We start from the raw sequence: 56,959 nt of genomic DNA, 5'->3' as shown, positions 1-56,959 counted from the left end.
CCTACTTGATGGTTGATGACTTGCAGCATTTGGTGCGTGGTGGTCGATTGTCAAAAGTTGCGGCAATGGTTGGTGGTTTAATCAATATCAAACCAATGATTTCTATTGATGCAGAAGGACGCTTGTACGCAGCAGGAAAAATTCGTGGCCGTAAAAAAGCCATGAAAGAAATGGTCAAATTAACCATGGAAAATCTAGATGATTCGACAGTCATTGTCGCCTATACAAAAGATGATGAAGGTGCTGAGGAATTGAAAAATATCCTTCTTGCACAAGAGGGGATTGAAACTGTCTTGGTCAACCATATCGGCCCAGTTGTGTCCAGTCATATTGGTTCAGGTAGCTTGGCGATTCAGTCTATTGGAAAAACAAAACGTTGATGATAATGAAAGAGAAGCTGAAAAGTTTCTCTTTTTTGAATGAAATATAGAACAAAATGTTAATTATAGTTGACAAAATTCTATTTAAAGAGTAAGATAATGGTAAATAAAAATGATCAAGGAGTTTTACTATGAATCTGAAGAAACAAGAACAGTCAGTCGTTTTTGATGAACGTCAGCGAGGGTTTATCCTCAAAAGTTACCAGTATGGATTTTGTTTTATGATTTTTGTTTTATGGTTGTGCTTCTTTGTTACCAGATACTTGGGAGCGAGCATTACCTCTGGATTCATGATTTCCCTTGCTTTCTGGGGTGGTCTGTGTATCCAGACTTCTTACGCTATCTTGAAGGGAGCTCATCCGCTGGTCGACAGTCGTTTTAAGAAATTTGGCCCGTTGAGAAAATGGGTAGGTATATTTATTTTACTATATGGTCTAGGCATGAGTGTTTTGGGTATTGTAGAGAGTGTGAATGCTCGTTTGGGTTGGAAAGAGTTTTTCACTTTTGGCGGAACAGGGATGTTTTTAGCTTTAGATGTAACGTTGACTGTCTTAGGGCTTACCTTGGTCTACCGCCAGTATCTTGATAAAAAAGAAATGGAGGATTAGTCATGATTTACTTACCTTTGATTCTAATGTTGGTAGCCATTGCAGGTGTGCTCTATTATCGTCGGAAAAAGGATGGGGATGGCGTTGCGGTCTATCCTAAGAATGAATACGATGAATATCAACAAATCCTTCGCGGGCGTGGCTACAACTACGCTTTTTATAGCCTACTAGCAGCCCTTTATTGTCTTTATATGCTGGCAGAATTAGCAGGTATTCGTTTTCCACAGGCATTTTACTTTTGGTTTCTGATGTATGTGGGCATCAGTGTACAAGTTGGCTACAGTCTCTGGAGTGGTGCTTATTTTCCTATTAATAAGAAAGAAGTTGGTATTTCGCCCAAACAATTTTTCATCTTATCGTCTTGTATGGTCGTCGTCGCTCTTTTCTTGATATGGCAAGGAGATTATCCAGCGGATGTGTTTGCCAAAGGTGGTCTAGGTATGATTTGCTTATTGGGACTTTTTCCTCTGCAAAATATCATCATCTTGGCCATTCGTTTGTGGCGAGAGAGGAGAGACGATGATGAGTAAAAATCTCAGACTAAAAGCAGCGCGTGCGGGGAAAGACCTTTCTCAGCAAGCCTTGGCAGACTTGGTTGGTGTATCACGCCAGACTATTGCTGCTGTAGAAAAAGGGGACTACAACCCAACAATCAATTTGTGTATAGCTATTTGCAAAGCTTTGGACAAGACTTTAGATGAATTATTTTGGGAAATATAGGTGGGGAAAACGGAAGATTCGTCTGTAAAAGAAAAGTAAAAAAAGAGATCTAAATCCCTTGACGGAAGACATGATTTTTTGGTATGATAGTAGGCGGTATTGTTTACCCCATTTGAAAGGCCCCGGAACCTTCCAAATACCTTCGATGGGACGGAACACCCATCACCCTTGTAAACAAATATTACGAATTCGTATAGGAGAAATCATGAACAAAACAACTTTCATGGCTAAACCAGGCCAAGTTGAACGCAAATGGTACGTTGTTGACGCAACAGATGTACCTCTTGGGCGTCTTTCTGCAGTAGTTGCTAGCGTACTTCGCGGAAAAAACAAACCAACCTTCACACCACACACTGATACTGGTGACTTTGTGATTGTTATCAATGCTGAAAAAGTTAAATTAACTGGTAAAAAAGCAACTGATAAGATCTACTACACTCACTCAAACCACCCAGGTGGATTGAAGCAAATCTCAGCAGGTGAACTTCGTTCTAAAAATGCTGTTCGTTTGATCGAAAAATCAGTTAAAGGCATGCTTCCACACAACACTCTTGGACGTGCACAAGGTATGAAATTGAAAGTCTTCGTTGGCGGTGAGCACACTCACGCAGCACAACAACCAGAAGTACTTGACATCTCAGGACTTATCTAAGAGGAAAGGAGCATTAAATAATGGCACAAGCACAATATGCAGGTACTGGCCGTCGTAAAAACGCTGTTGCACGCGTTCGTTTGGTTCCAGGTACTGGTAAAATCACAGTTAACAAAAAAGATGTAGAAGAGTACATCCCACACGCTGACTTGCGTCTTGTTATCAACCAACCATTTGCAGTTACTTCAACTGAAGGTGCATACGATGTTATCGTTAACGTTAATGGTGGTGGATACGGTGGTCAATCAGGTGCGATCCGTCATGGTATCGCTCGTGCACTTCTTCAAGTAGATCCAGATTTCCGCGACTCATTGAAACGCGCTGGTCTTCTTACACGTGACGCACGTATGGTTGAACGTAAAAAACCAGGTCTTAAGAAAGCTCGTAAAGCTAGTCAGTTCTCAAAACGTTAAGAACGGCTTTACATCAACGATTACAAGCATTTTGCAAGTCTCTTGCAAGGTGCTTTTTTTGTCGTTTTTTGCTTTTGATACCTTTTTTGATACCGTGTTGGAAAAACTTCTATATCTTTTTTGACTGTTATTTAGCTTTGAGATAGTCCGCAAATTGCTTGATGGACTTATCTTCTCCGTTAGTTGTTGAATGGCTATAGGTGTCTAAAGTCATTTGGCTACTTGCATGACCTAGCCTTTTTGCTGTATTGATTGGGTCAACTCCAATCTCAATCATCAAGGTTGCATGCGTATGCCTGAAACCGTGAGGACTGATTTTTCTTAACCCATGTTTTCTGATAATCCGTGATAGGACGTTGTTGATATAGTCTGCATGTAGTGGCTCTATTGAGCCTGACCGTGTGCAGTAAGTGAAGATAAAATCTTGCTCGATAGAAAGAGGTGCGACTGCTAGTTGTACCTTTTCTTTTTGGTAGTTTGACTTCCATTCTTGCAGAATAGAAATGGTCTCGCTATCTAGCTTAATCTTTCTTACTGAAAAATCGTTTTTAGTGCCTTTTTCGATTGCCTGTCCGTCTAATCGTCCTAGACTCTTATTGACGTTCAGTGTCTCACTCTGAAAGTCTATATCAGCCCATTTAAGAGCATATAGCTCGCCTTTCCTTAAGCCGCTATAAGCTAGTAGTCTAAACAGTGCATAATGCTTGTAAGGCTCTTCCTGAAGGACAATGGCTAGAAACTCTTTTAGTTCCTGAACCGTCCAATAGTTTTCTATCCGTGTCTTTTTCCGCTTCGGCATAATAATTTCTGCCATAGGGTTATGCTTAAGCAATTTCATCTTTATTGCAAAGTCAAATATTTTTCCAGTATAAGACTTGATTTGCTTGATATTCTTAAAAGTCTTAGCCTTTTCTGTGATGAAGTTCTGACAGTCCAAAGGGGAGATTTTGCTGATGGGCAATTCTCCCATGACTGGCAGAATGTGAAGCTTAAACATATCAAGAGTACGAGAAGCCGTGGTCGGCTCTACCGTATCTTGATAGGCTTGATACCATCTCTCGAATATCTCGTTATAAGTTTTATGAGTTGGCTTGATGAACTCTTCCAACTTTCCTGAAGCCTTAAGGTAGATTAGCCTAGCTTCGTAGTCTTTGGCTTCCTTTCGAGTACGAAAGCCACGTTTGATATGGTCTGCACGTCGACTGTTTCTAGTCATATAGACCTTGACTAAATACAAATAGCCATTTTTGGCTTTTTTGCTTGGGTATTTGTGAATGGACATTGTAATTTCTCCTTTATTTTTTGGGTTTCGAAGCTTATAAAATAAAGAAATTACAACCGGTTCCTGATTGATTATTTATTTAGTAATTGTTTTAAGTCGTGCAGAGAAAGTTCTATTTCTCCGTTTTCATTAGAGGTTTTATTAAATATCTCACTTGTTTGTGCTTTGAATTTATTTTGTAGTGATTCTTCTTCAGATTCTAACTTGAATAAGTAATCCTGTAACTCTTTTAACCTTTTTAAAGTTTTTTTCTTCTCTTCATGAATAGACTGTAATTTTTGAATATCCTCCTTGTTTAGAATGTTTAGATTTTTATTAGACTGCGCTAGATAAAGCAAATGAAGATAAATAAATCTTGCATCTTCGGTAAGATTTTTCAATGTGTTTTCTTTTTTATCTTGAATACTATCTCTTCCTAACAAAAATGGAACTGATACGCCAAAATAGTTAGCTAGTTTTAGAGCGTTCTCTTTTTTAGGTGTCCTAATACCTTGATTGTAAGAACTTAAAGCACCGTAAGGAATGTCAGCTTCTTTACTAATCTCTTTTAATTTCTTTCCAGATTTTATAATTAGCTCCCGTATTCTTGTTGGTGGTTTTTCGAAAATATCGTTAATATCAGACATATAAAACTCCTTTCAAGGTATTATTTTATCATTTTTAAACAAATATGTATAATTTTAGTTGACAAAAACAAAAATGTTTTATAAAATCAAATTGTTAAACAAATATGTTTAATTTTTGAAGCTTATAAAATAAAGAAAGGGGTCAGCTATGGCTTACACACTAGAAGAACAAGAAACGTTTGTCCGATTTGACGCACTGGATAAACAATGGACGATTGAAACAAATTATTCTCCACACGTTCAAAAAGTGCTAAAACTTCCTGAAGCCTATGAAGTGTTAAATACTGAGGAGGAAGAAGGCAGAACGATTTGGCTCAATGCTATTATGAAGATTGGTGAGGATTTTTCAATCAATGTATTTCCTAAGAAAAAACGCAAGATGACAGAAGGACAACGCCAAGAACTTGCTGAACGTATGAAACGGACAAGAGCAACCCTTGAAAAATAGGAGTGTCGCTCAATCTGAAATACTAGATAGGTATATTTACCCTATGGAACTATTTTAGATTGAACTATTCCCAGAAAATAGGTAGCGAAAATAGCTTAAAATCGATTTTAACAAAAAGGAGAACCTGCAAATGACAGATGATTTCATGAATTGGTTAGGGATAGCTATGATAACAGCATACTTAATCTTAGCAATTACAACAGGAAGGACTTTTTTAGCAATTTGTGTCGCGATAAGTTTAACAGTGCTCTTGATACTTATAAAGAAAAGTAGGAAGTGATGATATGACAGAAGGATTTACTATACAACTCCCAAAAATAACAGAAAAGAAGTTGCTTGCTCGCTATGATAACATGCTCCAAAAGGCAATAGAAAAAGCCCTTGAGGACAAGGAACTTTATAAGCCTATGGGGCTTGTGCCGTTGGCTAGATGTCTCAACGACAACTATTGTCAAATGGCAGAAGGGAGGCATGCCCCATATGGTGATTGATGGTGTGACTCTGTACGACAAACGCAAGGTTACACAATGGCTACAACAATTTGAGAGGTAAGAGCTATGGACTATGACAACGAAAACTATCTAATACCCAAGATTTTACTACAAGATGATTTCTACAGCAGTCTATCTGCGAGAGATATTTTAGTCTATGCTGTCTTGAAAGATAGACAGATAGAAGCTCCTGAAAAAGGTTGGATAGATACTGATGGCAGTATATATCTAAATTTTAAACTGATTGAATTAGCTAAAATGTTTTCTTGTAGCAGAACCACAATGATAGATGTTATGCAACGACTGGAAGAAGTTAATTTGATTGAACGAGAAAGAGTAGACGTTTTTTATGGCTACTCTTTACCCTACAAAACCTATATCAACGAGGTATAAGCAATGATAAAGATTTATTTTGGAAAAGATACAACACTTAACCAAGCTATTCAGTCGCGATTGGATAGCTATCAGATTGACTATCAAGCATTCTCAAGCAAAGATATAGATGTTAAAACACTAATGGAATGGCTATTCAGGTCGACCGATATATTTGAATTACTAAGCACTAAGATGTTGAAATACAAGCTGAATACACAAATTACCCTTAGTCAATTTGTTCGAAAGATTTTAAAAGATGTCAATAGCACCCTAAAGCTTCCCATTGTTGTGACAGATGAGGTTATTTATTCGAACATGTCCCCTGACTATGTGACGGTACTCTTGCCAAAAGAATATCGGAAAATTGAAAGAATTCAGCTGATGAGGAAGATGGAGCAGTTAGATGAGGGACGTCTATTCTGGAAAAACTTTGAATTGTTCCGTAAGCAATCAGAGCTACGTTGGTTTGAACTGAATGAGTTACTGTTTGCTGATGTGTCTGACGATTTAGGAGAAATCAAAAAAGCTAAAGACCGTTTCTTTAGCTACAAGAAAAATAAACAGGTACCTCCTGATGAGATTATAGGAAAAATCCTCAAAATATTTTTGGTTGACCGAGAAGACTTTTTTAAAAAATCTCCTTCGGATTTACAAAATTTCTAGTCAAAAATATTTGTGAAAACAACTATGAAAATATTTTGAAAATAGAGATTTAAGGTCCGATTTATAGGGGTTCTGAAAAATTTATAACAGGGCGCCCTCTAACAGCCCGCTATGTTCCCATTTCGTGGGATTTTACTACACCCGTTTTTTGGCAAGTTTGGCTGGAGCAAAATGAAAATGGTTCGACTCCGAAGGGGGCGGCTCGGGGTTGCTCCCCCGAGAATGTCATTTTACGCAAGCCTTTACGCAGTCAAAAAATTGGCGCCGATAGGCGACCAAGAAAAGAAAGGAGTCTTGTTTGGAATTAAAAGTCAGCTTAGACAATATTACGATAACAGCTTACATCAAATCATACAAGCTCCTGAGCTTAAAAAGATTGGTTGAAGGTCATACAGCTATTATTATTCAAACTGCTATGACTGATATGTTCAGAGCTTACACAAGGGATGGAGGTCAAGTTGTGCTCCACATGGAATATGACAAAATAAAAGGACAAGCTTTTAATGCTCGCCCTTTCCGATTGGAGTTCAATCCCAATAAACTCCGTTCAGTAGATACTGAAATTATAGACACTATTATACCATATCTTGAAGATATTGCAATATCTCGTGCTGATTTAGCTTTTGATTTGTTTGAGGTTGATTGTAGTGAGTTTGTGTTAGAGAAAAAGGGACGTCCCACTGCGACCAAAGAATTTCGTTCAGATACTGGAAAACTAGAAACAAAGTATCTTGGTGCTTCTCGTTCAGAAAAACAGGTTAGGCTCTATAACAAGAAAAAAGAGCAACTAGAAAATGGAACGGATAAAGAAAAAGAATTTGCTAGTCAATTTAATCACTGGTGGCGATTGGAATTTCAATTAAGAAGTCGTTCAGTCGAGGAGATATTCGAAGTTCTTAATACAGTTATTTTTAAACCGTTTAGATTTGATGGTTTATCCGTTGAAGCTAAGCTTTATATTTCTGCACTCATATATAACAAAGGAGTCTGGAGAGAAGTTAGCAAGAATACAAGATCTAAATATAAAAAGATTTTAGAAACGTATCAAACATCAGATACTGATTATTTAGGTTTGCTGAAAGACTTGTTGAAACATGAGCGACCAAGACTTGAAAAACAATTAGCCTATTATGGTGGTCGGTAGATTGTCGGACAATGCGAAGCGTCCGATCAAGGGCACTGCTTAAGTGCCCTACTCGCTTCGGCGAGTATAATCGAAGCTCCTCTTGTGGCTCGAGAGGTGGTTCGAAGTCGCTCCTGTATTCGGAGCGAAGAGCTGTCTGCAAGCCCCTTCGGAGAACGCACATTTACGGAGTAAAGTGTAGTGCGTTACACTTTACATGGAAGTAGTGCCGACCCTTCAGGAAAAAATCTTGCCTATGAGTTGCTTATTTCTGGTGGCAATCATCCGCCACCAGCTCGGCGACCTTTTGAGCCGAGAAAGGAGAAAAATCAATGAGTTATGCAGTAGCTAGAATGGTCAAATACAAATCTGGTAATCTCGGTGGTGCTTATCGCCATAATGAACGTGTTTTTGAAAATCATTCAAACAAGGATATTGACCCTGAACGAAGTCATCTAAATTATGAGTTAACAGACCGTGACCGCTCTATTCCCTACGATAAACAAATAAAAAAGTATGTCAATGACAATAAACTATCTAAACGTGCTATTCGGAAAGATGCTGTATTGTGCAATGAATGGATTATCACATCTGATAAGGCATTTTTTGAGGATATGAGCCATGAGCAGACGAAAGAATTTTTTGAGACTGCTAAAAACTTCTTTGCTGAAAGGTATGGGGAACAAAATATCGCCTATGCCATGGTTCATCTTGATGAAAGCACCCCACATATGCACCTTGGTCTTGTACCAATGCAAAATGGAAAGCTGAGTTCAAAAGCCTTGTTTGGTCATAAGGAACAGCTTAAGGAAATTCAGGAGGAGTTCCCAAAATACCTGAATGATAAAGGGTACACTTTACAACGTGGAGAAGTTGATAGTGAGAGAAAACATCTTGATACTGCTGAATACAAGGAGAAACAGCGTTTGCTTGATGATGTCGAGCAACAACTATCTGAAAAGCAAGATAAGTTAGAGCAGATAAGTCAGAAAATAAACCAGCTAGAGTTGACTGTTTCAGAAAAAGAGCAATTGCTCCAGCATTTGGAGCAGAAGGAGTGGCACACTCTCGAAGAATTGAAGCAATACGAAAAAGAAATAGAGTCCTTGGCTGAAAGTTTAACTGATTTGAAAGAGGTTGAGCCTTTAGGATTTAGGGAGCTACACGCAGAAGGACTAGCAAAGCGTACACTTGACGGCAAACTAAAGATGAATAGAGCAACCTATAATAGGCTATATCAGACTGCTTCTAAAAATGCGACAAATAACGTGAGACTGAGGCAGGACAGGAATGCTTTAGAGCATAAACTGAATAAGTCTCTAAAAGACCAGAACAATCTAGCTAAATCATTGATAAAAAGTGAAAATTTGCTAACAGAAAACAGGGAATTGAGGTCCGAAGTTGACAGGCTCCAGCATGAAAACAAGGGCCTTAGGCAAGAGATGGAACGCTTGAAGGATAGCCTAAAAGCTGTGAGTAAAAAATTGGCTCTGTGGCGTAAGAATGCTAAAAAGTATCTACCTGAAAAAGAATACCGCTCTGCTATGAGATTAGCTAATCAAATCAGACCGCCTAAAATAAATATAGTGACCGCAGTCAAAACAGTTAAAAATGTAATTGAGAAAAACTTATTTTAAGCATTTTATGCCGTGAAAGTCTCTTGACAATAAGCTAGTCGGCTTTAGACTGAAAGGGGTCGAGTCGGCAGGCTGAAAAGCTGACGACCGATCGCCGTTGGCTAAAAAAAGACTAGGTTTCTTGTTGTCAAGAGAACCATGGAATAAATGAACAAGGAGAAAGAAAATGACCAATAAAAACAAACCACTCGTTTATAAAATCCCACAGCCTACCCCCTTTTCTGGTAAAGCATTAATAGGGTTTTTACAAGTTGCCCACAAAGCAGCAACTGGAGATTATTTAGCTTCAGCCTACCCCTTTAATATCATTGAATCGTTGATTTTAGAGGATGAACAAGGTCAGGAATTTTGGACGAAAGACTTGTCTATCAATGTTTTAGAGATACGTCTTATGGATAATTACAATATTCGTTTCCTTCGAAAAGATTTCGACCTTTATATCATCATTGAAGACCTTGATACCTTCAAAGTAGGGTTCAATGAGCTTGTAGAGGATTTAACTAATCCTGATAAGAAATACTTGATTTTTCATGATTTTATTAAGACTTACCGCAATATGCTTCCTCATGAAAAAATAGAATTTCATCAGAAAAAAATTCGTGAGGAAATCGCCCGCAAAAAGTCTAGTAAGAAGTAACCTGTGGTATAATATTTAGTGAGGAGATAACGCTATGAGAAAAACGCTATTTGGTTGGATGATTGCATTTTCTGTATTACGCTTTTTTGGCCGTTCTGTGAGACAGTCGAGTAAGGCGTTGCGTTGCTTATTGCGATAACTACACTTTAAAAGCCTTGGCAATATGCTAAGGCTTTTTGAGTGTTATTTAAACAATTTCATATAGTCGCTTCGAGTAGGAAGCAAGTAATCAATAACGACCCTATTCTCTTCCTCCTCGATATGGTATAGGACAATATAATCTTTACTTAAGGTATAACCTCTAGTGCTGTGGTACTTACTGATTTTTGAACCATATTTTTCATCGGCATCAAAACCAACTTCAGGGAAAACCTCGAGTTTTTCTACGTCACTAATGATTTGCTCCATTTTACGCTGACCTGATGTCGAGGAATAGTTTTGAGAAATATAATCACGAATTTCCTTTAACTTCTCTAAAACATCAGGAGCATAGATAATCTGATATTTCTTATAGTCCAAGTTCAGACCTCACTTCTTCAGAGGTATAAAATTTCCCTTGACGAACATCTTCAATATTTTTGTTGATTTCAGCTTGAAATTGCTTGAAAAGTTTTTCTTTCTCTAGCTCCTCTTCGGTCAATAAGTCAACCTCATTTGTGACAACGACATTTTGAAGGAATAATCTTAAAGCAGATGATAAGGTTAAATTTTTCTTGTTTAATACTGTCATTGCTTCGCTTACCAATTCTTTATTAGCTTGGAATGTGACAGCTCTGTTTTTTTCTACTGTAACCATGTTATGTACCTCTTTATGTAATTTATTTAATTATATCATATACATAAAAAAGGTCAATAAAAAAATCCCAACTGATTGAGATAACTTTCGTTTATTTTATAAGCTCCGAAACTACAGAAAATTGATACCTTTTTGATACCGTTTAGGTTTAAATATTTGTCTATAAATAAGAATTTTAGTGATTTTTCATTTTAGAAACGTTGATTTTAAAGGGTTTTGGATTTAAATAACAGAATGAGCCAAAAACCAGGTCTTAAGAAAGCTCGTAAAGCTAGTCAGTTCTCAAAACGTTAATCAAAACCTTATTATACCAACGTTTACAGACACTTTTTGGTGTCAGTTGGTGTTAATTATAGTGATAAGTCGTTTAAGAGACTTAAAGCATCGGCATCTTGCTGGTGCTTTTTTTCTGGCATCAGTTCCAGATAATATTGTTGAGTTGTCAGGATTGAATTGTGACCAAGGCGACGAGAAATATAGTCTAAACTAATATCTTTTGAAAAAAGATATGAAGCATGGGTGTCTCGCAGTCCATGGAAAGTTGTTTTGCTCAGCCCTAACTGTTTGAGTAACTTTTGGAGTTGACCAGCTTGTTTGAATCCGTTCCAATCAAAGACATAATCAGTTTTAGTATCAGCTAATTGAAGCAGTGCTTCATAAATATCTTTATTGATTGAAATCTCACGTTTGGAGTGTTTGGTTTTGAGTTGGGTGTCATCGTTAGTAGGACTAATAGAGCGTTTAATTTTAACGCCATACTTAAAAATATCTTCTTTTTTAATTCCCAGAAGCTCCCCACGCCTTGCCCCTGTTTCAAGTGCGAGGGTGACAAGAATATTAAATTCATCCTCTGTGTGGCTCAGGCAATATTGTCTGAGCTGTTTGAACTCTGTAATAGAGAGTGGAATATTACGTTTAGGTTGTTCTTGCCCTTTTGCTTTGAGAAGATGACCAAAGTCATTACTAATCAATCCACGAGCGTAAGCATATTTCAGAGAACCACGGATTTTAAGGACAAGCTCTTTAACCGTCTTTTTAGAGTGGGTTTCTGCATATTGGTCAATTTTCTTTTGCATGATGAGGTCATCAAGATGTTTCAATTGAATACCATCAAAAAGGTTATCGACGACTACGAGTGTTCGTTTGTAGTTGATAAAGGTAGCCTCACGGACATCATTTTTCTTGACCGTATGAACCCAATTTCGGTAGAAATCGGTAAATAGGGTAGAGCGCTCAGCGATATTCTTACCACGTCCTTTTTCAAGCTCCATTTCCAATGTCCAGAGTTCAGCATCTTTTTTATTGCTGAATGTTTTGGTTTCTCGTTTATATTCTCCTTTCTTGTAGAGTGATATAGTTGCACGGAAAGAATTTCCACGTTTTGTTATTGTTGCCATTTTATCAGCCTTTCTATAAAAAATGATTGATAAAATAGACTAGTCACATATAGGATATATGAAAAATCTGATTTAATCAATCGTTGATGGTTACACACAGTGATTTTCAATAAATGTGATTAAATAAGTTTTCAGATAACGCTCTTGCTTACCAATCATAAAACACTGAAAGTCAGGATGGCTTCTGATGTATTTATCAAATGATTTAGGGTCAATTCCTAGAAAATCAGAGGCTTGTTGTCGTGTTAGTAGTAGGGGGGTATCATTCATTATCTTCAACCTCCGTATCATACGTTTCTTTTTGTTGTTGATAACGGTTTGGATTATGCCGTCGTGAATCTAGATACTTAGCGAAGAAATAGGTGCGTTCGATGATTGAACCTAATAAATTGGTGTTGTTTGCTCGTGCATACCAAACCAACTCTTCAAATTCTGTAAAGTCATTTTCCTCGATAATATCGACTACTTCGTGGATAAAATCCGAGGAGTTCATCTCCATCAAGAATTTATCCAAATCAAAGCCACAACCGACTTCAATATCCTCAATGCCGTATGGTGTCTTATCTGGATTCTCCGCATGAGTATAGTAATCCAGCAAACCAGTAGGCGACATAACTACTTCTACATGTGCTGGACCGTTCAGCTTGTCCTTGATTAGTTCAGATGCTTGTTTGTAGCTCTTGAGGGAGTCAAAGAAGAAAGCACCGTGCTTGTGCGACTTTTTGAACTCTCCTGTTTGTCTATTAACGTCCTTATCATGCCAAGGACTAAGAATAAAGGGGATATGAAGTTCCTCTAAGATATTCAAGTAGTCCTCTGGTGCACTTTCCTCATAGAAGAGAAATGTCCATTTGGTTGAGCGTTGTTCTTTTGCCATAGGTAGTTACCTCATTTCTTTTGGTTCTATTACTAAGGAGAAATGACAGGTCAAATGCAAAGTTTTTTGAAAATTTTGTGATTGTTGATTATTGACCTATTGGGGGTCGTAGTAACCCCAATAGGTCATGATAGAATAGAGCATAAAAAAGGGGGCTGTTTGGCTTTTGCTTAACGCAAGCCACAGCCCCAAGGGATTAACGTTTTTGCCCAGTGAACCATAATTGGTTACGAACTCGAATAGGAGAAGAGAAATAATAGTCGCCGTGTTGGCTGACAATCTCTTCTTTCAGTTGTGCTTCCATCTCCTTTAGGATTTTTTGTCCCTGTTGGTCTCTAGGGACTTTTAGAAATATAACGATGGTATCTTTTCGTATATCTACAATACACTTGCGAACAGCTCGGTTAAATCCGTTATGGATTGGATTGATAGTGGTAACAGTCTGGTGTTCAAGGTTACTTATCTTCTGTACTCGTTCACGCTGGAAAAGGAAGTGTCTTAATAAAAAGGTACGATAGACAGATTGGCAATAATTCCAAAGACTGTCTGTTTTCAATCATTGTATCATCTCTATCCCAGCCAATAATAAGGCTAGTAGGAGAGAAACAAGAGCGAATCCGTGACAAACAGAACTAATGGTATCAGTAACGTTTTTAACCGTATCCAGATTGACAAATGAGATATTGGTTAATTGAACGGAAAGAAAATTGAACAGCCAACCGAACATAGAACAGATTGGAGCAATAAGTAGTAAATATAATATGAGATTGAAACTTCTCATGAAGTAGGTTTTAGTGGTCATAGGATACCTCGCTTTGTGTAATAGGTTGGACATAGTAAGGGTAGGACTTGATACGGGTGTTCATTGTCAATAACTTGAATGATTCCTGTCCCATGTCCTGTTGGAATCACAATCCCCTCTGGGTCTAGGTCTGGAAACAAGAATTGAGTGGTCTTCTGATTGATATTTCCGATTTGTAATAATACGTTTAGCTGTTCCCTTACTGAAATGGGAATGGTATTGTGGTCAAAACGCTGGCTTACTAAAAAGAGATGGATTTTGGTAGCACGTCCCAACAAGGCAATCTGTGAGAGTAATGAGAAAAAGGCTTCTTTGATGTTCTTATTGACTCCCTCTGATAGGGCTAGGACTTCATCAATGACAATGGTTAGATGAGTAAATTGATGGTTGGGGTTATCATATAAGATAGCTTGTCGTTTCTGAATGAGAGTTGCACACTGGCTTAATTGTTCATTGACTTGTGAAACAAAATCAGATTTGGAACGGTTTTCGACAGGATGTATAACTGCAATGTGATTTTCTCTAGCCCATCGGCTAGGGGTATCAAACTTAGGGTCGACGATTATCAAGTCAGACATATGTTTCAGAATACTCAAGAAGTACGTTAAAGCGTAACTTTTTCCAGATCCTGAATTTCCAGCGATAGCCCAGTGATTTACCTTTTCAAGGTTGAGTTCAAGGTGCTTCATGATAGGAATTTTTCCTTGTGGTAAGCTGTCTGAAAATTTATCTAAATCAGGAATCGCCAAACGTTCTGAAATTCCCTTTTTCCAAGGAAAGAATAGTCCACGTTGAATGTGTAAGTCATCTGTTTCTAATGGGACAAAATAGGTGGCATTTTGTTTTAGAAGCGTATACTGTGGATATAATGAAGCATTGGCAATTAGAAAGATTTTCTTGTACAAGTCATCATCAAGGATATAGGCACAAGGCAAGCGAGGGACGAAGACAAAGCCGTCTTCTTGGATAATGATATTAAAGGAGTTAGTATAGCTGGTTTCTCCCTGCATTAAAGCCCCAAGAGCCATGTTCAGGCTCTGGAGCAAGTAAGATTGCAGGAAAGATTGGTTCAGCATATCACGAGATTGTGAAGCCATTACCGAACCTCCTTGAGATTGTTAGCTTTGAAGTAAATATTATATTTCACTTCGCAGGCTTGTAGAGTGTCAAATTGAATCATGGATTGAAAAGCTGGAAGTTCAATCGTATCTTCAAATTTTACTTGGAAAGGGTCTTGTCCTTCCTGTACAAACCATGCTTTGTAGGCTACGATTTCTCCTGTTGGTTTTCCATCTTCAAACCGTTGTTGTGGTTCAAGTTCGGTACTAAGAGAGTAAATCGGTTGTTTTTGACTGATGATTTTGTCAGCCAATGTAGTTGTGTAACCGCCTTTTGTTGTTTTCATTTTGAATGCCATAGGGCAATTCCTCCTTGTTTATAGAAAATAATGTTAATGCGATAGGCTCGGTTTTGGTCATGAGCTGGACTTTGGTTATCGAGTTGTTTACCACCTCCCTATTACTAAGGAGAAATAGACCCTAAAACGCAAAGTTTTTTGAAAAATTTTTTATTTTTTCGCAAAAAAATCCAGTGCTACAAAACACCGGATTTTAGGTATTAGCAATAGTCTTCCAATAGAGAAGCTAATTTTCTAATAGCTTTTAGATAATGGGATTTGACGGTCACATCACTCATTTTTTTGTAATGTTCAGAAATATAGCGAGCTGTTTCCTTATAGCTACATCCTTGTTCAGCCACCATTTCAACAATTTCACGGTCAATAGGCTCTAAAATTTCTTTAGCTTTATTGACTGCCTGCTCTGTTTCTTTTTTCTCAAGAGCCTCTTGAGGATTCAGATCAGAACTTGCAACTATTTCATGGCGTTCACGTTGTTTGCCGTAGTTACGAGAAATATTCTCTTCAAGGCTTTTTTTATGGTGGTATCGATCACGACGCTCAGCATTGCTTTGTTCTTGCTGGAGGAGACGGTCAACCTCTTTCCAATTTCCAGTTTTGACAGCTTTTTCAATCTTACGCTCACGGCGTTCGGTAACTTTGTTACTCATAATAGTACTTCCTTTCTCGTCCTTAGACGGAAAGAAACGATATGAGCGATCATTGAACGCCGAGTATGGCAAAAGGCACATCAAATAAACGGCGAAACAATTCTATGCAAGATATGACCTTTATCGCCATATCATCATATTTGTTTCAATCCGTCCGTTTGATGGCCATCAATTAGGACTATTAAAAATTTTTCTCAAGAGTTTTTCTTGATAGGTCTATTAAACCAATTTTTTAGCTTGTTGTAGTTAGTAAAAATGGTAGAATTTTTAATAAAAAACTACCAACTTTTGAGGTTTATATGAATTTTGAAAAAATGATTGATGGAATGATTGCTGAAAGAATTATAAATGCTAGAAAATCACGGAAGCTAACGCAAGAAGCTTTTTGTGATAAATTTTCGGAAAAGGTGAGTTTAGATAAATTTCGATTATCAAATTTGGAAAATGGAAAACGGAATAAAAAGAAAAACCCCCATTTTTTAACGGAGGCTTACATAGAGTTTTATTCCGAGCTGTTAGGTGTTTCAAACGAGGAATTTCTTTTTGGAAATTTAGAAGAGAAGAAAAGTTTAATCAAATTGATTTTGTTGAATATTTTTATGAATGCCGACTCACAGGCATATAGGTCAGACCTACCTCAAGTTGAACAGACACCTATATTTGACATTGATATAGCTTCTGACAAAGAATTTTTTAGATTAGCGTTTTTGAACCTACCAGAAGAAAAATATGGTGACTATCACAACAAATCACAAAAGTACTTTATAGATTTAGCAAGTGGCACAGACATAAAGATTTCAGATATGAAAACGTACCGAGAAAAGGTGGCTGGTGTTTTGAAAGAAATAGATTCCTTCTTTTATAGTGAAAGGTTTACTTCGTTCTATACTTCTTTAATGGACGGCAGGAGTATATTTTCAGAGCAATCCTCTATCTTATTAAGAATCTTATTGGGGAATTTTGATTTTGCTTGTGATTTTCTCAAGAGAAAAAGCAATTCTGAAACAATTAGGTGTAACGGGGTAGACTTAAGACAACCTAGGGTAGAGTATTTTTATATTGACAACTATCTGAATTCTGTAGGTAACTTTTCAGCTAGTGTTACTGACTGGAAAGAGGTATCATTTGCTTTATTTATAAATGCATTTAATGAGTTTTTAGAATTGTATTTAGAATTATTTGTGGATTTTTTCTCAAAAAATATTTTTAATAAGAGCTTGAAACAACTCTCTAATGATTATGTCAACACCTTATTTGCTGGGAAAGAATTTACGGAGTTGTTAAATAATATTTATCTAAAAGACCAATTCTTAATGGAGCGTATGATTGGTCATAATTTCTCTAGAGCCATGATTCAAAAATTTTCATTAGTCAAAGAAAATTCAATCAAATTAAAAAAAATAGGTAGAACTTATCCAACAACTGTGAATAGGTTAGAAGATTTCTATGAGTTAGACTGTGTAAAAAGTCAACGAGGAGTATATGATTTAGATAAATATCTATATGACTTTGAAAACATGACAGTATTGTTTGCGAATAGCGGACAAAAATATGCTAGTGGAGGATTATTTCTACCTTCGTATTTTGATATAACTTCACTGAAATAGTGATATAATAAAATGAGTGTTAATTTTTTTTGATAGATAGATATCATTGCTATAATTAAGGAGTAAAATTTGAAAGCGATAGAATTATTTGCTGGTGCAGGAGGTTTGGCACTTGGTATTGAAAAAGCAGGATTTGATACAATTGGATTAGTAGAGTTTGACAGTGCTGCGGCTGCAACGTTAAAATACAACCGTCCAAGTTGGAATGTTATACATGATGATATAGCAAATATTTCAAAACTAGATTTGGAAGAGTATTTCTCAATAAAAAAAGGTGAGTTAGATTTACTAAGTGGTGGAGCTCCTTGTCAATCTTTTTCTTATGCAGGAAAAAGATTAGGCTTAGAGGATACGCGAGGGACATTATTCTATCACTACGCTGTTTTTTTGGAAAAATTACAACCTAAAATGTTTCTTTTTGAAAATGTCAAAGGCTTGACTAGTCATGACAAGGGAAAAACTTACGAAACAATTTTGAATGTTTTTGAATCGGAAGGTTATACTGTGCAATCAAAAGTTTTGAATGCTTGGGATTATGGTGTTGCTCAAAAGCGAGAACGAATGATTATGGTTGGAATCCGTAATGATTTAGCAAGTAAAACTTCTTTTGAATATCCAGAGGCGCATAAATATAAACCTGTATTACGAGATATTTTGATGGATTGTCCACCAAGTCAAGGAATGCAATATTCAGAGCAAAAGAGAAAAATATTTGAATTAGTGCCTCCAGGAGGATATTGGAGAGATATTCCAGAGGATATTGCAAAAGAATATATGAAATCGACTTGGGATATGGGAGGAGGTCGTACGGGAATTTTACGACGAATGAGTCTAGATGAACCGTCGTTGACTGTCTTGACATCTCCAACTCAAAAACAGACGGAACGTTGCCATCCTTTGGAAGCACGTCCGTTTACTGTTCGTGAGAATGCTCGAATTCAAAGTTTTCCAGATTCTTGGGGATTTCAAGGTAGTATAGGAAATCAATACAAGCAAGTCGGAAATGCTGTTCCTGTAAATCTAGCTTATGAAGTAGGAGTGAAAATAAAAGAAAGTTTGGAGGCGTTATAAATGTGGAACTTATCATTTATTAGTGAAGAAGATTTTTATAATCATGTTCAATTGACCATTGATAAATACGGGGAGAAATTACAATCTTTTGATTTGAAACGGTTTAATAAGAATATTGTCGATCCAATAAAATTGATTTTTGATAAATCTGTTTACAGAAGCTCTTGGGAGCAGATTATTAGTAATGAGATTTTTAGACAACGTGATAAATCAAATAATAACGACATTGGTTATTTTCATCAAACAATTTTCAGGTATATTGAACATTGTCGTGTTCCAAACAATGGTGAAGAAGGCGGTTGGGATGTCATTTTTGAAAATCCAAAGGGTATAACAATGCCAGATGGTTCTCGAGTCAGTCGTGTATATGTTGAAATGAAAAATAAGCATAATACAATGAATTCAGCTTCTTCTGGTAAAACTTTTATTAAAATGCAAAACCAATTATTACAAGATGACGATTGTGCGTGCTTTTTAGTTGAGGCAATTGCGAAAAATTCTCAAAATATCAAATGGGAGCCCAAAGTTGATGGTCAAAAAATGGGTCATAAATATATAAGACGTGTTAGTTTAGACCAATTTTATTCACTTGTGACGGGACAGAAAGATGCCTTCTATAATATGTGCATGGTTTTGCCAGAAGTTATCAATAAGGCTGTATCAGAACTAGATTCTTCAACTATTCCAAATGATACAGTATTTGATGAAATTAGAGACATTGCTGCTCAGCAAAACTATGATTCCGAAGATTTATCCATTGCAATGGCTTTCTATTTACTAGGTTTTTCTAGTTATTTAGGCTTTGAATGATATAATCTGAATGAATATTTATATTGTAGCAATATAAATAATGATAGTGGGGGATAAATAGAGTTGATTTCTGTAAATAACAATGCAAAACTATTGAATGGTATAGTGAGTATTGAAAGAGATTATATTAGTTATTTTGGGAAAGAGTTTGCTATTGATTATGAACATCTTTACAAAGAGAGTTTTGATGACAGGCTGAGTCAGTTATGTTCTAGTTTACACCATCAGTTAGTGGAGGCATTAAGAATATTAAATGATAGTATAAATGGAGGGAAACATTTCTGGGCTGACCCAAGTAGAGATTTGATAAAAGCTATCTCATTATCCAACAGATTTGTCAATAATCTTAAAAATTCTGGGGAGAATGTCAGTATAGTTGAATACTATGATAAAGTATTGAAAAAATGCAATGACTTTCTATCATCATCTGGTGGCAGTTTGGTACCAGATGATATGATTGAAGTTGATATATATTATCAGCTCCCAATTTTTGAAGTATCTGATGCAGTTCGGTTATCTAATAATTCATTACAGAAATTTCAATTGAAGCCGATTGGTGATGGTTCTTATGCGACTGTCTTTAGTTATTTTGATGAGAATTACAACAAAACTTTTGCATTAAAGCGTGCTAGTAAAACTATTGCACCTAAAGACTTAGAAAGATTCTATTTAGAATTTGATACGATGAAAAGGTTAAATTCGCCGTATATACTAGAAGTCTATTCTATTGATAAAAAGAAAAATGAGTATATTATGGAATATGCTGATACTACTCTTTTAAAATACATTACCACTCACAATCAAAAACTAACTTTTGATGAGAGAAAGTCATTGTGCAATCAAATTATTAAAGGGTTTGAGTATTTAGCTAAAAAAGATATACTTCATAGAGATATTTCTCCAAATAATATTTTAATAAAACAATATGAGGATACCAAAATTATTAAGATTGCCGATTTAGGTAATGTAAAGCTAAGCGACAGTATATTAACATCTCTTGATACAGAAATACGAGGAGCATTTAATGACTATTCGGGACTTCAACGAGTAGGATATAGTAATTATAATTTTTATTTTGAAGGTTTTGCCTTATCCAAGTTATTGTATTTTGTTTTGACAGGGAGATATAAAGATTTTACTAAATTTGAATATAGTAATTTAGAGGAATTTATCAATAAGGGAACAAATCCCAATATGAATCAAAGGTTTAGCAATATTCATGAGTTGAAGATAGCATTTTCTTTGATTAAACCAAAATAAAACCACCTCAAATGTGAGGTAGTTGACTAGTCTATTTTATGGTGTTAATTGGTGTCAATTTTATCCAAATTTATGGATTTTAGTCCATTCTCATGGAAGTTTCATTTTCGGAAACATTGATATAAAGGGTTTTAAAAGTATTGAGTAGTTATAGTTTTCAGTAGAGAAATTCTCAAAACGTTAATATACTGTTATATCAACGTTTCAAAGCACTTCATGGATTTTCCATGGAGTGTTTTTCTGTATTTCAGATAAAAGTTGCCTATTTTCAATCGGACTGATATAGGAGTGGATATAAGTATTAAAAAATATGGAAAACGTAAAATAATATAGTAGATTATCACTGGTTATATTATAATATATTTGGATATATATGAGAGTTGGATTTTAAAAAAGGAAAGAGAAGAGATGAAAAAACTAGTATCAGTTTTATTTCTTTTTTTGTCTGTTTTGACGATTGGCTTGGGGATTACTTCCAACGCTTTGGCAAGCAGAAGCGAAGTTTACCACCAAGATCGTTGATGGTAATGGGCAAGTTTATACTAATAACCCCTTTAACCCTCAGAAACGATCCAAATTATACCTTAAATATAGGGTTTGATTTGTCGTCTTATAATGGCAAACTTGTAGATGGAGATTATCTTACCTATCATTTAACAGCGCCTTTGACGATTAAGACGCAGGACATGGTAGCGACAGATGAGGCTACTGGCGTGCCGATTGCGGATGTTTCAGTTGTTTCCAATGGAGCCAATAACGGTGGAACGATTACGGTTAAGTTGAAAAATTTGGAAGAGTACCGAGCAAAACTGAACTCAGACACTGTACGAGATGTATCGGATAGTTTCAACGTTGACTTTAGGATAACGGAGGTTGTTACCAACCTCACTATTCCCTTGCCAGGCTACAGTAGTGGCTCAAAGACTATAACCATTAGTGTTCCTGAAAAGTCAAATGGTGTGACCTATACAGGTGCGGGAGAGAATTTCACCAAAGCAGGTGGTTTGATTACAAGAGAAAATTGGATTTCTGCAAAACTGGGACGTTCTGGTCAGTACATGCATAAAGACTTTAATGTTCGTATCAATCTTGGACAAAAAGATTTGTCAAATTTTGTTTTGACGGACGTGATTAGCTTGGAAGGATTTCAATTTATTCCAGAAACATTCCGCCTGATTAAGGCGAGATTGCGTACGGACACTAGAGGATACTACAATGATGGTACTGAGCAGGTTATTACAGGTAGTGAGCTGGAGAAATACCTTACATTCAATGAGGATTATACTCAATTTGAGTTGAACCTAGGAAATATCGGTACTGACCAATACATGATTGACTACTCGACAATTGCAAAAAAACGTGGCAGGTACAACAATTGTCAACCAGGTTTATGCTACAGAAGATGGAGAGCGCTTAGTGACTGTTGATGGTCGTACAGCGACTTTTGATGAGGTGAAACGTACACCAGAGTACACATCTGGTGCGACTATTTCGATTAAACCTGTTTATTCGATTATTATTTATAAGCAAGATAGTGTAATGAAAAAAGGTTTGGATGGTGTTACCTTTGAAATCACCTCACCAACGGGAATCAGCACGACTTATACCACAGCAACCAACAGTCAAGGAGACCAAGGCTATATCAATACTGGTATCTTAGATGAAGGAACTTACCGAGTTCGTGAAATTTCCACTCTTGATGCATATCAACTGGATAGTCAAGTGAGAGAAGTTACTGTGGGGAAAGATGGATCTGTTATTTATTGGGGAAATACACCAAAAACAAAAATTCCTACAACCGCACCAAGCGAAGAGAAGCCCGAATTGACACTTTACAGCATTCAATTCCGTAAAGTTGGCGAGTCAGGTCAAGCTCTTGCCGGCGCAACCTTCGATCTCTACGATGGCGACGAAGTCATTATGACAGTAACTTCAGATGAGAATGGTCAAGTAACCTTCGCTGGTGTTGAGGCTAAAGATTACACAATCAAGGAAACTGCCGCACCAGAAGGATATCAATTGCTTGAGGAAAGCATCTCAGTTTCTAAAGCAGACTTTGCTGATGCGAAAGACTTAGTGTTAACTAAAGGAGATGTGGTCAATGTAAAAGTACCTGAAGCGCCGGAACCAACCACTCCAAGCACACCAAAAACATCTGAGCCAACACAAGAAACAAAACGCGTTTTACCATCAACAGGTGAACAAAATTCGATGGCTCTTATTGCCTTAGGATTACTCGGTTTAGCAAGTGTTGGATGAATGGTATTCCGTAAAAGAAATTAAAAAAGTAAGTAGTTTTTAGCTACTTATTTTTTGTAGCTATTTTTAGGATGAATTTTAAATTAAAATATGGAGATATCTATAGACAAAAAATGAAATTTGCTATATAATGTGTTTTATAAAACACAAAAAGGTGATAAGATGTTTTCGAGTGAACGATTGAAACAGAGAAGAAAAGAAAAGGGCTATACTCAGCAAGCTGTTGCAGAGTATTTGGGACTAAATCGCGCTTCTTACACAAGCTGGGAATTGGGTAGAGCTAAGCCAAATCAAGCTAATTTAAAGAAGTTATCAGAGATATTGGAAGTTGATGTGACTTACTTTGAGTCTAGCTATACAATTGTGACCAATTATTTGCAGTTGGATGCGGAGAATCGTCTTAAAGCCGAACTTTACGTGGAGGAGTTGCTTGAGATGCAGGAGCAGCAGCAATCTGCGAAGATTGTTCCTTTATTTGCAATATCTGTTTTGGAAAATATTCCTTTGTCAGCGGGTCACGGAGCGAGTTACTTTGACGACTACTCTCAAACAACTGTTTACGCTGAGCAAGAATATTACTATGACTTTGCCTGCTTTGTAGATGGTGAATCCATGCAACCCAGATTCAAAAATGGAGAAGTAGCTATGTTTAAGGAGAGTGGATTTGATTATGACGGAGCGATCTATGCCATTAGTTTAAATGGGTCAACCTACATCAAAAAAGTTTACCGTGAATCAGATTGCTATCGAATTGAGTCTATCAATCCAGAATATGCGGATATGTTTGCCTATGCAGATGATGATTTTCATATTGTGGGCAAGGTTGTCGGTCATTTCATGCCAGTTGAAAAATTATAATAGTGTTGGATAAGTTGAAGGAGATAAGAATAATGTTTATGAGAAGTTATTTACCATATCAAGTTTTTAGGAGTTTTTTAGATAAGAGTAGTAAAAAGTGGATGGAATTTTTTACATCAGAACCAGCACTTAGTATGACTACTGAGGGAGTGGAACAAGTGGAAGACATGCCTACCCAAATGAAATGGATGCTCATTCGACAGTTGTATTTAGGGCAATTGTTAGTTGATGTCGAAGTCCTGGATGAGGGTCAATATAAGAAATATACAGGCTATGTCCAAGATTTACACCAAAATGGAATCAGCTTCCAGACGGCAGATCACTATCTTTCTATCGAGATTACTTCTATTTTTTCTTTGGAACTTTCCCCGCTTGCTTGGGAGGGATAGTTCTACCTGACAGATAATAGACATACTTGGAACGATTTATTTGCTAATTATCACTACTTAGAGTATTATAGGTAAATCAAACGAAAGATGGAGAAAAAATGGTTAAAGCATTAGAACTTTACTTGGTAACAAACAATAACGGTCTTGAGGCTGTCGATTTTTATAAGGATGTCTTTGATGCGGAAGTCGTATCTTGTACTACTGTTGGACAAGCAATTCCAAACACACCTGAAGAAAAGCAAAATCTTGTTTTGAATGCACATTTGAATATTGACGGTATTCGTTTGCAGCTATCTGATAACGGTTCTGAACATGCCTATATTCAAGGGACAAATATGACTGCTTGTATTCAATTGGATAATGTAGAAGAGGCGAAAGCTATCTATGGTAAATTAGCAGAATCTGCTCAACGTATCGACTTGGAATTAGCTGAAACTCCATGGAGTCCTGCCTATGGAATTGTAGTTGATAAATTTGGGATGACATGGCAAATCAACACTGATATTGCTGGTTTTGTCTCTGAAAATGTAACATTCTAAGGAGCAAGCATGTTTACAAAAGAAACAGGCATCATGTTGTATGTAGATCGAGTGGCTGCTGAAAAGGAATTTTGGTCTAGTATTGGTTTTGTCATTTTCAATGAGTCTGAAATGATGGGTTATGAGACATTTGACATGAAACCTCATCGGGATAGTACGCTGACATTTACGGTATATGCCAATGAACTCATTCGTCAAGTATCGCCAGAAGTCATTGATATGAAGCCGAGCGTTTTGTTTGAAACGGATGATATTGAGGCTTTGAGAGTCAAGGTGGCGGCTGTAACGGATACTGCTAGCCCAGTCAATCAAGAACCATTCCCTAACTTTAACTTTGCTAACCCAAGCGGACACTACTTTGCGGTAAAAGGAGTTTAGCAGTAAAATGAACATTCTTCTATTTATGGGAGGGGGTTTTTATTTGTAGTGCTACATTTTTTCAAAATACCTATACAGAGAATTGTCAGTTAGAAGATTTTGGGCTATAATGAAATGTCTAATAATCAAGGAGAACATATGGAAACGAATATGCAAGCCAAGCCGACATATGGCTTAGTTACGGCGATTGCGATGATTGTGGGAATCGTGATTGGTTCAGGGATTTATTTTAAAGTAGATGATATTCTAAACTTTGCTGGAGGAAATGTTTGGTTAGGAATGCTAGTCATTGCGCTTGGTGCGGTGTCGATTGTATTTGGCAGTCTGTCTATATCAGAGTTGGCCTTGCGCTCAGCAGCTAGTGGAGGAATTTTTTCGTACTATGAACGCTACATTCACCCGGGGCTGGCAGCCTCCCTTGGCATGTTTACAGCCTATGTGTATCTACCGACAGTGATAGCGGTGGTTACTTGGGTGGGAGCTAATTATACCTTGGGGCAGGGAGCGAGTCTAGAAGCGCAAATTTTATTGGCCTTGTTCTACCTCTTTGTACTGACTGTGATTAATATTTTTGGTAGGGTAGTAGCGGGGTATTTCCAATCCTTGTCTACGATGGTGAAAATTATTCCCTTGGTATTAATCGCCTTGATTGGCTTGTTTTGGGCTGGGAAGGGGCCAAGTTTGCCGGGCGATGTTGATTTGGTAGCACCTCGGAATGTTGGTTGGGGCTGGTTGTCAGGATTGGTGCCACTTTATTTTGCTTACGATGGCTGGACAGTAGTCGCGAGTATCGCTCCTGAAGTGAAATCTCCAAAGAAAAATTTACCACGTGCTCTAATTGCAGGGCCGTTGATTATCCTGGTGCTCTATCTCTTATTTTTCTACGGATTAAATCGGATTTTAGGTCCAGAATTTATCATGTCTACGGGAAATGCAGCTGTGGGCTATGCTGTCAGTTATTTGTTTGGCTCAGCCATTGGCCGTGCATTGATGGTTATTGTCATCATCTCTGTCTTGGGAGTTTCCAACGGGATGATGCTGGGGACAATGCGCTTACCACAAGCTTTTGCTAGTCGTGGTTGGATTCGTTCAGAAGGCTTTGCACGTATCCATCCGAAATACCAAGTTTCAGTAGCGGCCAGTCTTTCTGTCGGCCTTGTCACCATGCTTTGGCTGGGGGTGCATTATCTGGTGATGAGATACAATTTGTTGCCGGGAAGTGATATCAGCGAAATTACCATTGTCTTTAATAATACTAGTTTCATCTTCTTGTACTCAACCGTTCTTGGTCTCTACCGTAAAGGAGAAGTGAAGCGGAAATTGACGGGACTTTTCTCGCCTGTCCTGGCGATTGTTGGCAGTCTGATTTTGCTAGTTGGTAGCCTTATGACCAATTTCGTCGCTGTGCTTTGCTTCATGTTGTTCTGTTTGGTATTTTGCTTGGTTGCATATGCTGTTTACTTAAAAAATCAATCTTAATCTAAAAGAGCTATGGCTCTTTTTTTGTATCTTATTAAAAAATGGATGATTTTTCACAAAATACTTGACTGGTTAATCACTTTGAGGTAAACTGTTACTTAGTTAATATTTTGGAGGTCAATCATGGCAGAAAGATTAGATTTATCAAGTGCATATCGTAAGTTAAAAAGTCCAAACATCAAAACACGGAAACGTGCCTTGGCTGTTATTCATGCGCATAAGCGTCAAAAAGGAAAGGCAGCAAAATAGAAGCGGGAGAATCGCTTCTATTTTTTATGGTTAAATTGTTAGAAAATTTTGGATTTTCCTTGAAAAAGTCTATCAAATATGAGAAAATAGTGACACAAATTTTCAAGGAGTGATGAAATGAGAGAAGATATTCAGTTAAATGACCGTGCGCGAGCCTTATCAAAAGAACTAATCGAAGTGTTGGAAACAGTATTTGATCCGGAAATCGAGTTGGATATTTATAACTTGGGCTTGGTCTATGAGATCACAGTAGACAAAATGGAACACTGCAGATTGGTCATGACCTTCACGGATACAGGTTGTTCTTGTTCTGAAACCATGCCGGTTGAGTTAGTAGAGAAATTGACAAAGATTGACGGGATTCGTTCGGCTAATATTGAAGTGGTTTGGTCACCAGTTTGGAAAATGACACGTATCAGCCGTTTAGGAAGAATTACTTTGGGAGTTAGTCCAAGATAAAAAAAGAGATTGCTTCTGCAATCTCTTTTTTTATCTTATTTTCCGCTACGGTCCATATTCCAGAAGTCTGTAACGGCTCCTTTTGAGGCAGAAGATACGGTGTGGGCGTATTTTCCGAGTACTCCACGGCTGTAGAGTGGGGGTAGAGTAGTGGTTTCTTTACGACGAGCGATTTCCTCGTCAGATACATGCATAGTGATTTCTTTGGTATCTTGGTCAACGGTTACCAGATCGCCTGTGTGGAGGTAGGCAATCGGTCCGCCATCCTGTGCTTCAGGGGCAATGTGTCCTACAACCAAACCGTAAGTACCACCTGAGAAGCGTCCGTCTGTAAGAAGGGCAACCTTGTCACCTTGACTTTTACCGACAATCATAGATGATAGAGAAAGCATTTCTGGCATACCAGGTCCACCTTTTGGTCCGACAAAGCGAACAACGACCACATCTCCGTCAACAATCTCATCTGAGAGGACGGCTTCGATAGCGTCTTCTTCTGAGTCGAAGACTTTAGCTGGCCCAGTAATATTGCGGACTTTCACACCGGATACCTTGGCAACGGCTCCTTCTGGCGCCAAATTTCCTTTGAGGATGATGAGCGGTCCATCTGCACGTTTTGGATTTTCAAGTGGCATGATGACTTTTTGTCCCGGTGTCAAGTCTGCAAAGTCTTCTAAGTTTTCTGCAACTGTTTTACCTGTACATGTGATACGGTCTCCGTGCAAGAAGCCATTTTTCAGCAAGTATTTCATGACGGCAGGAACGCCACCGACTTCGTAAAGGTCTTGGAAGACGTATTGGCCAGATGGTTTCAAGTCAGCCAAGTGAGGCACGCGTTCTTGGAAGTCGTTAAAATCCTCAAGAGTCAGGTTTACATTGGCAGCGTGGGCAATAGCGAGGAGGTGGAGAGTGGCGTTGGTTGAACCACCGAGCGCCATGGTCACAGTGATGGCGTCTTCAAATGCTTCGCGGGTCAGGATGTCAGACGGTTTTAATCCTAATTCTAACATTTTTACAACGGCACGGCCAGCTTCTTCGATATCGGCTTTCTTTTCAGCTGATTCAGCTGGGTGAGAAGAGGAACCTGGAAGGCTCATCCCCAGTACTTCGATAGCAGTTGCCATGGTGTTTGCAGTGTACATACCGCCACAGCCACCAGGACCAGGACAGGCATTACACTCGATTTGGCGAACTTCTTCTTCGGTCAAATCTCCATTATTCCATTTGCCGATTCCTTCAAAGACAGAAACAAGGTCAATGTTTTTGCCGTTAAGATTTCCTGGGGCAATCGTTCCACCATAGGCGAAGATAGCAGGAATGTCCATGTTGGCGATGGCAATCATGGAACCAGGCATATTTTTATCACAGCCACCGATTGCAACGAAGGCATCAACGTTGTGACCACCCATGGCTGCTTCAATAGAGTCCGCGATGATGTCGCGTGATGTGAGTGAGAAGCGCATGCCTGGAGTCCCCATGGCAATCCCATCTGCTACAGTAATAGTGCCGTACTGAACTGGCCAAGCGCCGGCTGATTTGACACCTTCTTTGGTTAGTTTTCCAAAGTCGTGAAGGTGAATGTTACAAGGTGTATTTTCTGCCCAAGTTGAGATAACTCCGACAATTGGCTTTTCAAAGCTTTCATCTGTCATACCCGTTGCACGAAGCATAGCACGGTTTGGTGATTTGACCATGCTGTCGTAAATGCTGGAACGGTGGCGTAGTGATTTTAAAGTTTCTTTATCCGTCATAGTGATTCCCCTTCTGTCCTATTATTGGAAATTCTTACTGTATATTATAGCATAAAAATTCTGTTGTGCAGATGAAATGATTAAATAATTTGTAATTTCTGAAAATTTAGACAAATAAAAGACAAGCCAGCTGTGACTTGTTCTTTTACGATGAATCAACATGAAAATTGTTAGGAATCAATAAACTGAATAGAAAGAGGAGCAGGAAACCTCCGCCGATATACCAGTAAAATTGGTCTAAGCTAGTGGAACGTCCAGACAGATTGACGATGCCGCGTAGGAGAAATCCAGCGCTAATAGTAGCAACTGCTGAGTTCCAGAGGTTGTAACCGAGGCGGGAGAGATGTGGAAAGAGCAGTTGAAGGAGGACGATTAGTCCGCCTCCGATTGCTGGTACGAGGAAGAGATAATGCATAAAGTTTGAAACTTCGCCGTAGCTGAAGCCTTCGTAAACTCGGCTAAAGATGAAGAAAAAGACTGTCAGGCCCAGATAGCTTAAGAAGGTTTTTGCTAGACGGGATAGTTTTATAGTTGAGTTAGTAACCGATGTAGACAATGTCACTCACCGCCCTTTCTTTGATGGTGTTTCCGTTTGTGGTTGGTTTGTTGATGACTTGGCCGTTGAAGTAGAGGGTGGACGAGCCTCCGCCATCTAGGTTATAGGCTGTTTTAGCGCCGTAAGATTTCATGACTTGGGCAAGTTCATATAGAGTGAGCCCGGCACTTTCTGAGGTACGGCCGTCTGATACGACGATGATGTAGTGATTTTCATCGATGATACCGATGGCTGTTCGAGGATTCGATGTCATGGCTTGACCGACTTCGGAGTTGGTGTCTACCGCAATTTCGCCGTCTTTGACCAAGGTTGGACCAAAGGCGAGCAGGTTTACTACGCCAGAATCCAGTAATTCTTGGGCTGTAGTTTTATTTTCATAAACGATACCAAATGTTCCGTCGGCATAGATTGCTAGGTCGCCGTTTTCAGCATTATCACGAACGGTATTGCGATAAATAACGCCGTTTTTGATGACATAGCCTGTAGAGTTAGCTCCGTAGTAATCGCCGTTGACAGCTAAGATGGCATTGTTGGTAGCTGCAGTTTCGGATGTTGTGGTTGTTACGTTGGTGCCGTAGGTATTTTGGGCCAAGGCAGTTTTGAGGTATTCGGGAGAACTGACAGTGATATCTGCGACGTAGACGGTCGTATCGTTGCTTGTGGTCGTTGTGAGCTTGATGGAAATATTGTCGTCCGAATAGCTGGTATCCGTTTTTGTGGCGTTGGTGTTGGCTGTTGAAGCGGTTGTTGAGTTGGAACTAGTTGTTGTTTTTACGGTAGAAATGGCATCCGCAACGACAAAGGTTTTCAGTAAGGAATAGGCAAATCCTCCGGTTAGCAAACTGCCAAATAGAAGGGCATAGACAAATTGTTTCTTAAAAAATTTCATGGCGTAATTGTTTCCTTTCGCGAAAGATAATATTTTTTTGGACAAACCAAGATGCAAAAAATAGGGTAATACCGACGAAGATTTTCACTGCATAGACATTGATTCCCAGAGTTTGGTGGAAAAGATAAATCAAGAAAGTATCTGCAATGAACAGGGTTAAGGCGAGCAAAAGATAACCGAATCCAGTCTGAGTTCCATTGCCTTTATGCTGGAAAACCATTTTTTTATTGAGCGAGTAATTGAGACTGGCGCTACACAGTCGAGCGATGGTGTTTGACCAGAGGATACGACTGCCTGTCGGAAAAGTTGCCAGCAGCGTCAGTGCTAAAATGTAAACGAGATAGTCTGTGATGAATCCACCCAGAGAAGCTAGAGAAAATTTCAGTAGATTTTTGTAAATAGTCAGTCCGTCTTTGATAGGGCGAAAATGTGAACTAGCATTATCATCGATGTAGATGGTTTGGATAGGAATTTCTGTAATCTGGTATTCACGGCTAACTTGCGTCAGCATATTCATTTCGTACTCATAGCGATTTCCTTCAATCCCAAGCATAAAAGGAAGAAGAAAATTGTGAAAGCCACGTAAGCCTGTTTGAGTATCACTGACGGTTACGCCAGTTTGAAACTTGAATAGCAATTGGGTCAGTTTATTGCCAAAGAGACTGCGCAAGGGAATGTCCTTAGTAAACTGGCGAGAGCCCAAAATCAAGTGCTTGGGTAGATGCATGGCAGCACGCGCTACGCGGTCAATGTCGGTTACAGAATGCTGACCATCAGCGTCTGCAGTCACCACAACTGTTGAAATTCTAAGTGCTTGGACGTAGCGGAATCCGGTTCTAAGTGCTTGGCCCTTCCCCATGTTTTTAGCATGAGTTAAGACGGTTGCGTATTGATGTGCTTTTTGAAAAATGCCTTCTTTGTCCTTTGAGCTACCATCGTCAATAATCACTGTATGGCAGTCTAGACGAACGGAAACTTCCTCTAATAGATGCAATAATTTTTCATCAGGCTCAAAAGCTGGAATAATAAGATAATACATGTGCTCACCTCTTCTAAATTAGAAATAAGTCTACTTTACGGAAGAATTCTGAAACCAACCTAAAAAATATAGCTTGAAAAAATGGCTTAAGAAAGCTTTAAGACAAGAAAAGAAGTATTTGGTTAAAACAAAACTGAATTTTCTGAAAGTTTTATTGACAATTTTTTTTATTGTGATATGATAAGAATTACATAAAAAAGCCATGTACATTTTTCTTATATATAATATGTGCTGGAGAACTGTAGCTGAAGGGAGGGTTCTTGTTGGAAAAGATACAATTAGAGCAAGCACGATCGGGTTCTTATTTGGTGCTAGATACCTTGAAAAAGTTGGGTGTCGATACCATTTTTGGCTATCCCGGTGGGGCTGTTCTACCGATATATGATGAGATTTTTAGATTTAAGGGTATCCGACATATTCTTTCTCGTCACGAACAAGGTTCTGTTCACGAAGCAGAAGGTTACGCCAAGTCAACTGGGAAGTTGGGAGTTGCTCTTGTGACAAGTGGTCCAGGTGCTACAAATGCTATCACAGGCATTGCAGATGCACTCGGGGACAGCGTTCCCTTGCTGGTCTTTACAGGACAAGTTGCTCGTCGTGGTATCGGTAAGGATGCCTTTCAGGAGGCAGATATTATCGGTGTAACCATGCCGGTAACCAAGTATAATTACCAAATTCGCGATACAGCAGATATTCCACGAGTAGTCACTGAGGCTGTTCATATCGCAACTACGGGGCGTCCGGGCCCGGTCGTGATTGACTTGCCTAAGGATGTCCAAGAAGCTTTGGTGGATGCCTATAACGATCCGACTCTCCATCTTCCAAGCTACCAACCAACGGTCGAACCCAATGGATTACAGGTCAAGAAGATTTTGAGTCAGCTTTCTCAAGCGAAAAAACCTGTCATTCTAGCTGGTGGTGGTGTCAATTATGCAGATGCCAATCAGGAACTGGTTGCCTTTGCAGAGTGCTACCAAATTCCAGTCGTGTCTACCTTACTCGGATTGGGAGCTATGCCGATTGAGCACAGCCTTTCTCTTGGTATGGGAGGGATGCACGGTTCCTATGCCTCTAATATGGCTTTGACAGATGCAGATTATATTATTAATATTGGCGCGCGATTTGATGACCGCTTGACAGGGAATATTGATACCTTTGCCAAGCAAGCAACCGTTGCCCATGTGGATATTGACCCAGCTGAAATTGGGAAAGTAGTGGCGACAGCCATTCCGGTTGTGGGTGATGCCAAGAAAACGCTGGAAGCTCTTTTAAAAGCAGACACAGTAGCAACAGACTATGCGGACTGGACAGCACAGGTCTTGGACAATAAAGCGCGTGCACCATTTGGCTACGATGCAGATGAAAACTTCATCAAGCCACAAGAAGCCATCCAGATGATTGGCCAGTTGACCAATGGAGATGCCATTGTGGTAACGGACGTTGGACAGCACCAGATGTGGTCGGCTCAGTTTTATCCATTCAAGCATGCTCGCCAATTAGTCACATCAGGTGGTATGGGAACGATGGGATTTGGGATTCCGGCAGCAATTGGTGCCAAACTAGCTAATCCTGAGCGCGAAGTAGTCTTGTTTGTAGGTGACGGTGGCTTCCAGATGACCAATCAGGAATTAGCTATTCTCAATGGTTATGGTGTTCCGATCAAGGTCGTCTTAATTAACAATCATTCTCTTGGCATGGTACGTCAATGGCAAGAATCTTTCTATGACGAGCGACGTAGTCAGTCAACTTTTGATGATGAGCCTAATTTCCAACTCCTGGCAGAAGCCTACAAGATTGCCCATTACCAATTTAGCAATCCAGCGACTTTAGCTGAAGATTTGCAGGTGATTAAGGAAAACAAACCAATGCTAATTGAACTTCATATTTCAAATGCAGAGCATGTCCTACCGATGGTACCGGTTGGTAAGGCCAATCATGAGATGTTGGGGGTGAAGTTCAATGCGTAGAATGTTAACAGCTAAGCTGAGAAACTCATCAGGAGTTCTCAATCGATTTACCGGAGTTCTTTCCCGTCGTCAGATTAATATCGAGTCCATCTCAGTCGGTCCGACAGAAGTTGAGGGAATTTCCCGCGTAACGGTCATCGTGGATGTGCAGACCATGGATGAAGTGGAACAAATCATCAAACAGCTCAACCGCCAAATTGATGTAGTCCGCGTTCGCGACATTACCGATATTCCACACTTAGAACGTGAAGTGCTCTTGGCCAAGATTTCCAGCCCAGCTCATAAGCGAGCAGAGATTTTGGCTATCATTCAACCTTTCCGCGCGAGCGTAGTGGATGTAGCACCGCACTCTATCACGATCCAGATGACAGGTGATAGTGATAAAATTGAGGCACTCTTACGTGTCATCCAACCTTACGGCATTAAAAATATCGCGCGTACTGGAGCAACAGGTTTCAGTCGAGATTAACATAAAAGTAATAAATAATAGAAAAGAGAACAATTATGGCAGTAGAAATGCAATACGAGGCAGATGTTAAAGTAGCAGCACTTGATGGCAAACGTATCGCCGTTATCGGTTATGGTTCACAAGGTCATGCTCACGCACAAAACTTGCGTGACACAGGTCACGATGTCATCATCGGTGTACGTGCCGGTAAGTCATTTGACAAAGCAAAAGAAGATGGTTTTGAAACTTTTGAAGTAGCAGAAGCTGCAAAACAAGCAGATGTCATCATGATTTTGGCACCAGACGAAATCCAAGCAGACTTGTATACGCAAGAAATTGCTCCAAACTTAAGCGCTGGAAAAGCACTTGGTTTTGCACATGGTTTCAATATTCACTTTGAATTTATCAAAGCACCTGCGGATGTAGATGTTTTCATGTGTGCACCAAAAGGTCCTGGTCACTTGGTACGTCGTACATTTGAAGAAGGCTTCGGCGTGCCAGCCCTCTATGCGGTCTATCAAGATGCGACTGGGAATGCCAAAGACATCGCCATGGACTGGTGTAAAGGTGTTGGTTCTGCTCGTGTTGGTCTTCTTGAGACAACATTTAAAGAAGAAACAGAAGAAGACCTCTTCGGCGAACAAGCCGTTCTCTGTGGTGGCTTAACAGCGCTTATTGAAGCAGGTTTTGAAGTATTGACAGAAGCAGGATATGCACCAGAATTAGCTTACTTTGAAGTTCTTCACGAAATGAAACTCATCGTTGACTTGATTTACGAAGGTGGCTTCAAGAAAATGCGTCAATCCATCTCAAATACTGCTGAATTTGGGGACTACGTATCAGGTCCACGTGTCATTACAGAACAAGTTAAGGAAAATATGAAAGCCGTTCTTGCGGATATCCAAACTGGTAAATTTGCTAACGACTTTGTCAACGACTACAAAGCAGGTCGTCCTCGTATGGAAGCTTACCGTAAAGAAGCAGCTGACTTGGAAATTGAAAAAGTTGGAGCAGAACTCCGTAAGGCAATGCCGTTTGTTGGTAAAAATGACGACGATGCTTTCAAAATCTACAACTAAGAGAAGACGGGACGGGAGGCGGCTGCCTCCTTGTTTTGTGTAAAAAAATATTTTTAAAAAGTATAGACTTTTTTGGAAAAATGATTATAATTAGATATTAAAATAGAGAGAAGGAAGATATGATTTCAGCAAAAAGTATCGAGCAAGCCTATCAAGTTCTCAAGGATGTGGTTGTAGAAACCTCCTTGGTGTTTGATCCCTATTTGTCAGAAAAGTACGCAGCCAATATTTATGTGAAGCGCGAAAATGAACAGCGGGTGCGTTCTTTCAAAATCCGTGGTGCCTACTATGCGATTCATCAGTTGAGCCAGGAGGAAAAAGAGCGAGGCGTTGTTTGTGCCTCTGCTGGAAACCATGCTCAAGGTGTAGCCTACACTTGTAATGAGATGCAGATTCCTGCTACCATCTTCATGCCCATTACCACACCGCAGCAGAAAATCGGTCAGGTCAAATTCTTTGGTGGAAAATATGTAACCATCAAACTGGTTGGTGATACCTTCGATGAGTCGGCTCAAGCGGCCATGGACTACACTCAAGCCGAAGGCAAAACCTTTATCGATCCCTTTGATGATGTCAATGTCCAGGCAGGTCAAGGGACGGTTGCTTATGAGGTCTTGAAACAGGCTGATCGGTTGGAAGTAGCTTTTGACCAAGTTCTGATTCCGGTTGGTGGCGGCGGCTTGATTGCAGGAATGTCGACTTATCTGAAAGCGCAAGCGCCAGAAGTGAAGATTGTCGGTGTCGAAGCAAACGGTGCTCGATCGATGAAAGCAGCTTTTGACAAGGGCCATCCAGTGAAGTTAAAAAAAATTGATAAGTTTGCAGACGGTATTGCAGTACAAAAAGTGGGCTCATCAACCTACGAAGCGGCTCGTCAAAATGTCGATCAATTGATTGGAGTAGATGAAGGATGGATTTCAGAAACCATCATTGACTTGTACTCCAAACAAGGAATTGTAGCAGAGCCGGCAGGTGCAGCCGCCATTGCAGCTCTTGACACCATCAAGGAACAAATTGCTGGCAAGACTATTTGCTGTGTCATCTCCGGTGGCAATAATGATATCAACCGTATGCCAGAGATGGAAGAACGGTCACTCATTTATGCAGGAGTCAAACACTATTTTGTGGTGAATTTCCCGCAACGGCCAGGGGCTCTACGGGAGTTCGTAAATGATATTCTTGGTCCAAGTGATGACATTACTCGCTTTGAGTACATCAAACGTGCCAATAAGGGCACAGGACCTGTTCTCATCGGGATTACCTTGGGTGACAAGGAAGATTACCCCGCTTTTAGCCAACGCCTAGAAGCCTTCGACCCCAATTACATCAATCTCCACGAGAATGATTCTCTCTATAAAATGTTGGTATAATCCAGAGTTGTGTGAAAAAGAAAGGAGATTCTCATGTTTGGATTCGTTTTTGCTATTATTATTTTATTGCTGATTATTTTCTTGATTTTATCAGGACTCTATGTTGTCAAACAACAGACTGTAGCTATTGTGGAACGATTTGGGAAGTACCAACGTACGTCTACATCAGGGATTAATTTTAAAATTCCATTTGGAGTAGATGTCATTGCAGCTCGTATCCAACTTCGTGTCCTTCAAAGTGAAATTGTTGTCGAAACAAAAACACAGGACAATGTATTTGTGACTATGAACGTTGCAACCCAATACCGAGTAAATGAAGAAAATGTGACGGATGCTTACTACAAACTCATGCATCCAGAAGCTCAAATCAAGTCTTACATTGAAGACGCGCTTCGCTCTTCTGTTCCAAAATTAACCTTGGACGAACTCTTTGAAAAGAAGGACGAAATCGCCCTCGAAGTACAAAAACAAGTAGCAGAAGAAATGTCAACTTACGGCTACATCATCGTCAAAACCTTGATTACAAAGGTGGAGCCAGATGCAGAAGTCAAGCAGTCTATGAATGAAATCAATGCTGCACAACGAAAACGTGTTGCTGCCCAAGAATTAGCAGAAGCCGATAAGATTAAAATCGTTACTGCCGCTGAAGCGGAAGCAGAAAAGGATCGCTTGCACGGTGTCGGTATTGCCCAACAACGTAAGGCAATTGTGGATGGATTGGCAGAGTCTATCCAAGAAATCAAGAGTGCAAATGTTGGCATGACAGAAGAACAAATCATGGCCATTCTTTTGACCAACCAGTACTTGGATACGCTCAATACTTTTGCTACTCAAGGCAATCAAACACTCTTTTTGCCAAATACACCTAATGGAATTGAGGACATTCGTAGCCAGATGTTGTCCGCTTTGAAGGCTGATAAAGGCTCGTCAAATCCATTCTAATTTTCAGTCATTTCACATAAAACATTTTCAGATATGTAAAAAATCCTAACATTTTCCTAAAATGTGCTTGACAAAGCAAACAAACTGTATTATAATTCTAACAGTTAACTAACAAAGGAAAGGGGTTTCTAATGACTAGTTACGAAAAAGTTGCTGCAGTTGTCGGTTGGGTCCGTGATAAAAAAATCACTGGATACCGAATCAGCAAGGAGACAAACGCTCGCGAGATGTCTGTTATCGCATTGGCTCAAGGTCGTGCAAAAATTGACAACATTTCGTTTGCGACAGCGCTTGGGTTAATTGATTTTTATGAAAAAAACCATAAAAAATTCGAAAATTAATCGCGTTAAAACCAGCTCAAAGAGCTGGTTTTTTTGTTATTTATATGGGAAGAAAGATGATCATTTTTAGACAAAAAATAAGCTAGGCTTGGGCCTAGCTTATTTTATTTCAAGAAACGTTTTAAAAATTCACGTGTCCGTTCTTGAGTTGGTTGTTCGAAGATTTGTTGAGGTGTGCCTTGTTCGGCAATCAACCCTTTGTCCATGAAGATGACATGGTCTGAAACCTCTTTTGCAAATTCCATTTCATGAGTGACGAGAATCATGGTAAGACCGGACTTTGCCAAATCTTGCATGGTTTTGAGTACTTCTCCAACCATTTCTGGGTCAAGTGCAGAAGTCGGTTCGTCAAAGAGCATGGCTTCAGGATTCACAGACAAGGCGCGTGCAATAGCGACCCGTTGCTTCTGACCGCCAGAGAGCTGTTTTGGTTTTGCTTTCCAGTATTGCTCGGTCATGCCTACTCGAGTTAAGTTTTCTTTGGCAATCTTTTCAGCTTCTTCACGGCTGCGTTTTAGAACGGTTGTTTGAGGAATAACTGCATTTTCAAGAACGTTTAGATTTTCAAAGAGGTTGAAGGATTGGAATACCATCCCTAGTTTTTCGCGATAAGTGTTAAGATTGTAACCTTTTTCTAGGACATTTTCACCATGGAAGAGGATTTCTCCTCCGCTTGGCTCTTCGAGCAAGTTGATAGAACGAAGGAAGGTTGATTTACCAGATCCCGATGAACCGATGATGGAAATAACTTGTCCCGGGTGGACGGTCAAGGAAATGTCTTTTAGCACCTCGTTTTGACCGTAGGATTTTTTCAGGTGTTTGATTTCTAAGATTGGATTAGACATGAGGGACCTCCTCTACCTGCATTTGATTAGCGCCAGTTGTGTAGGTATCTGAATCAAAGCGTTTTTCGATGTAGCGTAGGATACGAGTTACCGTAAAGGTCAGTACAAAGTAGATGATGGCAATGACGGTAAATGTTTGGAAGTATTGATAGGTTTGAGTTGCGACAGTGTTTCCTGAGAAGTAGAGTTCGACAACAGAGATAACGTTCAATACAGATGTATCCTTGATATTAATGACAAATTCATTACCCGTTGCTGGCAGGATATTGCGGACAACTTGTGGTAAGACGATTTTTTTCATGGTTTGACCATGGGTAAATCCGAGAGCAGTAGCTGCTTCAAATTGACCCTTGTCAACGGCGAAGATACCACCACGAACGATTTCACTCATGTAGGCACCTGTGTTGATAGAAACGATAAAAATAGCAGCTAGGGTGCGGTCGATATTTAGACCGAAGGCTTGGGCAGTTCCGTAGTAGATAACCATGGATTGTACAATCATTGGCGTGCCACGGAAAATTTCAATATAGATGTTGATAATCCAGCCCAACAATTTTTGTAGAGCAGCAAGTGCCTTATTGACTGCTTTAGGTGCAGTACGGAAAACGCCGATAAGCAAACCAATCATGGTTCCGACAACTGTTCCGACAATGGAGATGAGCAAGGTCATTCCTGTACCGCGGAGCAATTGTTGCCAGTTATTTTGGAAAATAGAAAGGACTTGCTGGAAGAAGTTTGGTTTAGCAGATTCGCTATCTGTGCTAGCAGGTTGGCTTGCAATCATTTTATCCATGAGTTTGATTTGGTCGTCATGTGAAATAGCTGCAAGAACTTGGTTAACTTGTGCCATGCGGGTATCATCTTTACGCATACCGACAGCGATATTGGTGTCGGATTCGCTAGTTGCAAAACCTTCTGTTAGCTCCACCATTTTTAGTTTTGGATTGGCATTTTGTGCAGAAGTGGCATCTGGGCGTTCAGAAACATAGGCGTCAATGATACCAGACTCGACTGCTTGACGGAGTTGGTTGAAATCGCCCATGGCTACTTCTTTTTTTGCGCCGTCCAATTGATCGATAAGGTCGTAGAGGTAGACTCCCTGTTGGGCAGTTACTTTGGCATCGGCGAAATCTTTGATGCTAGTAGCTTTTGCGTAAGGACCGTCGGCTTTTACGACTAGGGTTGGTTTGGAAATGTAGTAAGCATCTGAGAAGGCGATTTCTTTTTTACGCTCTTCTGTAGGGCTCATGCCGGCGATAATCATATCGATTTTTCCAGATGTCAGGGCAGGTACAAGTCCTTCCCATTTAGTTTTGACAACGAGAACTTCTTTGCCCGTATCTTTGGCAATTTTTTTAGCGACTTGGACATCATAGCCATTTGCATACTGGGACGTTCCTTCAATTTTTACAGCCCCGTTGCTATCGTCATCTTGGGTCCAGTTGAAGGGAGCGTAGGCTGCCTCCATCCCGACACGGAGGTAGTCATCGGCAGACACATTGCTACCGATGAAGAACAGCGCCAAGCAAGACAAGAGCACTGCTAAATATTTTTTCTTCATAATAAAGCTCCTTGTGAATATTTATGATTTTCTCCTTATTATATTAAAAATTCAGAAAACTTTCAATGCTTGGGTTTCCGGTCTTGCTTTTTGGAAAATATGGTATAATAATTCAAACAGGAGGTTTCAGATGTTTGTAGAACTATTGAAAGCAATTTTATTTGGGATTGTTGAAGGAGTTACGGAGTGGCTTCCGATTTCAAGTACAGGTCACTTGATTTTGATCCAAGAATTTATCAATTTCAAATCAGTTAATGCTGGCTTTGTATCCATGTTTAATGTTGTGATTCAGTTGGGAGCGATTTTGGCTGTTATGGTGATTTATTTTGACCGTCTCAATCCTTTTCAAGCTGGAAAAACAGAACGTGAAGTTCAATTGACATGGCAACTATGGGCAAAAGTGATTTTAGCAGCCTTGCCTGCAGCAGTATTGGGATTTTTATTTGATGATTGGTTAGATACACATTTGTTTAATTCTTTTGTAGTTGCCATGACTCTGATTATTTACGGTTTTGCTTTTATTTATGTTGAAAAACGCAATGAAAATATTGCTCCAGAAGTGACTTCTCTCTCGCGCTTGTCCTATAAAATGGCTCTCTACATCGGGCTCTTTCAGGTTTTGGCCTTGATTCCAGGAACTAGTCGTTCAGGGGCGACGATTTTGGGTGGTATTTTACTCGGGACTAGCCGCCAGGTCGCGACAGAGTTCACTTTCTTCCTGGGTATTCCCATTATGTTTGGTGCAAGTTTGTTGAAACTAGTCAAGTTACTTGTAAAAGGGGTAGCTGTATCAGGAGGACAATGGTTCTTACTTTTGGTTGCGATGGGAACGGCTTTTGGAGTTTCGTTGGTCGTCATTCGCTTCTTGACAGACTATGTGAAGAAACACGATTTTACATTTTTCGGAAAATACCGTATTGGTTTGGGGGCACTCCTCATCGTTTATTCATTGTTTAAATTGATTTTCTAAAGCGGGGGAACCTGCTTTTCTTTTGGTAAAAACAGCCTTTTATTGTATAATGAGAAGGATACTAGTAAGTTTGGAGACAGCCTATGAAGATGAAACAAATTAGTGATTCGACTTTGAAAATCACGATTAAGTTAGAAGATTTAGAAGAAAGAGGCATGGAATTGGCGGATTTTTTGATTCCGCAAGAAAAGACAGAGGAGTTTTTCTACTCTGTTTTGGACGAGTTAGACTTGCCGATGACTTTCCGCGAAAGTGGGATGTTGAGTTTTCGTGTTACACCAAAGCCGGATAAAATCGATATTTTTGTGACAAAGTCAGATATTGACAAGTCAATTGATTTTGAAGATTTGGCAAATTTTGACGATTTCCCAGATATTTCCCAATTGTCACCTGAGGAATTTTTGAAGACTGTCGAAAAAACAATTCGCGACAAGAGTGGCGATGATGAAGCAACGGTTCGTCGTTTGGAAGCAGTTGAGGAAGCTGATTATGCCGATGAAGACTCTGCAGAAGCGCAGCAAGCTTATGTCTACTATATCTTGGAATTTGAGAATTTGCTACGTGCAGTAGAGTTTGCGCATGCCATAGATATTGTGATTGAAACGTCAGAGTTGTACAAGATGAACAATCACTATTACATGATTGTCTTGAAAAATGTAGAAGATCAGTCACGTCTGTATCCGACTTATTTCCTTTCTCGTATGTTAGAACATGCTGATAATACAGATATCAGTCGTCCTTATCTTCAAGAACATGGTCTACTGCTACTAGCAGAAGATGCGCTTGAAGAACTGAGAAAGGTCAGTTTGACATGATTCCATTTGCTTTACAATACATTATTGTCCTTATAGCGACCTTGGTGATTGCCTTAATTGCAACGCCTCTTGTTCGTTTCTTGTCTATTCGTATCGGTGCTGTGGACAATCCAAATGCTCGTCGCATCAATAAGGTTCCCATGCCTTCAGCGGGTGGACTCGCTGTTTTTATCGCCTTTTTTATCGGTAGTATTGTCATTTTGCCCAATATCGTCTTGCATGTTTGGCAGGAGCAGACCTACTTTGACTATATCTTGCCGGTTGTTGTAGCTGGTGGAATTATAGTAGCGACGGGGTTGATTGATGATATAAAAGAGCTTCGTCCGCTGCCTAAGATGGCCGGGATGCTAGTTGCAGCGTCTATTATCTGGATATTTACAGAATTTAGGTTCGATGATTTTAAAATTCCTTTCGGCGGACCGATGATTCATTTTCCGGTCTGGCTATCCTTTTGCTTGACGGTTTTATGGATTGTGGCGATCACCAATGCGGTTAACTTGATTGATGGATTGGACGGTCTGGTGTGTGGAGTATCCATCATCTCATTGACGACCATGGGGTTGGTTTCCTACTTCTTCCTCTACGATAGCAATGTCTTCTTGACCTTGACGGTATTTGTCCTAGTTGCAGCAATCGCAGGTTTTTTACCCTATAATTACAATCCAGCGGTTATCTATCTAGGTGATACTGGGGCTTTGTTTATCGGGTTTATGATTGGGGTTTTGTCGTTGCAAGGTTTGAAGAATTCTACAGCTGTTGCGGTAGTGACGCCCATGATTATTTTAGGGGTACCCATTACAGATACTATTGTGGCGATTATTCGTCGGACCTTATCTGGCCAGAAGATTTATGAAGCGGATCGTATGCATCTACACCATCGTCTTCTGTCGCTTGGATTGTCTCATCGAGGGACAGTTTTGGTCATTTATGCGATTTCCTTTGTCTTTTCTTTGATTTCTCTTTTGCTCAATGTATCCAGCCGTTTAGGTGGAGTTCTATTGATGATTGCCCTGACATTCGGCATTATTATTTTGAGTGAATTGATTGGGATTTTTGGAGAAAATCGAACGTTTTTGCTCAACGTTTTACGCTTTATAGGCAATAGTACCTATCGAAAAGAGCAAATAGAAACGTGTAAAGAACGAAAAAAAACTTATCATAAATAAGAATGTTTATAAACACAGAAGGAGCCAAGAAGGCTCTTTTTTGATATAATGAATAGATAAAAATAAAAGGAGATAACCATGTCTGTACTAGAAATCAAGAATCTTCATGTATCCATTGAAGAAAAAGAAATTTTGAAAGGTGTCAATTTAACGCTGAAAACAGGGGAAATTGCAGCGATTATGGGACCAAATGGTACTGGTAAGTCAACTTTGTCAGCGGCAATTATGGGCAATCCATCTTATGAAGTCACAGAAGGAGAAATTCTTTTGGATGGCGAAAATATTTTGGAATTGGAAGTAGATGAACGTGCTCGTCTGGGTCTATTTTTGGCTATGCAGTATCCATCTGAAATTCCAGGAATCACCAATGCTGAATTTATCCGCGCGGCTATGAACGCTGGTAAAGAAGACGAAGACAAAATTTCTGTTCGTGATTTTATCAAAAAACTAGATGCCAAAATGGAGCTTCTAGGAATGAAAGAAGAAATGGCAGAACGTTATCTCAATGAAGGTTTCTCTGGTGGTGAGAAAAAACGCAATGAAATCTTGCAACTTCTCATGCTAGAGCCTAAATTTGCTCTTCTTGACGAGATTGACTCAGGTCTTGATATTGACGCCTTGAAGGTTGTTTCAAAAGGCGTCAATGAAATGCGTGGCGAGAACTTCGGTGCCATGATTATCACTCATTACCAACGCTTGCTCAACTACATCACACCGGATGTGGTACACGTCATGATGGAAGGACGCGTGGTCCTCTCAGGTGGTGCGGAATTGGCAGCTCGTCTTGAAAAAGAAGGGTATGCCAAGATTGCAGAAGAGCTAGGTATCGAATACCACGAAGAAGTCTAATTTGTCACTTCGACTGAATAGAAATGGAGTAACAAATGTCAAAAGAAGCTATTTTAAATTTTTCAATGTCTAAGGCAGAGCCGGTTTGGTTGCAAGAGCGTCGCATGCAGGCCTTGGAGAAAATGGCAGAGCTAGCCTTGCCAAAAGTGGAACGTGTGAAATTTCACCGTTGGAATTTAGGTCAGGAAGTCATGGCTGAGAGTGAATTTTCTGGGAACGTACCAGATTTCACCGCTCTCGGTGATCGTCCGACCTTGGTACAAGTTGGAACGCAAACAGTTTTTGAACAGCTACCTGCTGACTTAGTAGAGCAAGGAGTTGTCTTTACAGATTTGTATTCTGCTTTGGAAGAGATTCCGCAAGTGATTGAAGAGCATTTTGGGACTGTGCTTGCGCTGGATGAAGACAAATTGGCGGCTCATAACTATGCTTATTTTAACAGCGCAGCCGTGCTTTACGTTCCGGATAATGTAGAAATTCAGCAACCCATTGAAGGACTTTTTTACCAAGATAGCCAGAGCGATGTACCTTTTAATAAACACATTTTGATTGTGGCTGGTAAAAATGCGGTCTTTAGCTATTTGGAACGCTTTGAAACGATTGGTGATGGACAAGTTTCGGCAACGGCTAACATTTCAGTGGAAGTCATTGCTGGTGCGGGAAGCCAGATTAAGTTTGCAGCTATTGACCGTTTGGGTCAACAGGTGACGGCCTATCTATCACGTCGTGCCCGCCATGCAGCTGATGCAACGGTTGACTGGGCGCTTGGTGTCATGAATGAAGGGAATGTCGTTGCTGATTTTGATTCTGACTTGATTGGAAATGGCAGTCATGCAAATCTAAAAGTTGTAGCAGCGTCATCTGGCAAGCAGGTGCAAGGAATTGATACACGAGTGACAAACTATGGTCATCACTCGGTTGGTCATATTTTGCAACATGGGGTTATCTTGGAATGTGGAACTTTGACTTTCAATGGAATTGGTCATATTATCAAAGGTGCTAAAGGTGCAGATGCCCAGCAGGAAAGTCGTGTCTTGATGCTGTCTGATAATGCACGCTCGGATGCCAATCCAATCCTTTTGATTGATGAAAATGAAGTCACAGCTGGACACGCAGCGTCCATCGGTCAGGTTGACCCAGAAGATATGTATTATCTGATGAGTCGCGGTATTGATCGCCAAACAGCAGAACGTTTGGTAATCCGTGGATTCTTGGGGACAGTCATTACGGAAATCCCGGTTAAGGAAGTTCGTGATGAAATGATTCAAGTCTTGGATAGTAAGCTCGATAAGAGATAGGATGATAGAGGGAGATTCAGATGTTAGATGCCACTAAAATTCGGCAAGATTTTCAAATTTTAGACCAGATTGTTAACGATGAACCCCTCGTTTATCTGGACAATGCAGCCACCACTCAAAAACCACAAGCGGTTTTAGATGCCTTGGCAGCTTATTACCACGAAGACAATGCCAATGTTCACCGTGGTGTGCACACGTTGGCTGAGCGGGCCACTGCAAAATACGAAGCAAGCCGAGAAAAAGTACGTCGTTTTATCAATGCTCGCTCAACCAAAGAAATTCTCTTCACACGTGGTACGACGACAGGATTGAACTGGGTCGCAAAATTTGCTGAGCAAGTGTTGCAACCGGGTGATGAAGTCTTGATTTCGATTATGGAGCATCATTCAAATATCATCCCTTGGCAAGAAGTTTGCCGTAAAACAGGTGCCAAGTTGGTTTATGTCTATTTGAAAAATGGCCAGCTAGATATGGAAGATTTAACTGGAAAAATTTCTGAACACACGAAATTTGTCAGTCTCGCCCACGTCTCAAATGTCCTCGGCTGTGTCAATCCCGTAAAAGAAATCGTAGCCTTGGCGCACGAAGTAGGTGCCATTATGGTGGTGGATGGGGCTCAATCTGCTCCGCACATGACGATTGATGTAGAAGAATTGGATTGTGACTTCTTCACCCTATCTGGTCATAAAATGCTGGGACCTACTGGTATCGGTGTCTTGTATGGGAAAGAGCATTTACTCAATCTCATGAATCCCGTTGAATTTGGCGGGGAAATGATCGACTTTGTCTACGAGCAAGAAGCCAGCTGGAAAGAGCTACCCTGGAAATTTGAAGCAGGAACGCCCAATATTGCAGGTGCCATCGGTCTAGGTGCGGCTGTTGACTATCTAACTGAGCTTGGGATGGAAAAAATCTATGCCCATGAGCAAGAATTGGTGGCCTATGTTTTGCCTAAGTTGCAAGCCATTGAAGGTCTGACTGTATATGGTCCGCAATCTGCTACAGAGCATGCAGGAGTGTTGGCCTTTAACATTGACGGCTTGCACCCCCACGACCTAGCAACGGCCCTAGACTATGAAGGGGTGGCGGTTCGTGCAGGACACCACTGTGCCCAGCCACTTATCAATCATCTAGGGATCTCATCGGCTGCTCGTGCAAGCTTTTATATCTACAATACAAAAGAAGACTGCGATAAGCTGGTGGAAGCTATCCTCAAGGCAAAGGAGTTTTTTAATGGCACTTTCTAGATTAGACAGCCTTTATATGGCTGTTGTCGCAGATCATTCGAAAAGTCCGCATCACCACGGTAGTTTGGATGGAGTCGAAGCTCTGCAGTTAAATAATCCAACCTGCGGCGATGTGATTTCCCTGTCTGTGAAGATTGAAGATGATAAGATTGAAGATATTGCATTTTCTGGGCATGGTTGTACGATTTCTACCGCTTCGTCTAGTATGATGACCGACGCGGTCCTCGGCAAAACGACAGCAGAGGCGCTCGAATTAGCAGAGATTTTTTCTCTCATGGTTCAGGGAGAAAAGGATGATGCGCAAGAAAAGTTGGGAGAAGCAGAGTTACTCGCAGGAGTAGCAAAATTCCCGCAGCGAATCAAATGCTCGACCCTACCGTGGAACGCCTTGAAGAAGGCAATTGAGCGTCAGGAGGCTTTACATGAAAGCGCAAGACAAAATTGAGTTCTGTAAAGAAGTAGGACAGTCATTGCCGGGGGCGAAAGTCTATTTTCGCGATGGATGGGATTGCTTTTATTTCGATCTTGAAGGCAAGTATTTTGCTATGATGGGAGTAGACGAAGACGCCTACATTACGTTGAAAAATAATCCTGATAAAAACGAAGAATTGCGTCAAGTCTACTCAGACGTGATTCGACCGGGATATTATACTAGTAAAAAACATTGGAATTCGATTGACCTTCACGCAGAAGAAATCACCTCCAATATGCTCGAGCAACTGATAAAAGAATCCTACAACTTGGTCTTTGCAACCTTAACAAAGAAAGGAATAGTATGTCTGAAACAAATGAAATTGTAGAACCAAAACCGATTGACTTGGGAGAGTATCAATTTGGTTTTCATGACGATGTAGAGCCGATTTATTCGACTGGTAAAGGGTTGAATGAAGCGGTTGTTCGTGAATTATCGGCTGCCAAAAATGAACCTGAGTGGATGCTTGAATTCCGACTCAAGTCCTTAGCAGCTTTTCAAAAAATGCCCATGCAAACATGGGGTCCGGATTTATCCGATATTGATTTTGATGATTTGATTTATTATCAAAAACCGTCAGATAAACCAGCACGTTCATGGGATGATGTTCCCGAAAAAATCAAAGAAACCTTCGAGCGGATTGGAATACCAGAAGCGGAGCGTGCCTACCTGGCAGGTGCTTCTGCCCAGTACGAGTCTGAAGTGGTCTACCACAACATGAAGGAAGAGTTTGAAAAGTTGGGTATCGTCTTTACTGACACGGACTCAGCCCTGAAAGAATACCCAGAACTCTTTAAACAATACTTCTCAAAATTAGTCCTACCAACGGACAATAAATTAGCAGCCCTCAACTCAGCTGTGTGGTCAGGTGGAACCTTTATTTACGTACCCAAAGGTGTTAAAGTAGATATTCCATTGCAAACCTATTTCCGTATTAATAACCAGAACACAGGACAATTTGAGCGGACCCTCATTATTGTTGATGAAGGGGCGAGTGTGCACTATGTGGAAGGATGTACAGCGCCGACCTACTCTACTAATAGCCTTCATGCTGCGATTGTAGAGATTTTTGCCTTGGACGGAGCTTACGTTCGTTATACGACTATTCAAAACTGGTCTGACAATGTCTATAACCTTGTAACCAAACGTGCTCGTGCGCTAAAAAATGCGACTGTTGAGTGGATTGACGGGAACCTCGGTGCTAAGACAACCATGAAATACCCAGCTGTTCACTTGGATGGCGAAGGGGCGCGTGGGACTATGTTGACCATCGCCTTTGCTAATAAAGGACAAAACCAAGATACGGGTGCCAAAATGATTCATAATGCACCGCGGACATCGTCTTCAATTGTTTCCAAGTCCATTGCAAAAGGTGGTGGAGCAGTAAACTACCGTGGACAAGTTACATTTGGTAAGGATTCAGCTAAGTCAGTCAGCCATATCGAGTGTGATACCATTATCATGGATGACCTATCAACATCTGATACCATTCCGTTTAATGAAATCCATAACTCACAAGTGGCACTGGAACATGAAGCAAAAGTATCCAAGATCTCAGAAGAGCAACTCTACTACCTCATGAGCCGTGGCCTGACAGAATCAGAAGCCACTGAAATGATTGTCATGGGCTTTGTAGAACCCTTCACAAAAGAACTCCCAATGGAATATGCCGTTGAACTCAACCGCTTAATTTCCTATGAAATGGAGGGTTCTGTGGGCTAAAGTGACGAGTGTCAGAAGTAAGAAAGAACTTATTCTGAACCACCGCCACTTTTCCCACAGAAGTTAGAGATGAAGCAAGTGTCAACTTGCGTCGTTAATAAGGTTAGAGAAAATTAGTAACACAATAGCTATGAGGCTATTGTGTGCAATTTCTCGCTGACTGAGGTTGGAAATAAAGGAAACGTCAGTTGGCAAATAGTGAGCTTCGATCGTTTTATAAATAACAGAAAAGGAAAATCAATTTGATTTTCCTTTTTATAATTTTTCATTGACATACCGAACGAAATGATTCCACCAAGAAATAGGTGCAAAAGGAGTACTTGTTTCGTTTTTAGCAATCATCTTAACAGATGGAAGTTTCCCCAGATAGCCGCTACCGATCAGGTTGCTATCACGGCTGACCAAGGTTCCCAATTCCTGTCCTTTTGCAATCGGTGCATCGACAATAGCTTTTGTAGCCTTGAAATTAGCAGAAGCAGCATTTTTTTTATCTTTACGAGTAATGAGTGTCAGATTTTCAGTTGCTACTGCGCGACTGATTGAGTCTGTTCCATTAAATACTTCAACGGTAGAATTAGTGTAGGCTTGCCCTTTTTCAACTAAGGTTGTCGCTGAGAAATTATTGTAGACATAGTCTATCAAGGCGTTGGTAGCAACAAAACGATTATCAGGGAATTCATTTCCGTTGTCCGCATTAAGGATGACGGTAATAATTTGGAAGTGGTGCTCAGTTGTAGTGGCTACAAAGGAAGCCCCTGATAAATCAGTTGTTCCAGTCTTGAGTCCGACAACACCTGCACGTTGATAGGTCCCCCCCTCAATCATTTGGTTGGTGGAATAGTAGGTGTTTCCTTCCATAGTATAAGAATAGCGCGAAGTGATATCTGTTACTTGAGGATAGTCTTGCAATAAATGACGAGCGATGATAGCGATATCGCGAGCAGACATGGTATTTTCAGCTGTTGAAGACGATCCGGGGTAGATATTGTTTCCTAAAAATTCGTTGTTTAACCCTGTGGCGTTTACGAGTTTGGCGTCGGAGATGCCCCATTCTTTCAGTTTAGCCGTCATCATATCGACAAATTTCGGCTCAGAGCCTGCGACTTTTTCAGCTAAAGCAATGGCTGCGCTGTTAGCCGATGAAATCAAAGAAGCTTGTAGTAGTTCTTGGACAGTATATTTCCGAGTGTCCAAGTTGATATTGCTGGCAGTAGATTCAACGGTCAGTAGATAGGGATAATCAGAAATAGCTACTTCGCTATTCATCCCAAATTTTCCCTGATCCATAGCTTCATAGACCAGATAAACGGTCAGTAATTTTGTAATCGAAGCAATACTAGCTGGTGTGGTTGCATCCTTTTCGTAAAGGACTTTACCGGACTCGACATCTACAGCAATAGCGTGTTTTGCAGGTGCAGAGAAGTCGTCTGCTGAGACTAGACTTGCAGAAGCAAAGATGAGAGAGAGCAGTGCGCTCCATAGTAAAAGATATTTTTTCATAAGAACCTTTCTAAGAACCTTACTATTATATCACAAGTAAAAAGAATACGAAAAAGTTAGAAAATGAAAAAATATGTAAATTTGTTGAAAAGTCAGAAAATTTCAAATACAGGTAAAAATTTCTTTACAAGCTAGAAACGTCGTGATATAATTAGACACATATATTTAAGAATTGTTTAAGCAATTCCATTATCTTAAATAGGAGACCCTTTTATGCAAAAAAGAAAAATTGTGGCAATTGCTGGTGTAACCTTATTGTCAGCAGCCTTCTTGTCAGCTTGCGGTAACTCATCAAGCAAATCTGAAACTTCTTCTACATATTCATACGTTTATACAGAAGATCCAACTTCATTGGACTATATTGCTTATAACCGTCAACAAGTTTCTGACATCGTAACAAACATGGTGGACGGACTTCTTGAAAATGACAAGTACGGGAACCTTGTTCCTTCACTTGCTGAAGATTGGAAAGTTTCAAAAGACGGCTTGACATATACATACACATTGCGTAAAGGTGTGAAATGGTATACAGCTGAAGGTGAAGAGTATGCAGACGTAACTGCAAACGACTTCGTTACTTCACTTAAACATGCGGTTGAAACTAAGTCAGAAGGTCTTTACATTATCCAAAACTCTATCAAAGGCTTGGACGACTATGTAACTGGTAAAACAAAAGACTTTTCTACTGTAGGTGTAAAAGCGGTTGACGATCATACAGTTCAATATACCTTGAACCAACCAGAAAGCTTCTGGAATTCAAAATTGACAATGTCAATCATGTTGCCTCTTAACGCTGACTTCTTGGCATCAAAAGGTAAAGATTTTGGTAAAGTTTCACCAGATGGTATCCTTTATAATGGTGCTTACAGAATCAGTGCTATGACTTCTAAGTCATCTCTTGAATACACAAAAAACGAAAACTACTGGGATGCTGACAACGTTAAAATCGACAACGTTAAGTTGACATACTACGGTGGCGATGATCCAGAATCATTGATTAAAGGATTTACAGACGGCAACTACTCAAATGCCCGTGTATTCCCTAACTCATCAAGTTACAAATCTGTAAAAGAAAAATACAAAGATAACATTACTTACGGATTGCAAGATGCTACAACATACTATACAGTATTGAACGTAAACCGTGGCAACTATGCACACACTTCAAAAACAACAGATGCACAAAAAACGGCTTCACAAAAAGCGCTTCAAAACAAAGATTTCCGTCAAGCGATTGCATTTGGTTTTGACCGCCAAACATACCTTGCACAATCTGTAGGTGAAGATGCATCTGATAAAGCGCTCCGTAATACATTCGTACCACCAACATTTGTTAGCGCAGGTTCAACTTCATTCGGTGACTTGGTAACAAAAGACTTGGTATCATACGGTGATCAATGGAAAGATATCGATCTTTCAGATGCTCAAAACGGTCTTTACAAACCAGAAAAAGCTAAAGCTGAAATTGCTAAAGCAAAAGAAGCACTTACAGCACAAGGTGTTGAATTCCCAATCCACTTGGATATGGCTGTCAACCAATCAAGCGAAATCAGTGTTCAACAAGCATCATCATTGAAACAATCAATCGAAAAATCACTTGGTACTGATAACGTAGTGATCGACCTTCAAATGATGGATACAGACACATTCCAAAATGCAGCCTTCTATGCTGAAGGTGCAGCTCAAATGGACTACGATATCTCATACGCAGGTTGGGGACCAGACTATCAAGACCCATCTACATACTTAGATGTCTTTAACACTAAGAATGGTGCAAGTCTTGAAAGACTTGGTTTGAACGGTGAAAAAGACACAGCATTGATTCAAGAAATCGGTTTGGATAAATACGATGCACTCTTGAAAGAAGCGTCTGCAGAAACTCAAGATGTAGCAGCTCGTTATGAAAAATATGCGAAAGCACAAGCTTGGTTGACAGATAGCGCTTTGGTTATCCCTTACATGTCACTTGGTGGTACACCAGGAGTATCTAAAGTTGTTCCTTACACAGCTTCAACAGCTGATATCGGTATCAAAGGTGGCGGTAGCTTCTTCAAATACATGGAAGTTGGTACTAAAGTAAACAACGCTAAAGATGTTTACAAAAAACGTGAGAAATGGTTGAAAGAAAAAGCAAAATCTAATGCGAAAGCACAAGAAGAGCTTGCTGATCACGTTGAAAAATAATTAAACATTTTTAAGAGAACTTTCTCTACTATTTATAGAGAAAGTTCTTTTGAGATTGAGAGGAAAACATAGAATGAAGAAATATATTTTCAATCGTATTTTGCGTTCTTTAGTCTCTCTTTTTCTTGTGACTACATTGATATATACAATCGTCTATACAATGGTTCCACGGAAAAAGATTTTCGAAAAGGATCAAACGTACACGAAAATGGCATCAGATCCTTACAAGAAAGTTGACTACGTCAATACGGTCTATGAAAAAATGGGCTATATTGACTATATGAACAGTAACGAGTTACAAACTGCGGCTGAAAAAAAATATGAAAATGTAACGAGCGAACCAACGGAAGCCAATAAGAAGATTTATAAAAAATATCTTACTCAGTTAGGCAAAGGTTGGGAGTTGCATCAATTTGAAACAAACAACGAATTTTACGCAACACGTGAAATTCCAATTTACCAACGGATTACCAAGTTTTATGGTAATTTAGTACAGGTAGACCACACCAATAAAATTCAGGACAAAGCCAATCCAAACCTGAAACGCTATATTCGATTTGAAAAAGATCCGTCTGTTGGTTGGGCTTTGGTTGGTTCTGGTACCGAGCACAAGTACTTGTTGTATGCAAATGGACAATTTCCATTTATCCACCAAAACTTCATTACCTTTGATTTAGGTGTATCCTACCCTACTTATGCCAATGTTGATGTTTTGGAAGTATTGACGCAGGGACAAGGTAAAGCTTTGTTGACGGATGTGACTTTCCCGACCGGAGTTACCAAGAAATCTTCTGTTAATATCTATACTCGTACTTACAAATCTCCAGGAAGTGCAGATAAGCAAACAATTGCGAACTTCGGAGAGGGAGATGCCTACACAGCTACTAAAACACGCTACCAAGATCCATCAATGCTTGTGAATTCATCTATCATTGGGATCATCAGTGTGATTATTACCTATGCATTGGGTATTCCGCTTGGAATTTTAATGTCTCGTTACAAGAATAAAGGCTTTGATACCATCATGACAGCGGCACTTAGCTTCTTGATGGCCTTGCCAAGTGTTGCCTTCATCTATATTTTCCGTTTTGCTTTCGGAAAATTATTTGGCTTGCCTGATACCTTCCCTATTTTAGGGGCACAGGATTTCCGTTCTTACCTCTTGCCTGCTCTATTGTTAGGACTATTAGGTATTCCGGGAATGGCTGTTTGGATTCGTCGTTACTTTATCGACTTGCAAACCAGCGACTATGTTCGTTTTGCGCGCGCAAAAGGATTGTCAGAGTCTGAAATTTCGAAAGGCCACATTTTTAGAAATGCGATGGTACCTGTTGTCATCAGTATTCCAGGTTCTATTTTGGGTGTTATTGTCGGTGCTACCTTTACAGAATCTGTATTCGCCTTCCCAGGTATGGGTAAAATGTTGATTGACTCAATCAACAATGCAAATAATACAATGGTAGTGGCATTGACATTTATCTTTGCAGCACTTTCCATTTTCTCGCTCTTGTTGGGAGACTTACTGATGACTGTAGTCGATCCACGTATTAAATTAGACGCAAAAGGAGGTAAATAATGTCTACAATTGATAAGTCTAAATTTACATTTGTCAAACGTGACGATTTTGCCGCTGAAGCTATTGATTCTCCATCATACTCTTACTGGAAATCAGTAATGCGTCAATTTTTCAAAAAGAAATCAACTATTGCCATGCTAGGTTTGTTGATTGCCATTATCTTAATGAGCTTTATCTATCCTCTATTTGCAAACTATGATTTTAACGATGTAAGTAAAATTAACGATTTCTCAGCACGTTATAACTGGCCAAATGCAAAATATTGGTTTGGTACAGATGCCAATGGACAATCTCTTTTTGATGGTGTGTGGTATGGTGCGAGAAATTCAATTCTCATCTCACTTATTGCTACAGTGATTAACTTGGTGATTGGTGTCATTGTCGGCGGAATCTGGGGAGTGTCGAAAACGTTCGATAAAATCATGATGGAAGTCTACAATGTTATTTCAAACATCCCGTATTTGCTAGTTATCATTGTCATGACCTATGCATTGGGAGCAGGATTCTGGAACTTGATTCTTGCTTTCTGTATCACGGGTTGGATTGGTGTTGCCTTCTCTATCCGTGTTCAAATTATGCGTTACCGTGATTTGGAATACAATCTTGCCAGCCGTACGCTTGGAACACCAACCTTCAAACTTGTGGTAAGAAACTTGCTTCCGCAGTTGGTGTCGGTCATTGTGACACAAGCATCACAAAGTTTGCCAGGTTACATTTCTTCTGAAGCGTTCTTGTCATATTTTGGTATTGGTTTGCCAGTAACTGTACCAAGTCTCGGTCGTCTCATTTCAAAATATGCGCAAAACGTGACAACCAATGCTTACTTGTTCTGGATTCCATTGACAGCACTCGTTCTCGTTTCACTTTCACTGTTCATCGTTGGACAAAACCTTTCTGATGCCAGTGACCCACGTACACATAGATAAGGAGCCGATATGACAGAGAATAAAAATATCATTTTATCAGCTAAAGATGTGGTCGTGGAATTTGATGTTCGTGATCGCGTCTTGACAGCCATTCGTAAAGTATCACTTGATTTGTTTGAAGGAGAGATTCTCACCCTCGTAGGTGAGTCAGGTTCTGGGAAATCTGTTTTGACTAAAACCTTCACTGGAATGCTTGAAGAAAACGGTCGTATCGCATCAGGTACTATTAACTACCGTGGTCAAGAGCTGACAGAAGTCGTTAACAATAAAGAATGGCAAAAAATTCGTGGTGCGAAAATTGCAACTATTTTCCAAGATCCGATGACGAGTTTGAACCCACTTGTGACGATTGGGAGACAGATTACAGAAGTCATTGTTAAACATCAAGGTAAAACAGTAGCAGAAGCCAAGGAAATGGCAATTGACTACATGAAAAAAGTGGGGATTCCAGAAGCTGAAAAACGTTTCAATGAATACCCATTCCAATATTCAGGTGGGATGCGTCAGCGGATTGTTATCGCGATTGCCCTTGCTTGTCGTCCAGATGTACTGATTTGTGATGAGCCGACAACTGCTTTGGACGTAACAATTCAGGCTCAGATTTTGGATTTGCTAAAATCACTTCAAAAAGAGTACAATTTCACGACAATCTTTATCACTCACGATTTGGGAGTTGTCGCAAGTATTGCGGATAAAGTTGCCGTAATGTATGCTGGAGAAGTCATTGAATATGGAACAGTAGAAGATATTTTCTACGACCCACGTCACCCATACACATGGAGCTTGTTGTCAAGCTTGCCGCAGTTAGCGACAGCCGATGGGGAATTGTTCTCTATTCCAGGGACACCACCGTCTCTTTACACCCCAGTTGTTGGTGATGCCTTTGCTCCCCGTTCAGAATTTGCTATGCAAATCGATTTTGAAGAAGAGCCACCAGTTATTCATGTGAACGATACTCATTGGGCTAAAACATGGTTGCTTCACCCAGAAGCTCCGAAGGCAGAAAAACCAGCTGTAATCCAAAACTTGCATGAGAAAATCAAAGCAAAAATGTTAGTAGAAGAAATTGATTAGGAGGAAGAAATGGCTGAAAAATTAGTTGAAGTTAAAGATTTAGAAATTTCTTTCGGTGAAGGAAACAAAAAATTTGTTGCCGTTAAAAATGCGAATTTCTTTATTAACAAAGGAGAAACATTCTCTCTTGTAGGCGAGTCTGGTTCAGGTAAAACGACAATTGGACGCGCGATTATTGGCTTGAACGACACTAGTTCAGGTGACATTCTATATGATGGTAAAAAAATCAACGGGAAATTATCACGTGAGCAAAAACGAGATGTTATCCGTAAAATTCAAATGATTTTCCAAGATCCCGCAGCTAGCTTAAATGAGCGTGCGACGGTTGATTACATCATTTCAGAAGGTTTGTATAATTTCAAGCTTTATGAAAATGAAGAAGATCGCCAAGAAAAAGTTCGTAATATTATCAATGAAGTTGGTTTGTTAGCAGAGCATTTGACACGCTACCCCCACGAATTTTCGGGAGGACAACGTCAACGTATCGGTATCGCACGTGCTCTTGTGATGCAACCAGAGTTCGTCATTGCAGATGAGCCAATTTCTGCCTTGGATGTATCCGTTCGTGCCCAAGTTTTGAATTTGTTGAAAAAATTCCAAAAAGAACTTGGTTTAACCTACTTGTTCATCGCCCATGATTTGTCTGTTGTACGTTTCATATCAGATCGTATTGCAGTTATTCATAAAGGGGTCATTGTTGAAGTTGCAGAAACAGAAGAATTGTTCAAAAATCCAATTCACCCATATACACGTTCATTGTTATCAGCGGTACCAATTCCAGATCCTATTTTAGAGCGTCAAAAAGAATTGGTTGTGTATGATGTTAATCAACATGATTATTCAGAAGATAAACCAGAAATGGTTGAAGTTAAACCAGGGCATTATGTTTGGTGTAATAAAGCAGAACTTGCTGAATACAAAAAGAATAATTAAGAAGAACAGCTTATTGCTGTTCTTTTTTGTAGCAGGATGACAAGTATGACATGTACGTTATTCCATATGTATTATATACTTTATGTAAAC

The 56,959-nt window shown here is 39.6% G+C and carries 62 protein-coding genes and 2 pseudogenes (1 of these 64 cut by a window edge); 46 read left to right on the top strand and 18 right to left on the bottom strand.

The window, feature by feature from the left end; genetic code table 11:
- From J2T50_RS08790 to rpsI, 6 genes are all read left to right on the top strand, one after another.
- Positions 1-380 carry the end of a DegV family protein gene (locus tag J2T50_RS08790; protein ID WP_253365796.1) on the top strand. The gene continues 481 nt to the left of window position 1, outside the view, so the window shows 380 of its 861 coding nt (coding positions 482-861); its start codon lies off the left edge, out of view; its stop codon occupies positions 378-380.
- Positions 381-511: 131 nt separating this feature from the next.
- Complete coding sequence (locus tag J2T50_RS08785) at positions 512-988, top strand: hypothetical protein (RefSeq protein WP_253365792.1); 477 nt, start codon at positions 512-514, stop codon at positions 986-988.
- A gap of 2 nt (positions 989-990) precedes the next feature.
- A complete protein-coding gene (locus J2T50_RS08780) occupies positions 991-1,518 on the top strand; it encodes a hypothetical protein (RefSeq protein ID WP_253365791.1) in 528 nt (175 codons plus the stop codon).
- Positions 1,511-1,708 (top strand): transcriptional regulator SmuR, encoded by a 198-nt coding sequence (smuR, locus tag J2T50_RS08775; RefSeq protein WP_253365848.1) that lies wholly within the window; start codon positions 1,511-1,513, stop codon positions 1,706-1,708. The genes J2T50_RS08780 and smuR overlap by 8 nt, the downstream gene beginning before the upstream one ends.
- Before the next feature lie 205 nt (positions 1,709-1,913).
- Positions 1,914-2,360 carry a 50S ribosomal protein L13 gene (gene rplM, locus J2T50_RS08770; RefSeq protein ID WP_253365790.1) on the top strand — a complete coding sequence of 149 codons (447 nt, stop codon included), beginning with the start codon at positions 1,914-1,916 and terminating at the stop codon, positions 2,358-2,360.
- A gap of 20 nt (positions 2,361-2,380) precedes the next feature.
- Positions 2,381-2,773 (top strand): 30S ribosomal protein S9, encoded by a 393-nt coding sequence (gene rpsI / locus J2T50_RS08765; protein WP_222347807.1) that lies wholly within the window; start codon positions 2,381-2,383, stop codon positions 2,771-2,773.
- A gap of 127 nt (positions 2,774-2,900) precedes the next feature.
- Here the strand turns inward: rpsI and J2T50_RS08760 are convergent, their stop codons facing one another.
- Both J2T50_RS08760 and J2T50_RS08755 read right to left on the bottom strand, forming a co-directional pair.
- Positions 2,901-4,055 (bottom strand): tyrosine-type recombinase/integrase, encoded by a 1,155-nt coding sequence (locus tag J2T50_RS08760; RefSeq protein ID WP_253365789.1) that lies wholly within the window; start codon positions 4,053-4,055, stop codon positions 2,901-2,903.
- Positions 4,056-4,126: 71 nt separating this feature from the next.
- Positions 4,127-4,681, bottom strand: a complete 555-nt coding sequence (locus tag J2T50_RS08755; RefSeq protein WP_253365788.1) for a helix-turn-helix domain-containing protein — start codon at positions 4,679-4,681, stop codon at positions 4,127-4,129.
- Between the two features lie 148 nt (positions 4,682-4,829).
- On the opposite strand from J2T50_RS08755, the gene J2T50_RS08750 reads away from it, so the two are divergent.
- From J2T50_RS08750 to J2T50_RS08720, 7 genes and pseudogenes are all read left to right on the top strand, one after another.
- A complete protein-coding gene (locus tag J2T50_RS08750; RefSeq protein ID WP_253365786.1) occupies positions 4,830-5,129 on the top strand; it encodes a hypothetical protein in 300 nt (99 codons plus the stop codon).
- A 284-nt stretch (positions 5,130-5,413) separates the two neighbouring features.
- Positions 5,414-5,681, top strand: a pseudogene (locus J2T50_RS08745) (DNA-binding protein).
- A gap of 5 nt (positions 5,682-5,686) precedes the next feature.
- Entirely contained in the window at positions 5,687-6,013 is a 327-nt protein-coding gene (locus J2T50_RS08740) for a replication initiator protein A (RefSeq protein ID WP_253365784.1), read from the top strand.
- Positions 6,014-6,016: 3 nt separating this feature from the next.
- Positions 6,017-6,658 carry an arsenate reductase family protein gene (locus J2T50_RS08735; RefSeq protein ID WP_253365782.1) on the top strand — a complete coding sequence of 214 codons (642 nt, stop codon included), beginning with the start codon at positions 6,017-6,019 and terminating at the stop codon, positions 6,656-6,658.
- A 298-nt stretch (positions 6,659-6,956) separates the two neighbouring features.
- Positions 6,957-7,802, top strand: coding sequence for a replication initiation factor domain-containing protein (locus tag J2T50_RS08730; RefSeq protein ID WP_253365780.1), 846 nt, complete (start codon positions 6,957-6,959; stop codon positions 7,800-7,802).
- A gap of 311 nt (positions 7,803-8,113) precedes the next feature.
- On the top strand, positions 8,114-9,418 hold the full coding sequence (mobV, locus tag J2T50_RS08725; protein ID WP_253365778.1) for a MobV family relaxase: 1,305 nt from the start codon (positions 8,114-8,116) through the stop codon (positions 9,416-9,418).
- Between the two features lie 166 nt (positions 9,419-9,584).
- On the top strand, positions 9,585-10,055 hold the full coding sequence (locus tag J2T50_RS08720; RefSeq protein ID WP_253365776.1) for a hypothetical protein: 471 nt from the start codon (positions 9,585-9,587) through the stop codon (positions 10,053-10,055).
- Positions 10,056-10,238: 183 nt separating this feature from the next.
- Here the strand turns inward: J2T50_RS08720 and J2T50_RS08715 are convergent, their stop codons facing one another.
- From J2T50_RS08715 to J2T50_RS08675, 9 genes and pseudogenes are all read right to left on the bottom strand, one after another.
- The gene (locus J2T50_RS08715) at positions 10,239-10,574 is read right to left on the bottom strand and encodes a type II toxin-antitoxin system RelE/ParE family toxin (RefSeq protein WP_253365774.1); all 336 of its coding nucleotides are present in this window, start codon (positions 10,572-10,574) and stop codon (positions 10,239-10,241) included.
- A complete protein-coding gene (gene relB / locus J2T50_RS08710) occupies positions 10,564-10,851 on the bottom strand; it encodes a type II toxin-antitoxin system RelB/ParD family antitoxin (RefSeq protein WP_017648215.1) in 288 nt (95 codons plus the stop codon). Before relB ends, J2T50_RS08715 begins: the two co-directional genes overlap by 11 nt.
- A 350-nt stretch (positions 10,852-11,201) precedes the next feature.
- Positions 11,202-12,248, bottom strand: a complete 1,047-nt coding sequence (locus tag J2T50_RS08705) for a site-specific integrase (RefSeq protein WP_253365772.1) — start codon at positions 12,246-12,248, stop codon at positions 11,202-11,204.
- Between the two features lie 90 nt (positions 12,249-12,338).
- Positions 12,339-12,518: a helix-turn-helix domain-containing protein gene (locus J2T50_RS08700; RefSeq protein ID WP_253365770.1), complete on the bottom strand. Its 180-nt coding sequence runs from the start codon at positions 12,516-12,518 to the stop codon at positions 12,339-12,341.
- A complete protein-coding gene (locus J2T50_RS08695; RefSeq protein ID WP_253365768.1) occupies positions 12,511-13,125 on the bottom strand; it encodes a replication protein in 615 nt (204 codons plus the stop codon). Before J2T50_RS08695 ends, J2T50_RS08700 begins: the two co-directional genes overlap by 8 nt.
- 196 nt (positions 13,126-13,321) lie before the next feature.
- A pseudogene (locus J2T50_RS08690) lies at positions 13,322-13,927 on the bottom strand (hypothetical protein).
- Positions 13,924-15,024, bottom strand: a complete 1,101-nt coding sequence (locus J2T50_RS08685) for a type IV secretion system DNA-binding domain-containing protein (protein WP_253365765.1) — start codon at positions 15,022-15,024, stop codon at positions 13,924-13,926. Before J2T50_RS08685 ends, J2T50_RS08690 begins: the two are co-directional and overlap by 4 nt.
- A complete protein-coding gene (locus tag J2T50_RS08680; protein WP_253365763.1) occupies positions 15,024-15,344 on the bottom strand; it encodes a hypothetical protein in 321 nt (106 codons plus the stop codon). Before J2T50_RS08680 ends, J2T50_RS08685 begins: the two co-directional genes overlap by 1 nt.
- A 200-nt stretch (positions 15,345-15,544) precedes the next feature.
- The gene (locus J2T50_RS08675) at positions 15,545-15,994 is read right to left on the bottom strand and encodes an RNA polymerase sigma factor (RefSeq protein WP_253365761.1); all 450 of its coding nucleotides are present in this window, start codon (positions 15,992-15,994) and stop codon (positions 15,545-15,547) included.
- Between the two features lie 299 nt (positions 15,995-16,293).
- Between J2T50_RS08675 and J2T50_RS08670 the strand changes: the two genes are divergently transcribed.
- From J2T50_RS08670 to J2T50_RS08610, 13 genes are all read left to right on the top strand, one after another.
- Positions 16,294-17,601: a helix-turn-helix domain-containing protein gene (locus tag J2T50_RS08670; RefSeq protein ID WP_253365759.1), complete on the top strand. Its 1,308-nt coding sequence runs from the start codon at positions 16,294-16,296 to the stop codon at positions 17,599-17,601.
- Between the two features lie 69 nt (positions 17,602-17,670).
- Entirely contained in the window at positions 17,671-18,672 is a 1,002-nt protein-coding gene (locus tag J2T50_RS08665) for a DNA cytosine methyltransferase (RefSeq protein WP_253365757.1), read from the top strand.
- Entirely contained in the window at positions 18,673-19,482 is an 810-nt protein-coding gene (locus tag J2T50_RS08660) for an Eco47II family restriction endonuclease (protein WP_253365755.1), read from the top strand. It abuts the gene before it with no gap.
- A 63-nt stretch (positions 19,483-19,545) separates the two neighbouring features.
- The gene (locus tag J2T50_RS08655) at positions 19,546-20,742 is read left to right on the top strand and encodes a protein kinase family protein (protein ID WP_253365753.1); all 1,197 of its coding nucleotides are present in this window, start codon (positions 19,546-19,548) and stop codon (positions 20,740-20,742) included.
- 602 nt (positions 20,743-21,344) lie between these two features.
- A complete protein-coding gene (locus tag J2T50_RS08650) occupies positions 21,345-22,169 on the top strand; it encodes a hypothetical protein (protein WP_253365751.1) in 825 nt (274 codons plus the stop codon).
- Complete coding sequence (locus tag J2T50_RS08645; protein WP_253365749.1) at positions 22,102-23,001, top strand: MSCRAMM family protein; 900 nt, start codon at positions 22,102-22,104, stop codon at positions 22,999-23,001. The genes J2T50_RS08650 and J2T50_RS08645 overlap by 68 nt, the downstream gene beginning before the upstream one ends.
- A gap of 162 nt (positions 23,002-23,163) precedes the next feature.
- Positions 23,164-23,859, top strand: coding sequence for a helix-turn-helix domain-containing protein (locus tag J2T50_RS08640; protein WP_253365847.1), 696 nt, complete (start codon positions 23,164-23,166; stop codon positions 23,857-23,859).
- A gap of 38 nt (positions 23,860-23,897) precedes the next feature.
- Entirely contained in the window at positions 23,898-24,248 is a 351-nt protein-coding gene (locus tag J2T50_RS08635) for a hypothetical protein (RefSeq protein WP_253365747.1), read from the top strand.
- Between the two features lie 98 nt (positions 24,249-24,346).
- Positions 24,347-24,787, top strand: a complete 441-nt coding sequence (locus tag J2T50_RS08630; protein WP_253365745.1) for a VOC family protein — start codon at positions 24,347-24,349, stop codon at positions 24,785-24,787.
- A gap of 9 nt (positions 24,788-24,796) precedes the next feature.
- On the top strand, positions 24,797-25,165 hold the full coding sequence (locus tag J2T50_RS08625; RefSeq protein ID WP_253365743.1) for a VOC family protein: 369 nt from the start codon (positions 24,797-24,799) through the stop codon (positions 25,163-25,165).
- Between the two features lie 138 nt (positions 25,166-25,303).
- Entirely contained in the window at positions 25,304-26,644 is a 1,341-nt protein-coding gene (locus J2T50_RS08620; RefSeq protein ID WP_253365741.1) for an APC family permease, read from the top strand.
- Positions 26,645-26,767: 123 nt separating this feature from the next.
- Positions 26,768-26,893 (top strand): putative metal homeostasis protein, encoded by a 126-nt coding sequence (locus tag J2T50_RS08615; protein ID WP_253365739.1) that lies wholly within the window; start codon positions 26,768-26,770, stop codon positions 26,891-26,893.
- Between the two features lie 117 nt (positions 26,894-27,010).
- A complete protein-coding gene (locus J2T50_RS08610; protein WP_253365737.1) occupies positions 27,011-27,352 on the top strand; it encodes a metal-sulfur cluster assembly factor in 342 nt (113 codons plus the stop codon).
- Between the two features lie 35 nt (positions 27,353-27,387).
- On the opposite strand, the gene ilvD is transcribed toward J2T50_RS08610, so the two are convergent.
- The 4 genes from ilvD to J2T50_RS08590 all read right to left on the bottom strand — a co-directional run bounded on the left by ilvD (position 27,388) and on the right by J2T50_RS08590 (position 31,584).
- Positions 27,388-29,100: a dihydroxy-acid dehydratase gene (gene ilvD, locus J2T50_RS08605; RefSeq protein ID WP_253365735.1), complete on the bottom strand. Its 1,713-nt coding sequence runs from the start codon at positions 29,098-29,100 to the stop codon at positions 27,388-27,390.
- 145 nt (positions 29,101-29,245) lie between these two features.
- The gene (locus tag J2T50_RS08600) at positions 29,246-29,662 is read right to left on the bottom strand and encodes a hypothetical protein (protein ID WP_253365733.1); all 417 of its coding nucleotides are present in this window, start codon (positions 29,660-29,662) and stop codon (positions 29,246-29,248) included.
- Positions 29,637-30,545: a phosphodiester glycosidase family protein gene (locus tag J2T50_RS08595; protein ID WP_253365731.1), complete on the bottom strand. Its 909-nt coding sequence runs from the start codon at positions 30,543-30,545 to the stop codon at positions 29,637-29,639. Before J2T50_RS08595 ends, J2T50_RS08600 begins: the two co-directional genes overlap by 26 nt.
- Positions 30,532-31,584, bottom strand: a complete 1,053-nt coding sequence (locus J2T50_RS08590) for a bifunctional glycosyltransferase family 2/GtrA family protein (RefSeq protein WP_253365730.1) — start codon at positions 31,582-31,584, stop codon at positions 30,532-30,534. Before J2T50_RS08590 ends, J2T50_RS08595 begins: the two co-directional genes overlap by 14 nt.
- Positions 31,585-31,847: 263 nt before the next feature.
- Here J2T50_RS08590 and J2T50_RS08585 point away from each other — a divergent pair, with 263 nt between their 5' ends.
- The 6 genes from J2T50_RS08585 to J2T50_RS08560 all read left to right on the top strand — a co-directional run bounded on the left by J2T50_RS08585 (position 31,848) and on the right by J2T50_RS08560 (position 37,731).
- Positions 31,848-33,551, top strand: a complete 1,704-nt coding sequence (locus J2T50_RS08585; protein ID WP_253365845.1) for an acetolactate synthase large subunit — start codon at positions 31,848-31,850, stop codon at positions 33,549-33,551.
- Complete coding sequence (ilvN, locus tag J2T50_RS08580; RefSeq protein WP_253365728.1) at positions 33,544-34,020, top strand: acetolactate synthase small subunit; 477 nt, start codon at positions 33,544-33,546, stop codon at positions 34,018-34,020. The genes J2T50_RS08585 and ilvN overlap by 8 nt, the downstream gene beginning before the upstream one ends.
- Positions 34,021-34,055: 35 nt before the next feature.
- Positions 34,056-35,078 (top strand): ketol-acid reductoisomerase, encoded by a 1,023-nt coding sequence (gene ilvC / locus J2T50_RS08575; protein ID WP_253365705.1) that lies wholly within the window; start codon positions 34,056-34,058, stop codon positions 35,076-35,078.
- A 119-nt stretch (positions 35,079-35,197) separates the two neighbouring features.
- Positions 35,198-36,448 carry a threonine ammonia-lyase IlvA gene (gene ilvA / locus J2T50_RS08570; protein ID WP_253365703.1) on the top strand — a complete coding sequence of 417 codons (1,251 nt, stop codon included), beginning with the start codon at positions 35,198-35,200 and terminating at the stop codon, positions 36,446-36,448.
- A gap of 33 nt (positions 36,449-36,481) precedes the next feature.
- On the top strand, positions 36,482-37,390 hold the full coding sequence (locus J2T50_RS08565) for an SPFH domain-containing protein (RefSeq protein ID WP_253365701.1): 909 nt from the start codon (positions 36,482-36,484) through the stop codon (positions 37,388-37,390).
- A gap of 131 nt (positions 37,391-37,521) precedes the next feature.
- A complete protein-coding gene (locus tag J2T50_RS08560) occupies positions 37,522-37,731 on the top strand; it encodes a capsule biosynthesis transcriptional regulator (protein ID WP_253365699.1) in 210 nt (69 codons plus the stop codon).
- A 104-nt stretch (positions 37,732-37,835) separates the two neighbouring features.
- On the opposite strand, the gene J2T50_RS08555 is transcribed toward J2T50_RS08560, so the two are convergent.
- Positions 37,836-38,576, bottom strand: coding sequence for an amino acid ABC transporter ATP-binding protein (locus J2T50_RS08555; RefSeq protein WP_253365697.1), 741 nt, complete (start codon positions 38,574-38,576; stop codon positions 37,836-37,838).
- Positions 38,569-40,137: an ABC transporter substrate-binding protein/permease gene (locus tag J2T50_RS08550; protein ID WP_253365696.1), complete on the bottom strand. Its 1,569-nt coding sequence runs from the start codon at positions 40,135-40,137 to the stop codon at positions 38,569-38,571. The genes J2T50_RS08555 and J2T50_RS08550 overlap by 8 nt, the downstream gene beginning before the upstream one ends.
- Before the next feature lie 130 nt (positions 40,138-40,267).
- Between J2T50_RS08550 and J2T50_RS08545 the strand changes: the two genes are divergently transcribed.
- The 9 genes from J2T50_RS08545 to sufB all read left to right on the top strand — a co-directional run bounded on the left by J2T50_RS08545 (position 40,268) and on the right by sufB (position 48,676).
- A complete protein-coding gene (locus tag J2T50_RS08545) occupies positions 40,268-41,107 on the top strand; it encodes an undecaprenyl-diphosphate phosphatase (protein ID WP_253365695.1) in 840 nt (279 codons plus the stop codon).
- Between the two features lie 83 nt (positions 41,108-41,190).
- Complete coding sequence (mecA, locus tag J2T50_RS08540; protein ID WP_253365694.1) at positions 41,191-41,922, top strand: adaptor protein MecA; 732 nt, start codon at positions 41,191-41,193, stop codon at positions 41,920-41,922.
- Complete coding sequence (locus J2T50_RS08535) at positions 41,919-43,088, top strand: glycosyltransferase family 4 protein (protein WP_253365693.1); 1,170 nt, start codon at positions 41,919-41,921, stop codon at positions 43,086-43,088. Before mecA ends, J2T50_RS08535 begins: the two co-directional genes overlap by 4 nt.
- A 78-nt stretch (positions 43,089-43,166) precedes the next feature.
- A complete protein-coding gene (gene sufC, locus J2T50_RS08530) occupies positions 43,167-43,937 on the top strand; it encodes a Fe-S cluster assembly ATPase SufC (RefSeq protein ID WP_253365692.1) in 771 nt (256 codons plus the stop codon).
- A 35-nt stretch (positions 43,938-43,972) separates the two neighbouring features.
- A complete protein-coding gene (gene sufD / locus J2T50_RS08525; protein ID WP_253365691.1) occupies positions 43,973-45,235 on the top strand; it encodes a Fe-S cluster assembly protein SufD in 1,263 nt (420 codons plus the stop codon).
- 20 nt (positions 45,236-45,255) lie between these two features.
- Positions 45,256-46,482: a cysteine desulfurase gene (locus tag J2T50_RS08520; protein WP_253365690.1), complete on the top strand. Its 1,227-nt coding sequence runs from the start codon at positions 45,256-45,258 to the stop codon at positions 46,480-46,482.
- Positions 46,469-46,927, top strand: a complete 459-nt coding sequence (gene sufU / locus J2T50_RS08515) for a Fe-S cluster assembly sulfur transfer protein SufU (protein ID WP_253365688.1) — start codon at positions 46,469-46,471, stop codon at positions 46,925-46,927. Before J2T50_RS08520 ends, sufU begins: the two co-directional genes overlap by 14 nt.
- Complete coding sequence (locus J2T50_RS08510; protein WP_253365686.1) at positions 46,905-47,282, top strand: MmcQ/YjbR family DNA-binding protein; 378 nt, start codon at positions 46,905-46,907, stop codon at positions 47,280-47,282. The genes sufU and J2T50_RS08510 overlap by 23 nt, the downstream gene beginning before the upstream one ends.
- Entirely contained in the window at positions 47,258-48,676 is a 1,419-nt protein-coding gene (sufB, locus tag J2T50_RS08505) for a Fe-S cluster assembly protein SufB (RefSeq protein WP_253365684.1), read from the top strand. The genes J2T50_RS08510 and sufB overlap by 25 nt, the downstream gene beginning before the upstream one ends.
- A gap of 255 nt (positions 48,677-48,931) precedes the next feature.
- Here the strand turns inward: sufB and pbp3 are convergent, their stop codons facing one another.
- On the bottom strand, positions 48,932-50,176 hold the full coding sequence (gene pbp3, locus J2T50_RS08500) for a D-alanyl-D-alanine carboxypeptidase PBP3 (protein WP_253365682.1): 1,245 nt from the start codon (positions 50,174-50,176) through the stop codon (positions 48,932-48,934).
- A 213-nt stretch (positions 50,177-50,389) separates the two neighbouring features.
- On the opposite strand from pbp3, the gene J2T50_RS08495 reads away from it, so the two are divergent.
- From J2T50_RS08495 to J2T50_RS08475, 5 genes are all read left to right on the top strand, one after another.
- Positions 50,390-52,360, top strand: a complete 1,971-nt coding sequence (locus J2T50_RS08495; protein WP_253365680.1) for a peptide ABC transporter substrate-binding protein — start codon at positions 50,390-50,392, stop codon at positions 52,358-52,360.
- A 73-nt stretch (positions 52,361-52,433) separates the two neighbouring features.
- Positions 52,434-53,936 (top strand): ABC transporter permease, encoded by a 1,503-nt coding sequence (locus J2T50_RS08490; protein ID WP_253365677.1) that lies wholly within the window; start codon positions 52,434-52,436, stop codon positions 53,934-53,936.
- Positions 53,936-54,862 carry an oligopeptide ABC transporter permease OppC gene (gene oppC, locus J2T50_RS08485; protein WP_253365675.1) on the top strand — a complete coding sequence of 309 codons (927 nt, stop codon included), beginning with the start codon at positions 53,936-53,938 and terminating at the stop codon, positions 54,860-54,862. Before J2T50_RS08490 ends, oppC begins: the two co-directional genes overlap by 1 nt.
- Positions 54,863-54,871: 9 nt before the next feature.
- Positions 54,872-55,936: an ABC transporter ATP-binding protein gene (locus J2T50_RS08480; RefSeq protein WP_253365673.1), complete on the top strand. Its 1,065-nt coding sequence runs from the start codon at positions 54,872-54,874 to the stop codon at positions 55,934-55,936.
- A gap of 9 nt (positions 55,937-55,945) precedes the next feature.
- Positions 55,946-56,869 carry an ATP-binding cassette domain-containing protein gene (locus tag J2T50_RS08475; RefSeq protein WP_253365671.1) on the top strand — a complete coding sequence of 308 codons (924 nt, stop codon included), beginning with the start codon at positions 55,946-55,948 and terminating at the stop codon, positions 56,867-56,869.
- Positions 56,870-56,959: the final 90 nt, after the last annotated feature.

Origin of the sequence: Streptococcus gallinaceus, from assembly GCF_024170225.1 — a bacterium.
GTDB lineage: Bacteria > Bacillota > Bacilli > Lactobacillales > Streptococcaceae > Streptococcus > Streptococcus gallinaceus.
The sequence above is the reverse complement of the archived record's forward strand: the minus strand, read 5'-3'. Positions and strand labels throughout refer to the sequence as shown.

Excerpts from the sequence above, each read along its gene's own strand:
- J2T50_RS08535 (WP_253365693.1), top strand. The coding sequence starts at position 41,919 with ATGATTCCATTTGCTTTACAATACATTATTGTCCTTATAGCGACCTTG.
- rplM (WP_253365790.1), top strand. The coding sequence starts at position 1,914 with ATGAACAAAACAACTTTCATGGCTAAACCAGGCCAAGTTGAACGCAAA.
- ilvA (WP_253365703.1), top strand. The coding sequence starts at position 35,198 with ATGATTTCAGCAAAAAGTATCGAGCAAGCCTATCAAGTTCTCAAGGAT.
- J2T50_RS08785 (WP_253365792.1), top strand. The coding sequence starts at position 512 with ATGAATCTGAAGAAACAAGAACAGTCAGTCGTTTTTGATGAACGTCAG.
- J2T50_RS08490 (WP_253365677.1), top strand. The coding sequence starts at position 52,434 with ATGAAGAAATATATTTTCAATCGTATTTTGCGTTCTTTAGTCTCTCTT.
- J2T50_RS08560 (WP_253365699.1), top strand. The coding sequence starts at position 37,522 with ATGACTAGTTACGAAAAAGTTGCTGCAGTTGTCGGTTGGGTCCGTGAT.
- J2T50_RS08735 (WP_253365782.1), top strand. The coding sequence starts at position 6,017 with ATGATAAAGATTTATTTTGGAAAAGATACAACACTTAACCAAGCTATT.
- relB (WP_017648215.1), bottom strand. The coding sequence starts at position 10,851 with ATGGTTACAGTAGAAAAAAACAGAGCTGTCACATTCCAAGCTAATAAA.
- ilvD (WP_253365735.1), bottom strand. The coding sequence starts at position 29,100 with ATGACGGATAAAGAAACTTTAAAATCACTACGCCACCGTTCCAGCATT.
- J2T50_RS08635 (WP_253365747.1), top strand. The coding sequence starts at position 23,898 with ATGAGAAGTTATTTACCATATCAAGTTTTTAGGAGTTTTTTAGATAAG.
- J2T50_RS08520 (WP_253365690.1), top strand. The coding sequence starts at position 45,256 with ATGTTAGATGCCACTAAAATTCGGCAAGATTTTCAAATTTTAGACCAG.
- J2T50_RS08565 (WP_253365701.1), top strand. The coding sequence starts at position 36,482 with ATGTTTGGATTCGTTTTTGCTATTATTATTTTATTGCTGATTATTTTC.
- J2T50_RS08700 (WP_253365770.1), bottom strand. The coding sequence starts at position 12,518 with ATGAATGATACCCCCCTACTACTAACACGACAACAAGCCTCTGATTTT.
- J2T50_RS08755 (WP_253365788.1), bottom strand. The coding sequence starts at position 4,681 with ATGTCTGATATTAACGATATTTTCGAAAAACCACCAACAAGAATACGG.
- sufC (WP_253365692.1), top strand. The coding sequence starts at position 43,167 with ATGTCTGTACTAGAAATCAAGAATCTTCATGTATCCATTGAAGAAAAA.
- J2T50_RS08695 (WP_253365768.1), bottom strand. The coding sequence starts at position 13,125 with ATGGCAAAAGAACAACGCTCAACCAAATGGACATTTCTCTTCTATGAG.
- J2T50_RS08555 (WP_253365697.1), bottom strand. The coding sequence starts at position 38,576 with ATGTCTAATCCAATCTTAGAAATCAAACACCTGAAAAAATCCTACGGT.
- J2T50_RS08720 (WP_253365776.1), top strand. The coding sequence starts at position 9,585 with ATGACCAATAAAAACAAACCACTCGTTTATAAAATCCCACAGCCTACC.
- J2T50_RS08660 (WP_253365755.1), top strand. The coding sequence starts at position 18,673 with ATGTGGAACTTATCATTTATTAGTGAAGAAGATTTTTATAATCATGTT.
- J2T50_RS08760 (WP_253365789.1), bottom strand. The coding sequence starts at position 4,055 with ATGTCCATTCACAAATACCCAAGCAAAAAAGCCAAAAATGGCTATTTG.
- J2T50_RS08495 (WP_253365680.1), top strand. The coding sequence starts at position 50,390 with ATGCAAAAAAGAAAAATTGTGGCAATTGCTGGTGTAACCTTATTGTCA.
- mobV (WP_253365778.1), top strand. The coding sequence starts at position 8,114 with ATGAGTTATGCAGTAGCTAGAATGGTCAAATACAAATCTGGTAATCTC.
- sufD (WP_253365691.1), top strand. The coding sequence starts at position 43,973 with ATGTCAAAAGAAGCTATTTTAAATTTTTCAATGTCTAAGGCAGAGCCG.
- J2T50_RS08545 (WP_253365695.1), top strand. The coding sequence starts at position 40,268 with ATGTTTGTAGAACTATTGAAAGCAATTTTATTTGGGATTGTTGAAGGA.
- J2T50_RS08675 (WP_253365761.1), bottom strand. The coding sequence starts at position 15,994 with ATGAGTAACAAAGTTACCGAACGCCGTGAGCGTAAGATTGAAAAAGCT.
- mecA (WP_253365694.1), top strand. The coding sequence starts at position 41,191 with ATGAAGATGAAACAAATTAGTGATTCGACTTTGAAAATCACGATTAAG.
- J2T50_RS08705 (WP_253365772.1), bottom strand. The coding sequence starts at position 12,248 with ATGGCAACAATAACAAAACGTGGAAATTCTTTCCGTGCAACTATATCA.
- J2T50_RS08630 (WP_253365745.1), top strand. The coding sequence starts at position 24,347 with ATGGTTAAAGCATTAGAACTTTACTTGGTAACAAACAATAACGGTCTT.
- J2T50_RS08780 (WP_253365791.1), top strand. The coding sequence starts at position 991 with ATGATTTACTTACCTTTGATTCTAATGTTGGTAGCCATTGCAGGTGTG.
- J2T50_RS08680 (WP_253365763.1), bottom strand. The coding sequence starts at position 15,344 with ATGGCATTCAAAATGAAAACAACAAAAGGCGGTTACACAACTACATTG.
- ilvN (WP_253365728.1), top strand. The coding sequence starts at position 33,544 with ATGCGTAGAATGTTAACAGCTAAGCTGAGAAACTCATCAGGAGTTCTC.
- J2T50_RS08550 (WP_253365696.1), bottom strand. The coding sequence starts at position 40,137 with ATGAAGAAAAAATATTTAGCAGTGCTCTTGTCTTGCTTGGCGCTGTTC.
- J2T50_RS08475 (WP_253365671.1), top strand. The coding sequence starts at position 55,946 with ATGGCTGAAAAATTAGTTGAAGTTAAAGATTTAGAAATTTCTTTCGGT.
- smuR (WP_253365848.1), top strand. The coding sequence starts at position 1,511 with ATGAGTAAAAATCTCAGACTAAAAGCAGCGCGTGCGGGGAAAGACCTT.
- rpsI (WP_222347807.1), top strand. The coding sequence starts at position 2,381 with ATGGCACAAGCACAATATGCAGGTACTGGCCGTCGTAAAAACGCTGTT.
- J2T50_RS08625 (WP_253365743.1), top strand. The coding sequence starts at position 24,797 with ATGTTTACAAAAGAAACAGGCATCATGTTGTATGTAGATCGAGTGGCT.
- J2T50_RS08670 (WP_253365759.1), top strand. The coding sequence starts at position 16,294 with ATGAATTTTGAAAAAATGATTGATGGAATGATTGCTGAAAGAATTATA.
- J2T50_RS08590 (WP_253365730.1), bottom strand. The coding sequence starts at position 31,584 with ATGTATTATCTTATTATTCCAGCTTTTGAGCCTGATGAAAAATTATTG.
- J2T50_RS08610 (WP_253365737.1), top strand. The coding sequence starts at position 27,011 with ATGAGAGAAGATATTCAGTTAAATGACCGTGCGCGAGCCTTATCAAAA.
- J2T50_RS08620 (WP_253365741.1), top strand. The coding sequence starts at position 25,304 with ATGGAAACGAATATGCAAGCCAAGCCGACATATGGCTTAGTTACGGCG.
- J2T50_RS08685 (WP_253365765.1), bottom strand. The coding sequence starts at position 15,024 with ATGGCTTCACAATCTCGTGATATGCTGAACCAATCTTTCCTGCAATCT.
- J2T50_RS08595 (WP_253365731.1), bottom strand. The coding sequence starts at position 30,545 with ATGAAATTTTTTAAGAAACAATTTGTCTATGCCCTTCTATTTGGCAGT.
- J2T50_RS08480 (WP_253365673.1), top strand. The coding sequence starts at position 54,872 with ATGACAGAGAATAAAAATATCATTTTATCAGCTAAAGATGTGGTCGTG.
- J2T50_RS08640 (WP_253365847.1), top strand. The coding sequence starts at position 23,164 with ATGTTTTCGAGTGAACGATTGAAACAGAGAAGAAAAGAAAAGGGCTAT.
- J2T50_RS08750 (WP_253365786.1), top strand. The coding sequence starts at position 4,830 with ATGGCTTACACACTAGAAGAACAAGAAACGTTTGTCCGATTTGACGCA.
- J2T50_RS08740 (WP_253365784.1), top strand. The coding sequence starts at position 5,687 with ATGGACTATGACAACGAAAACTATCTAATACCCAAGATTTTACTACAA.
- pbp3 (WP_253365682.1), bottom strand. The coding sequence starts at position 50,176 with ATGAAAAAATATCTTTTACTATGGAGCGCACTGCTCTCTCTCATCTTT.
- J2T50_RS08615 (WP_253365739.1), top strand. The coding sequence starts at position 26,768 with ATGGCAGAAAGATTAGATTTATCAAGTGCATATCGTAAGTTAAAAAGT.
- ilvC (WP_253365705.1), top strand. The coding sequence starts at position 34,056 with ATGGCAGTAGAAATGCAATACGAGGCAGATGTTAAAGTAGCAGCACTT.
- oppC (WP_253365675.1), top strand. The coding sequence starts at position 53,936 with ATGTCTACAATTGATAAGTCTAAATTTACATTTGTCAAACGTGACGAT.
- sufB (WP_253365684.1), top strand. The coding sequence starts at position 47,258 with ATGTCTGAAACAAATGAAATTGTAGAACCAAAACCGATTGACTTGGGA.
- J2T50_RS08510 (WP_253365686.1), top strand. The coding sequence starts at position 46,905 with ATGAAAGCGCAAGACAAAATTGAGTTCTGTAAAGAAGTAGGACAGTCA.
- sufU (WP_253365688.1), top strand. The coding sequence starts at position 46,469 with ATGGCACTTTCTAGATTAGACAGCCTTTATATGGCTGTTGTCGCAGAT.